Source organism: Streptomyces sp. cf386, assembly GCF_900103585.1.
Taxonomy (GTDB): Bacteria; Actinomycetota; Actinomycetes; order Streptomycetales; family Streptomycetaceae; genus Streptomyces.
This window is the reverse complement of record NZ_FNHV01000002.1, coordinates 256,460-301,345: the sequence shown is the minus strand read 5'-3', so window position 1 is coordinate 301,345 and position 44,886 is coordinate 256,460. Positions and strand designations below refer to the sequence as shown.

Sequence of the window (44,886 nt, the reverse complement as noted above, 5' to 3'; positions counted from 1 at the left end):
TTGTGGGACGCCGCCACCGGCAAACCCCGCACCAAGCTCACCGGGCACACCGCCCAGGTGCTCTCGGTCGCGTTCAGCCCCGACGGCCACACGCTCGCCACCGGAGGTGGTGATGACACCATGCGGCTGTGGGACGCCGCCACGGGCGAACTCCGCACCAAGGCGGACGTGCTCACCGGCGCGGTGTTCTCCGTGGCATTCAGTCCCGACGGCCGCACACTCGCCATCGCCGGCACCAACCGTCTCACGCGGCTGTGGGATGTCAGCACCGGTGCGATGAGCAGGTCGCTGATCGGTCATACCGACGATGTGAACTCAGTGGCGTTCAGCCCCGACGGCCACACACTCGCCACCGGAAGCGACGACAGAACCGCACGCCTGTGGAACGTCAGCCCCGGCGGTGACGCGTCCCTGGTCGGCCACACCGGCCTGGTCTACTCGGTGGCCTTCAGCCCTGACGGCAAGACCGTCGCCAGCTCCAGTGCCGACACAACCGCACGCCTGTGGGACGTCACCACCGGAGAGCAACGCCTCATCCTCCGCGGACACGATGACCACGTACTCGGGGTCGCGTTCAGCCCCGCCGGCCACACCGTCGCCACCGCCGGCGCAGACGGCACCATGCGACTGTGGGACGCCACCACCGGCAAACCCCGCGCCTCCCCCATGAACGCCACCACCCCGCTGCACTCGGTGGCGTTCAGTCCTGACGGCCACACACTTGCCACCGGCGGCCGCGACGGCACGGTGCGGTTGTGGGATGCCGCCAACGGCAAACCCCGTACCAAGCTCACCGGGCACACCGATGTGGTGTACACCGTCGCGTTCAGTCCCGACGGCGGCACCCTCGCCAGCGGAAGCGTCGACAAGACCGCACGCCTGTGGGACGTGGCCACCGGAAAGGCACACACCATTGCCGCCCCCGATCACGTTCTCAACGTGGCGTTCAGCCCCGACGGCGACACCCTCGCCACCGCCATCGGTGACTACACCGTGCGGTTGTGGGACGTCTCCACCCGAAAGACCCGGACCACCCTCACCGGGCGTACCGACGCTGCGGAGTCGGTGGCGTTCAGTCCCGACGGCCGCACACTCGCCACCGCCGACTCCGGCTGGACCACGGGCCTGTGGGACGTGGCCAGCGGTAAGAGCCGCATGACCCTGATCGGGCAGCACACCGAAGAGGTGACTTCAGTGGCGTTCAGTCCGGACGGCCGTGTCCTCGCCTCGGGCAGCGGCGACAAGACTGTGCGTCTGTGGCATGCCGCCCTCCCTGAACCCTCCGAAGCGATCCATCAGATCTGCCGAGCCGTCAACCGGGACCTGACCTCGCAGGAACGGACCGCTTACCTCCCAGGCCAGTCACCAGGCCCCGTCTGTTCCTCTCACCCCTAGGGCGTTTCAGTCCTACTTGCTGTGCAGCTCCCCCAGCGCGGCGGGGTCCTCCTCCAGCGCGGTGGCCGCCGCCTTCCAGGCGGTGTCCTCGGGGAAGAGTGCGCTGCGCAGGAAGGCGGAGGTGAGGTGCTGGATCAGGGCTACGCGTGCGGGGCTCTCGTCGGTCGTCTCGGCGACCTCGTATCCGGGGATGCCGCCGAGCGAGTGCTCCGCCCCGAACAGCGTGAGCAGGCTCTTGGCTCCCGGGCTGTGGGTGTAGGGGTCGGTGAACCAGTCGGGTCCGCGAGCGGTCAGGTGCGACTGGTCGTTGTCCCCGGCGACGATGAGAGCCGGTGTCGTCATGTGGTCGAACGACGGCCTCATGAAGGGGAAGTGCTCGGAGGCGAACGGGGTCAGGGCGTCGCCCAGGCCTGCCATGGCGAGCAGCACACCCGCGCCGACACGGGGGTCGGACATGTCCTCGCCGGCAACTCCGTCGGAGTCCAGGACGCGGGCGCCCAGCAGCGCGCTCGCCGTCTGGGCTCCCCAGGAGTGGCCCGCCACGGCGATACGGCTGCGGTCGACGCGCCCGTCGAGACCCGGCACGGCGGCTTCCAGGACGTCGAGGCCGTCCAACGCCCGCTTGAGGTCCTCGATACGAAAGCGCCAGATCCGCGGTGTACGGGGGTCATCGGCAGGGATGCCGAGGGTCCTGGAGTCGAGGTGGGTCGGCTGGACGACCACGAAGCCCTGCGCGGCCCAGAAGTCCGCCAGCGGGGCGTAGCCGTTCATCGACCAGCCGAAGCCGTGCGAGAAGACGATGACGGGCAGATCGCCGCCGGTCGCGGGGGCGCAGACGCGGACCTGGAGGTCCTCGCCGCGGCCCGGGGCGGACAGGACGACGGGTTTCGCAGACAGCACCGTGGCGGGCGCCGGGCGGGGAGATCCCGTGATCTTCTGCACGTTCGCCGTGTTCGAGTCGGACATGGAAGTGCCTCCGTCGGGTGTCTTCACAGTCATGGTGGTGATGGACAGACGGGTCCCCCGGTCTGCCATCATGGGCGAAACGGAACCTTGTTCCGCAAACGATACGGAACACGGTTCCGTTTTCGCAACGGCAGGGAAGGAGCGCCGCGGTGAACGACAGCGGCCAGAGCGCGGGAAGCGCAGCCGGATCCAAGCGCAAGGACGTCTTGCGCAACCAGCAGACCCTGCTGGACGCGGCCGCCGCGGTCTTCGTCACCTCGGGCGTGGAAGCGCCGGTTCGCGACATCGCCGCCAAGGCCGGCGTCGGGACAGGCACGATCTACCGCCATTTCCCCACCCGGGCGGACCTCGTCATCGCCGTCTACCGCCACCAGGTCGAAGCCTGCGCCGAAGCCGGGCCGACCCTGCTGACGACCAGCCCGACACCGCACGCCGCCCTGGAACAGTGGGTCGACCTCTTCGTCGACTTCCTGGTCACCAAGCACGGGCTCGCGGCCGCACTGCGATCCGACAGCAGCGGCTTCGAGACACTGCACGCCTATTTCCTCGACCGCCTCCTGCCGACGTGCACCCAACTCCTCGACGCGGCGGTGGCCTCCGGCGAGATCAGCCCCGGCCTGGACGCCTACCAGCTCATGCGCGGCATCGGAAACCTCTGCATCGGCGCCGAGAGCGACTCCCGCTACGACGCGCGGCGACTGGTCGGGCTTCTCGTCGCGGGGCTACGTCGGCCGAGCTGACCGTGGCCCGCCGGCCGAGCATCTCGCCACGACGTCGCTCAGCAACTCACCCTCCACAAACGGGACTTCCTCCGTCGGCACCGACCGCCAGTCCAGCGGCCAGGTGACGCCGGTCAGCGCCGGTACGCCTACGTACGCCGAGTAGCCGACGGCGCGCGTCAGGGTGCGTACGCCGGGGGGCCAGCGGTGGGCGGTGGCGGTTTGCGGGGGCAACAGGAAGTACAGGTATCGCTCGCCCGTGAGTTCGCGGATGATCGGGCCCGCGTCGAAGTGGGTGCGGAGCAGGAGTTCGGCGGCGGTGCGTTCTGCCTGGGCGCCTTTCATGCGTACGGCGTCGAAATGGATGCCGGCGTGGCGGAGGGCGTGGCCTGCGTCGGGGATCCAGGTGGGGAGCCAGGGGTTGGCGATTTTCTCGTACATGCCGCAAATGCAACCGGGTGCTTACATACTGTGACCAGGGGTTCGTGGTGGTGGTGCGGGGCTGTGTAGTTGGGGAGGTGCGTGTGCGTTCCGGTGATCGAGGGTCGGAGTCGTTCGGTGCGTTGCTGAGGTTCTTTCGCGAGCGGGCCGGGATGACACAGGAGGGGTTGGCGAAGCACGTCGGCTACTCCAAGTCGCAGGTGGCGATGGTGGAGCGGGGTGAGCGGTCGCCGAAAGGGAAGTTCGTCGAGATCGCGGACCAGGTGCTGGGTGCACAGGGTGCACTGCTGGTGCTGGCGGAGAAGGAGTTCAAGAAAGACGGGCTTCCACCGTGGACCGAGGACTACCTGGCGGAGGAACGGAAGGCTGCCGCGCTGCGCATGTACCAGTCGCATCTGATGCCCGGCTCCCTGCAGACCGAGGCATACGCGCGAGCGGTCTTCGCCTCGAACCGCTGGCCGACCTTCGACGACGAGGACGTCGAGAGCAAGGTGGCAGCCCGATTGGAGCGCCAGCAGCTCTTCCAGCGCAAGCCCGCTCCAAATGTCAGCTACGTGCTCGAAGAGAGCGTGCTGACACGTCCGTTGGGTGGCAAGGCCGCACTCAAGGGGCAGCTACACCACATCCTCGACATCGGCCAACTTCGCCACGTCGAAATCCAGGTCATGCCGCACGACCGCGCGGTGCACGCCGGTCTGAACGGCAACATGATCCTCCTGGAGACGACCGAGCGACGTCAGCTCGCCTACATCGAAGGCCACCGTGGCGGATACTTCGTCAGCGAACAGCCCGACCTGGGTGACCTGTTCGGCAAATATGGCACCCTGCGAGCACAGGCCCTCACGCCCGAGGAGTCCGCGACGCTGATCGAAGAGGTGGCAGGGAAGCTATGAGCACGAACCTCACCTGGTTCAAGAGCAGCTACAGCGGAAGTGAGGGCGAGTGCCTCGAAGTCGCCCTCACCCCCATCACCATCCACATCCGCGACTCAAAAAACCCCACCACCCCAGCCGTCCAGATAGCCCCCACCACCTGGACGACCTTCCTCAACTCCCTGCCTTAGAACATCCCGTTGTCATTGGCGGACGTCGCCGGAACATCCTGGATCACATCCCAGTGCTCCACGATCTTCCCGCCCCGCACCCGGAACAGATCCACGATCGCCTGCCCCCGCTCCCCCGGCGCGTTGACGTAGTGACTGTGAACCGCCACCAAATCACCCTCGGCGATCACCCGCTTAGGCGTGACCTTCAACTGCGGGAACGCCTCGAAGTACGCGCCCAGCCCTGACTTCACGCCGTCCACACCATCCGCGATGTTCGGGTTGTGCTGGTGGTACTCGGGACCCCAGAACCGATCGACGGCGGACAAGTCCTTCCGCACCAGCAGCTGATCGAAGGCCTCGACCACCAGCTTCTTGTTGTACGCAGTGAGCCACCCCGGCCCCGGCCGCTCCGTCCGCGGCCAACTCTCCGTCGAGAACATGTCGTTGCCGTTGGCCGAAGTCGCCGGCACCTCCTGCCCCACGTCCCAGTGCTCGGCGATCTTCCCGCCCTGGAACCGGAAGATGTCGACGACGGCCTGCCCCCTCGTACCCGGCGTAGCGACGACGTTGGAGTGCACCAGCACGAGGTCGCCCTCGGAGATGACCCGCTTGATGTCGTACGCGAAGTCCGGGAACTGCTGGTGGACCGCGACACCGAGGTTCTTCAACGTCTCGGCACCGTCCGGTGCGAGCGGGTTGTGCTGGATGTAGTCCGGGCGGACGTAACGGTCGACGACCTCGGTGTCGCCCTGCTCGAAGACACCCCTGAGGACGTGCACGGCGACGGCCTTCTGGTAGCCGAGGCGGGCCTGATCGCCGTAACCGGCGTAGTCGGCCGAGGCCGAGGCAGAAGCAGAAGCAGAAGCCGAAGCAGCCGGTATCGCCACGGCGGGCACCGCTGCGGCGCCCAGCAGGGCCGCGGAGGCCAGGACAGCGACAAGTGCCCTACGGGCAGGCGTGGTGGGGGTCACGATGCTCTCTCTCCAACTTTTCCAGAGAATATTGAAAGTTCAAGCTGACACTGCCCACAGGAAAGCACTAACTGCCAGTTAGCGTCAATATCTCTTGCCTAGAGCGCACTCCACACAGCTAGCGTTCAAGCCATGAAGTACACGCAGCTCGGACGCACGGGACTCAAGGTCAGCCGGCTCGTCCTCGGCACCATGAACTTCGGTCCGCAGACGGACGAAGCGGACAGTCACGCGATCATGGACGCGGCGCTGGACGCGGGTATCAACTTCTTCGACACCGCCAACGTGTACGGCTGGGGCGAGAACAAGGGCCGTACCGAAAGCATCATCGGCAACTGGTTCGCCAAGGGCGGCGAGCGGCGCGACAAGGTCGTCCTCGCCACCAAGGTGTACGGCAACATGGGCGGGGACGGCCCGGCGTGGCCCAACCACGACAAGCTGTCGGCCCTCAACATCAGGCGTGCCGTGGACGCGTCGCTCAAGCGGCTCCAGACGGACTACATCGACGTCTACCAGTTCCACCACATCGACCGCGCCACTCCCTTCGAGGAGATCTGGCAGGCCATCGACGTGCTGGTCCAGCAGGGGAAGATCCTGTACGTCGGCTCGTCCAACTTCCCCGGGTACAAGATCGCCCAGGCCAACGAGGTCGCCGCCCGGCGCGGCGGCACCATCGGCCTCGTCAGCGAGCAGTGCCTGTACAACCTGTTCGAGCGCCGCGCCGAGATGGAGGTCATCCCGGCCGCGCAGGAGTACGGGCTCGGCGTCATCCCGTGGTCGCCGCTGCACGGCGGACTGCTCGGCGGCGTCCTCAAGAAGGAGGTCGAGGGCGGGCGGCGCGGCTCCGGGCGGGCCGCGGACTCCCTCGGCGACCCCGCCGTACGCACGAAGATCCAGGCGTACGAGGACCTGCTCGACAAGCACGGCCTTGAGCCCGGCGAGGCCGCCCTGGCCTGGCTGCTCACCCGCCCCGGCGTGACCGGCCCGATCGTCGGCCCGCGCACGGCCGAGCAACTGGAGTCCGCACAGCGCGCCGTCGAGTTGGAGCTGAGCGAGGAGCTGCTGGCCGGGCTGGACGAGATCTTCCCGGGGCCTGGCCCTTCACCCGAGGCGTTCGCCTGGTAACTCCATGAGAGCAACGCCCTATAGGGGCGCGGGGAACTGCGCGACCAGCCACCGACGGCCCGCGGCCGACGGACAGCGCGTAGTTCCCCGGCTCATCCCGCGGAGCGAAGCGCAGCCGCCAGCGCCACCACCACGAACATCAACACAAGCGCACCGGCCATGATCCGGTTCCGGGTTTTCGGGTCCACGTGACCGAGCCTAACCGGCCCCTCCGAGCGGCCAACGGGCGACCGCCTCGTAGCGGGGCTGCTCCCCCGCCACCCCGGACGTCGGCAGATTGCTGCGCACGAGCACCAGCTCGCCCACCGTCCAGGTCCGGCTCGTGAACGCGTCGAGGGTCGCGACATACGGCCGTACGTCCACCGCCGACCGGCTCCTGGCCACCGTCAGGTGGGCCTTGTACCGCCGGTGGTCCCCCATCGGCACCCCGGCCTTCCGCGCCGCCGCCTCGCTCCGGTCCGCCAGCAGCCGCAGGGTCTCCAGGTCCCCCTCCGCGCCCGCCCACAGGGCCCGCCCGTGCCCGAACTGACCGCCGCCGCTGAGCGCCAGCGGGAAGGTGGGCGTACGGTGCGCGGCGCGCTCCAGCCGCGCCGACAGGTCCGGTACGAGGCCGTCGTCGACCTCGCCGTAGAAGGCGAGGGTGAAGTGCCACCCCGGGTGGCCGGTCCAGCGCAGCCGGTCCGCATCCGGCAGCCCTCGCAACTCCGCGACCTCGGCGGCGAGTTCGCGGGTCACGTCCTCGGGCGGCAGTACGGCGGCGAAGAGTCTCATGACACCCAGACTGGCACGATGAGGGGATGGAGATCATCATCAGGGACGGCGGGCCCGACGACATCCCCGCGATACTCGGCATGCTCGACAGCGGTGTGGAGTGGCTGGTCGCGCAGGGGCGGACGGGGCAGTGGGGGACGAAGCCGCTGTCCCAGAGCCCGAAGACGGTGGAGTCGGTGGCCCGCTACATGGACGAGGGCGATGTCTTCATGGCCGAGGTCGACGGCGTACCGGCCGCCACCCTCACCCTCACCGACTCGCCCGGCCCCTTCCTGGCCCACCTCCCGCCGGTCGGCGAGCCCGAGCGCTACATCCACTGGCTCGCCTCCGACCGTCGCTTCAAGGGCCACGGCGTGGGCAGCGCCCTGCTCACGCACGCCGCCGAGGTGACCCGGCAGGCGGGCGTCTCCCTCCTGCGCGTGGACTGCTACGCGGGCGCCGACGGCAAGCTCGTCCGCTACTACGAGAGCAACGGCTTCGTGCGCACCGAGACGTACAAGGGGACGGACGACTGGCCGGGGCAGGTGCTGGCCCGGAGGGTCTAGGACCTGCCCCGGCCTCCGGGCTGCCCAGCGGGGATCAGGCGGCTCGGGCCACGCGGGCCAGCTCCTCCTGTCGCTGCCTCGGCACGAACCCCACCCGCGGATGGCCGCGATTCCAGCCGACCGACAGGCGCAGGTCGCCGACGCGGGCCAGGAGCAGAGCGATCGTGACGGCCGCGGTGGCGGTGATGGCGCCGCCCACCGCCAGGGCCACCCGGACGCCGTACGCGTCGGTGATCCAGCCGGCGATCGGCGCGCCCAGCGGTGCGCCGCCCATGAACACCATCATGTAGAGGGCCATCACCCGGCCCCGCATGGCCGGGTCGGTGGCCATCTGGATGCTGCTGTTGGCGGTCACGTTCACCGTCATGCCGAAGATGCCGATCGGCGCCATGAGCAGGGCGAACATCCACAGGGAGGGCGCGAACGCGGCCACGATCTCCATGGCGCCGAAGGCCAACGCCCCCGCGATCAGCACCCGCATCCGGGCCGTACCGCGCCGGGCCGCGAGCAGGGCGCCGGCCAGGGAGCCGACCGCCATCAGGGTGTTGAAGAGGCTGTAGGACCCGGCGCCCGCGCGGAAGACGTCGTCGGCGAAGGCGGACAGATAGACGGGGAAGTTGAAGCCGAAGGTGCTGACGAACCCGGCGAGGACGATGGTCCAGATCAGCTCCGGGCGCCCGGCGACATACCGCAGCCCCTCCCGCATCTGCCCCTTCCCGCGCGGAGCCCGCTCGACGGGGTACAGCTCACGCGCCCGCATCATCAGCAGACCCGCGATGGGCGCGATGAAGGACAGCCCGTTGGCGAGGAACGCCCAGCCGGTGCCCACGCCGGTGATCATCAGACCGGCGACGGCGGGGCCCACCAGACGCGCGGACTGGAAGTTCGCGGAGTTGAGGCTGACGGCGTTCTGGAGCTGGTCGGGGCCGACCATCTCGGAGACGAAGGACTGCCGGGCGGGGTTGTCGACGACGGTCGCCAGACCTACGGCGAAGGCGGCCAGGTACACATGCCAGACCTGGACGTGTCCCGAGAGGGTGAGGACCGCGAGCGCGATGCCGGTGGCGGCCATCGAGGTCTGTGTGACGAGCAGCGTACGGCGCTTGGGCAGGCGGTCGACGAGGACGCCGCCGTAGAGGCCGAACAGCAGCATCGGCAGGAACTGCAGGGCCGTCGTGATGCCGACGGCGGTGGCGGAGCCGGTGAGGCTGAGGACCAGCCAGTCCTGGGCGATGCGCTGCATCCAGGTGCCGGTGTTGGATACGACCTGGCCGAGGAAGAACAGGCGGTAGTTCCTGACCTTCAGCGAGCTGAACATCGAGGACTTGCGGGGCTCGGTGGCCTTGAGGCTCTTGAGGGCGGGCGGGGAGTCGTTGGGGTCTGGTGCGGGGGCGGAAGCTGCTCCGGGTCCCGAACTCAAAAGTGCTCGCCTCCTTGCGACGGCTACGGCTACGGCTTACAGATGGGCGAGCTTCTCCAGCACGGGGGCGGCGGCGCGGAGTTTCGCCCACTCGTCCTCGTCGAGACCCTCGACCAGGGTGGCCAGGAAGGCGTTGCGCTTGCGGCGGCTCTCCTCGAGCATCGCCTCGGCCTGCTCGGTCTTCGTGACGACCTTCTGGCGCCGGTCCTCCGGGTGCGGCTCCAGACGGACCAGTCCCTTGGACTCCAGCAGGGCGACGATGCGGGTCATCGACGGCGGCTGGACGTGCTCCTTGCGGGCGAGCTCACCGGGGGTGGCCTTGCCGCAGAGGGAGAGGGTGCCCAGCACCGACATCTCGGTGGGGCTCAGCGACTCATCGACCCGCTGATGCTTGAGCCGACGCGACAGTCGCATCACGGCGGAGCGCAGAGAGTTCACGGCGGCAGCGTCGTCGCCATGGGTAAGGTCCGACATGTTCCTTAGCATAACTCATTACCCTGACTAAAGACCACCGGGCGCGATATCACTCATCCGGGTGATTCGGTGGCGGAACGTAACACGTCGAGCCGACACATGCCGCGACCCTCGTGTCCATGGGGACCACCGTGCTCAGCCTGCGGATAGACCACGAGCTGCTCGAACGACTCCGGGAGCATGCGGCGAAAAGAGGAATGAGCGTCCAGGACTATGTCGTCCGGACGCTCATTCGTGATGACTTCGACGAGCGGTTCCAGTCCGCGGTCGAGGAGACCGAGAAGTTCTACGGGCTTACGTGAGCCCCAGTGCCGGCATCAGGTAGTAGAAGGCGAAGACGGCCGCCACGACGTACATCGCGACCGGCACCTCCCGGCCCCGCCCGGCGGCCAGGCGCAGCACCGCGAAGGTGATGAAGCCCATGCCGATGCCGTTGGTGATCGAGTAGGTGAACGGCATCATCACCATCGTCACGAAGGCCGGGACGGCGACCGTGTAGTCGGCCCAGTCGATCTCCTTGACCGAGTTGGCCAGGATCAGGAAGCCGACCGCGAGCAGCGCCGGGGTGGCCGCCTGGGACGGGACCATGGTGGCGACCGGCGTCAGGAACAGCGCCACACCGAAGAGGCCGCCGGTGACGACGTTCGCGAGGCCCGTGCGGGCGCCCTCGCCGACGCCGGCCGTGGACTCCACGAAGGCGGTGGTGGCCGAGGAGGAGCTGGCACCGCCCGCGGCGACGGCGAGGCCGTCGACGAACAGGACCTTGTTGATGCCCGGCATCTGTCCCTGGGCGTCGGTCAGCTTCGCCTCGTCGCTGACGCCCATGATCGTGCCCATGGCGTCGAAGAAGCAGGAGAGGAGGACCGTGAAGACGAAGAGGGTGCCGGTCAGCGCGCCGACCTTCTCGAAGCCGCCGAACAGGCTGAACTGGCCGATCAGCCCGAAGTCGGGGCTGGCGACGGGGTTGCCGGGCCACTTCGGGGTGGTCAGACCCCAGGACGGTACGTTCGCGACCGCCTCGATGATCAGGGCGAGCACGGTCATCGCGACGATCGAGATGAGGATCGCGCCGGAGACCTTGCGCACGATCAGCGCGAGCGTGAGCAGCGCGCCGAGGATGAAGACGAGCACCGGCCAGCCGTTGAGGTGACCGTCCGCGCCGAGCTGGAGCGGGACGGTGGTCATGGCGGCGTCCGGGATGCGGGAGACGAAGCCGGAGTCGACGAGGCCGATCAGCATGATGAACAGGCCGATACCGATGGAGATGGCCTTGCGCAGGCTGTAGGGCACGGCGTTCATGACGCGCTCGCGCAAGCCCGTGGCGACGAGCAGCATGACCACGAAGCCGGCCAGGACCACCATGCCCATGGCGTCAGGCCAGGACATACGGGGCGCGAGCTGGAGCGCGACGACCGAGTTCACGCCCAGACCGGCGGCGAGCGCGATCGGCACGTTGCCGATGACGCCCATCAGCAGCGTGGCGAAGGCCGCCGTCACGGCCGTGGCCGTGACCAGCTGTCCGTTGTCCAGCTGGTGGCCGTACATGTCCTTCGCGCTGCCGAGGATGATCGGGTTCAGCACGATGATGTATGCCATCGCGAAGAAGGTGGCGAAACCGCCGCGGATTTCACGGGGCAGGGAGCTGCCGCGTTCGGAGATCTTGAAGAAACGGTCGAGTGCGCCGTAGGCGGGCCCGGCTCCCGGCTGTTCAGGGGTGGGGGCCTTGGCAGGAGCCGAGGTGGACATGTTTTTGGTTGTTCCTACGATGAGAAGTGGTCAGACACAAACCGTTTCAGTATGAACATATAAAGCCGGGATCGGCCATCTCCGCGCGTAGATCCGCGTGGATCCGATCGCCTCGTAAGCTGTCCCTCATGGCGAAGTGGACCCCCAAGCACGAGGCGCCGGAGCCCCTGGAGGGGCCCGTGGTCGCGACCATCACCGGCGGCACGATTCTCTGGTTCGTCCTCTTCGTCGTTCAGCTGCCCTTCTACGGCTGGTTCGACGACCGCGAGATCACCTGGTGGGTGTGGACCTGCCTGGCCGGCGGCGGGCTGGGGCTCATCGGCATCTGGTACGTCCGCAAGCGCGACGCAGCGATCAAGCGGGCGGCCGCCGTCGAGGTGACGGAAGAGGAACAGTCACCCGCACCGACCACCGACTAGCCGGCCGTACAACCCCGGTACGACCCGCGTCCTCCCCAAGTCGGAACTTCCGTGCACTCGGCGGGTGAAGCCGTAAATCCGCACGTACCGTCGAATGCATGACGCATACCGACGCGGGCGCCGGACTGGATACCCCTGTGCACTCCGCCCGCGCCCCGGTGGCGACGGGCGGGCTCACCGCCGCCGAAGTGGCCGAGCGGGTCGCGCGCGGTGAGGTCAACGACGTACCGGTGCGCAGCAGCCGGTCGATGGCCGAGATCGTCCGTGCCAACGTGTTCACCCGGTTCAACGCGATCATCGGCGTGCTCTGGCTGATCATGCTGTTCGTCGCGCCCATCCAGGACAGCCTGTTCGGCTTCGTGATCCTCGCCAACACCGGCATCGGGATCATCCAGGAGTGGCGGGCGAAGAAGACCCTCGACTCGCTCGCCGTGATCGGCGAGGCACGGCCGACGGTACGGCGGGACGGGGTCGCCGGCGAGGTCAGTACGTCCGAGATCGTGCTGGACGACCTGATAGAGATCGGGCCGGGCGACAAGGTCGTCGTGGACGGGGTGTGCGTCGAGGCCGACGGGCTGGAGATCGACGAGTCGCTGCTCACCGGGGAAGCGGATCCGGTGGTCAAGCGGCCGGGGGACCAGGTCCTGTCCGGCAGTTTCGTCGTCGCGGGCGGCGGCGCCTTCCAGGCCACCAAGGTCGGCCGCGAGGCCTACGCCGCCCAGCTCGCGGAGGAGGCCTCGCGCTTCACCCTCGTCCACTCCGAGCTGCGCTCCGGCATCTCCACCATCCTCAAGTACGTGACCTGGATGATGATCCCGGCCGCGACGGGCCTGATCATCACCCAACTCGTCGTCAAGGACAACGCGCTCGACGACTCGATCGCCCGCACCGTCGGCGGCATCGTGCCGATGGTCCCGGAAGGGCTCGTGCTCCTCACCTCGGTCGCCTTCGCGATCGGCGTCATCCGCCTCGGCCGCCAGCAGTGCCTGGTGCAGGAACTCCCCGCCATCGAGGGCCTGGCCCGCGTGGACACGGTCTGCCTCGACAAGACGGGCACCCTGACCGAGGGCGGCATGGACGTCACCGAACTGCGGCCCCTGAACGGCAGCGACGAGGAGTACCTACGGCGGGTGCTGGGCGCCCTCGGCGAGTCCGACCCCCGCCCGAACGCCTCCCTCCAGGCCATCATCGACGCCTACCCGGACGCCGAGGACTGGCGCTGCACCGAGTCCCTGCCCTTCTCCTCCGCCCGCAAGTACAGCGGCGCCACGTTCAGCGAGGGCAACGGCGAGGGCAGTACCTGGCTGCTGGGCGCCCCCGATGTGCTCCTGTCCTCCGGCGATCCCGCCCTGGCCGAAACCGATCGATTGAACGAGCAGGGCCTACGGGTCCTGCTGCTCGCCCGCGCCGGCCGCGACCTCGACGCTCCCGACGTCGCCGAGGGCGCCAAGCCCGCCGCCCTCGTCGTACTGGAACAACGGCTGCGGCCCGACGCCGCCGACACCCTGCGCTACTTCGCCGAGCAGAACGTCCGGGCCAAGGTGATCTCCGGGGACAACGCGGTGTCGGTGGGCGCGGTGGCGAGCAAGCTGGGCCTTTCGGGTTCGACGGTCGACGCGCGCCGGCTCCCTCCCGACAACGACGGGATGGCGACGGCCCTCGACGAGGCCACGGTGTTCGGGCGGGTCACCCCGCAGCAGAAACGGGACATGGTGGGCGCGCTCCAGTCCCACGGGCACACCGTCGCGATGACGGGGGACGGCGTGAACGACGTCCTGGCGCTGAAGGACGCCGACATCGGCGTGGCGATGGGGTCGGGTTCGGAGGCCACACGGGCGGTCGCCCAGATCGTGCTGCTGAACAACAGCTTCGCGACGCTGCCGTCGGTGGTGGCGGAGGGGCGGCGGGTGATCGGCAACATCACGCGCGTCGCGACCCTGTTCCTGGTCAAGACGGTCTACTCGGTGCTGCTGGCGCTGATGGTGGTGTGCTGGCAGGTGGAGTACCCCTTCCTGCCCCGCCACCTGACCCTGCTCTCCACCCTCACCATCGGCGTCCCGGCGTTCTTCCTGGCCCTCGCGCCCAACAAGGAGCGGGCGAAGCCTCACTTCGTCCGGCGGGTCATGCGCTATGCGATCCCGGGCGGGGTGGTGGCCGCGGTGGCGACCTTCGCGACGTATCTGATCGCCCGTCACTACTACACGGGCGAGGGCGCGTTGGACGCGGAGACGAGCGTCGCCACGCTCACGCTCTTCCTGATCTCGATGTGGGTGCTGGCGATCATCGCCCGCCCCTACACATGGTGGCGCCTCGGGCTGGTGGCGGCGATGGGCCTCGGGTTCCTGCTGGTGCTGGTGGTGCCGTGGTTGCAGGAGTTCTTCGCACTGCGGCTGGTGGGGGTGACGATGCCGTGGATCGCCGTCGGCATCTCGGCGGGGGCGGCGGTCGCCCTGGAGCTCACGTGGAGGTGGGTCGACCGCCGCTTCCCGGCCTAGAGGTCCGTGACCAGCAGTCCGTGACTACTGCACGTCGACGAAGTCACCCGTGGCGTTGACCGCCGGGGTGGTCGTCGTGCCCGCGAAGACGTAGCGGAAGTAGCCGTCCTGGGCGGCCTTGACGGTCGTCTTGAGGTTGCCCGTCGCGTTGGTCTTGATGGTCTTCACCGTGCTGTAGGTGTCGCTGTTCTTCTTGCGGAACTGCAGTTGCACGGGCTGCTCCACGTAGCCGTTGTACGTGCCGCGGTCCCAGTTGGCGCGGGAGAGCTTGCCGGTGATCGTGATGGTCTTGTTCTTCTTCACGGGCTCCGGGGAGGCGTCGACCGTGAGCTTCGAGAAGCGCTGCATCAGCGTGGTGCCGAGGCCGTCCTTGTTGGCGTAACCGACCTTGCTCTGGTCGAACTCCTCGCCCGCCGGGTCCTGCCCGTTGAAGGCGGTGGCCTCGGCCGCGGCCCGCCAGGTGCCGGCGTTCGAGTTGATGAGCTCATGGGCGCCCGGGTAGACGTCGATGGTGCCCTTGCAGTCGGCGGTGGTCGCGGAGGTCGCGGTGCACTTGGCCGGCTTGTTGCCGTAGAGCCTGCTGTCCGGGCTGGCGAAGGAACCGCGGTAGATGATCGGGTCGGTGATGAAGTCGGCGGCCTTGATGTCGACGTCCGCGCCGTGCGTCAGCGTGTACGTCACCGTCGTGGCGACGTGGTTGGTCGTGCCGACCTTGATCGCCTTGGCGATCTTGAAGTTGGAGAAGGTGACGTCCAGGTCGTACCGGGCACCTGCCCGCTCACTGCCGGACTCGGCCTGCGCGGCCTGACGGATCTTCGCCACAGCGGCGCGGTAGGAGGCGACGGAGGTCGCGGACTCGTCGGCCTGGGCGGCCGGTGCGGCGACGGCGGAGAGGGCCAGGGCGCCGGAGAGAGCGGAGACGGCGGCCACGGTGGCTCTGATACGCATGCGTTCCCCTGGTACGGAAAGGGGCCCCGCTGGTCGTCGTTCCCTGCACTGCGGGTCACGTCGGGGCCCGGGTGATCGAGGGGCCTGTTGGCCCATGTGATCAGATTGTCGGCAGAGGTTCCCGGTTGTGTCGCCGGCGAGGAAACTTAGTGAGCTTCGTCACGAACTTCCCGTAGGTGACGGGAAGTTCGCGACGAATGCCGCTCAACTACTGCACGTCGACGAAGTCACCCGTGGCGTTGACCGCCGGGGTGGTCGTGGTGCCCGCGAAGGAGTAGCGGAAGTAGCCGTCCGTGGACGCGGTGACCGTGGTCTTCAGGTCGCCGTACGTGTTCGTCTTGATGGTCTTCAGCGTGGTGTACGTGCTGGAGCCCTTCTTGCGGAACCGCAGCTTCACCGACTGGGTGGAGTAGCCGGCGTACTTGTGGGTGTCCCAGTTGGCGCGGGTCAGCTTGCCGGTGACCGTGATGGTCTTGCCCTTCTTCACGGGCTCCGGGGAGGCGTTGACCGTCAGCTTGGAGAAGCGCTGGAGCTTGGTGGTGCCCAGGCCGTCCTGCTCGGCGTAGCCGACCTTGCTCCAGTCGATGTCCTCGGCGAGCGGGTCCTGGTCGTTGAAGTCGTACGCGTAGCCGCCGGCCTTCCACGTGGTGGCGTCGACGTTCTCCAGCTCTATGTCCGGATAGACGTCGATGGTGCCCTTGCAGTTGGCGGTGGTGGACGAGGTCGCGGTGCAGACCGGCCAGTCGTCGCCGAGGAGCAGGTTGTCCCACTCGGCGTAGGAGGTGCCGCGGTAGATCTCCACGTCCATGTAGAAGTCGGGGGCGCTCAGGTCGATGTCCGCGGCGTGCGTGACCTTGTACGTCACCGGGACGGACACGTGGTTGGTGGTGCCCACGACGATCGGCTTGCCGTTGTTGACCTTCACGCTGGAGAAGGAGAGGTCCAGGGCGTACGGCGTGCCCGTGTCCTCGGCGGCGTAGGTGCTGCGGGCGGACTCGCCGGAGGCCTGACGCAGGGCGGCCCGGACGTCTTCCTTGCTGTACGCGGGGGCGTCGGCGGCCTGCGCGGCCGGCACGACGAGAGCGGAGAGGGCCAGGGCGCCGGAGACGGCGGCCACGGTGGCACGAATGCGCATGCGCTTCCCCATATGGAGAGGGGCCCCGCGGTCCTCGGTCACGCGAACCGAGGTCGCGCGGGGCTCAATTGATCAAGGAGTCTGTTGACTCGTTGATCAGATCTCCGACGGGCACGGATGGTTGTACGACTTGTGGAGATTTCGTGCACGCACTGCTAGACCTTCGGCCACATGCTCTTGCCGGCCGCCAGTGCTCCCTTGCCGTCGCCCGCGTACAGGTGCAGCTCGCCGTTGGACGCCATGGCCGCCAGGTCCGCCTTGCCGTCGCCGTCGAAGTCACCGCCGACGATGGCGCGCTTGGTGCCCCACGTCTTGTCGTGCCACATCGAACGCGCCTTGTCGAAGGTGCCGTCGGCCTTGCCCGTGTACAGGTGGAGCGCTCCGTCGGCGTTGATGGCGGCGATGTCGTCCCGGCCGTCACCGTTGAAGTCACCCGTGGCGATGTGCTTCTTCTTCCACGTCTTGTCCGGCCACATCGACTTCTTCTGGTTGACCAGCTTGCCGTTCGCGTCCCTCTTGTACGTGTAGAGGGAGCCGTCGGCCCACTGGAACAGCAGGGTGTCGCGTCCGGCGGTGCCGGTCCTGAGGGAGGCGACGGGCAGGGCGTTCTTCCAGGCCGCGTCGGTCCAGAGCTTGTCGTGGTCCCACATCGACACCGGGAACCCGAAGACGGTGCGCTGCCTCGCCAGCGAGAGGTTCCCGTCCTTGTCCACGGTGATGGCTTCGACACCGGGCGAGTCGGCCAGGAAGTCACCCGCGACGAGATCCTTGTGCGTCGGGCGGGTGAGGACGCTCAGGTGCTTGCCGAACTCGAGCGTGCCGTCCGAGCGGCCGAGGAAGACCTGGCTGTAACCGGTGACCATCTTTGCCGCGATGTCCGTGCGGCCGTCGCGGTCGAAGTCGGCCGCGGTGAGGGTGTCGGTGATGTGCTTCTGGCGGCTCGTCAGCCGAACCCGCTGCACCCAGTCCGCGATGTCGTCGACCCGCGTGGCAACAGCCCCGGTGCGCGTCTCGTCGGAGTTGAGGCAGCCACCGTCCCAGGCACGGGTGACCACGCCGACGACCCTGCCGTCGGCGTTGAGCACCGGGCCGCCCGTGTCTCCCTTGCACAGGGCGCCCCCGTTCGCGGCGGGCGAGATCGCGAGGCTCGTGGGGTTGACGAGGTCCACGCCGTAGGAGCCGACGTGAGCGCGCTCGGGGGTCCACTCCATCTTGGTGCGGCCGTATCCGACCGCCTTGAGCTGATCGCCCTGGGCCGGCGCGGCACCGCTCACGTCGACATCGGAGATGTCGGGGAACGGGCCGTCCAGCGGGTCGGCGGCCGTGCTCACATCATCAAGCCGGGCCATGACCAGATCGCGTCCCGCGTACGGCACGATCTCCCGCACCCGCTGCTTCAGTTCGGCCGCCGGCGTGGGCTTGTTGCCGTCGGCGGTTACCAGGGTCGGGAAGGGCGGCGCGCCCCGGGTGAGCGTGGTCGCCTGCTGCGGGTCGGCGGCGAAGCAGCTGGCGGAGGTGAGCACCCACTGCGTGTCGACCAGGGTGCCGGAGCAGGCGCGTTCGTTGTCGGTGCCGCCGGCGATGTGGAGCTTGACCACGTACTGATGGGTGCCGTCCGCGACCTGGTCACCGACGACGGACTGGGCCGGAGCCGCGGCCAGCAGACCGGTCGTCAGACCGGCGGTCGCGAGCCCGGTGGCCCACAGCGTGCGCGTCCTGCGGGGACGGGCGTCTTTCACGTTTGCCTCGAATCAGAGAGCCGGCCTCTCCGCGGTGCGCGGGGCCGCGCGGAAGAAGCGGAAGAACAGGAGCTGTTCGCGGAAGAACAGGTGGTGTTCGCGGAAGAACAGGTGGTGTTCGCGGAAGAACAGGTGATGCTCAGCGAGCCTGTCGCTCGGTGCGTCAGCCGGTGACCCGGAGTTCGACCAGGACCGACGGGGCGCCACCGGCTCCCTCGCCGACGGACTCGAAGCCGCCCTTGGGGACGCTGACCGAGGTGGTCTGGCCGTTGCTGGTCAGGTCGGCGCGGATCGGGTGGTCCGCACCCGCCTCCACGGCGAAGACCTGGGGAAGCTCCAGGGTGAGGCGGCCGGTCTTCCCGATCGCCTTGAAGCAGTAGGTACCGGCCCGGTTGACGGAGTCGTCCTTGCGCGTGAGCACGCGGATCTGCTGGGCGGCGGGGTCACAGTCGGCCAGGAGAATGCGCCCGTCGCCCTTCTTCAGCCTGATTCCCTTTTCGGCGAGTATCCGGTCGGCGCCGGGATAGCCATAATCCTCGACCGCGACGGGCGGGGTCGAATCAGCCGGTGATTGCGGCGGATCATCGGCCGAGGCAGCGGAAATTCCGGCCAGCGTGACGCACGCGACCGCCATTCCGAATACAACGAGATTTCGGGCACGGAAAGGCACCGAAGAGTCCCTTCGGGCGTGGATCCTCGCATCGAGAGACCCCCGCCAGGATGCGATGACAAATGTGGACATGCGTGGGCCGCGACCGCGTACGGCCGCCAGATATGCCCGGATCATCCGGTTGCGTACATGCGCAACCGGCCCCCCTTTACCCCCTGTAGATAAGAGCTCGCGATGCCCCCGGGCTGGTCAGGCCCCACCGCAAAAGCAAAGTCGAGTCACAGAGTAAGGATGAAGCCGTCCGCCGTCAACTCTCAGCCAACCTCAACTCGTTCGAGCGAACCCGCCTATGCTTACCCACCGACCATTCGGCGACTCACTATTCGGGGGTCGTCGCCGATTACCGAGACAGGTACTCAGTGAATCGAAGAACTGACCAGCTCGATACCACCGGGAAAGCAAGACGCCTGATACGCACCACGGCAGTGGCTGTGTTGCCCATGGCGTTCGCCGCCGGTCTGCTCGGCCCCGCTCCGGCCTCGGCCGCCGTCTCCGCCACGGACAGCGCCGCCTCGGCGAGCGCCACGCCCTCCGACCGCGGCCGTGTCCTGGACCTGTGGAAGCAGGGCGGCCCCGGTCTGCGGGCCGCCGCGGAAGCTGTTCTCACCGGTGGCGACAACGACGTACGGCACTTCCTCGACGACGTCGCGCCCGAGATCGCGTACCAGGACGACCGCGTCCAGACCGCGCAGCTCGTGAGCATCGGCGGGCAGGGCCTGCAAGAGGCCGCCCGCAAGGCGCTGGCCGGCAACGAGGACGATCTGAAAGCCTTCCTGAAGGACGGCTGGAAGGCGCCGTTGGAGCAGGACCAGCGCGTCCGCATCGCTCAGATCGTCGACGCGGGCGGGCCCGCCGTACAGAAGGCCGGGCGCGCCGCGCTGGCCGGCACCACCGACGACATGGTCGCCTTCCTCAACGAGGGCCAGTACACCCAGCGCGAGGACGACGAGCGGGTCCAGCTCGTGCAGATCGTGAGCACGGGCGGCACCAACGTCCGGGCCGCCGGCCGGGTCGCCCTGGACGGAACCGCCGCCGACATCCGCGAGTTCCTCCAGGTCGGACAGTACGTCGCACGCTCACGGGACCAGGAACGCGCCACCGTCGCCCAGCTCGCCGCCCAGGCGAAGGAGGCCGGACGCCAGGCGAAGGCGGAGACGGAGGCGGCCAAGGACGCCTCGGCACGGGCCATCGCGGCCTCGGCTCTGGCCAAGGAGGCCGCGCAGAAGGCCGCGGCCGAGACGGAGGCGGCCCGCAAGGACTCGGTACGCGCCGCGGGCGCCGCCTCCCGTGCGGCCACCGCCGCCAACCAGGCCGCCCGGGCGGCCCAGCAGGCCATCGACGCGGCACGTTCCGCCAACAACTCGGCTCGCACCGCTGCCAACGCGGCCACGCAGGCCGCGTCCGCAGCCGCCGGCGCCTCCCAGGCCGCCAGCCGGGCACGCGGAGCGGCAGCCGCCGCGGCCGGGGACGCGAGCAAGGCGACGGCGGCCCGCAAGGCCGCCGACGAGGCCAACCTCGCGGCCAAGGGTGCTGACCTCGCGGCGGACGCCGCGCACCAGGCCGGTCTCGCCGCGACCGCGGCCGGGGACGCGGCGAAGGCCGCGACGAGCGCCGGCAACAACGCCAACGCCGCCGCCGGCGCCGCGGAGAGCGCCAGCCGCTTCGCGGACCAGGCCGGCGCCAGCTCCGCCGAGGCACGTGCCGCCGCCGCGGCAGCGCGGGCCCAGGCCGCGGAGGCCACCCGGGCCGCGAACGCGGCGGAGAGCCTGGCCCGCAAGGCGGCGACCGCCGCCTACGAGGCCCGTGACGCGGCCAAGTCGGCCGCCACGCACGCGAGGAACGCGGCCAAGGCGGCCAATGAGGCCGCCGACCACGCCACGGATGCAGCGAAGGCAGCGGCCCAGGCGACCGCTCACGCGAAGGCCGCCAAGGAGTCGGCGGACACCGCGAGCGCGGCCGTGGCCAAGGCCCGGACGGTGTTCACGTTGGCCCGTGAGATCGAGGCCGAGGAGCTGACCGCCCGTACGAACGAAGCCGTCGCGCGGGCCAAGCAGTTCAAGGCGCAGGAGGAGCGGCAGCAGGCGGCGCGGGACAGCGTCGCGCAGGCCTCCGCCGCCCTGGAGGCGGACGCTCGGCAGCTGAACACCGCCGCCTCCGCACCGGACGTGGATGTGCAGCGGGTGGCCGACGAGGGCCGTGACGTGGCGCTGCGCACTCTGAAGTCCCGTGGCCCCTGGAGCCGTGCGGCCGCCGAGCAGGCGCTCTCCGGCGATGCCGGCGACGTGGTGACGTACGTCCGTTCCGGGCGTGCCGAGGCCGCGCGGGACGACGAGCGCTCCCGGGTGGAGACGCTCGCCCTGGAGTCGCCGTCGGCCACCGTCCGCGGCGGGGCCGAACAGGCCCTGGCCGGCGACTCGGCGGCGGTCGACGCGTTCCTGAAGGACGGTCAGTACGACTCCATGGCACAGGACATGCGCGTCTACATCTCGCAGGTCATCGCGGACGGCGGCCCCGGCGTCCAGGAAGCGGGGCGCACGGCGCTGAACTCCGGCTCCGTGGACCGGTTCCGTGCCTTCATCACCGACGGCCGGTACGCGGCCCGCACCGAGGACGAGCGGGTGCGCGCGACGCAGCTCATCGACAGCGGCGGCCCCGAGGTCAAGGCGGCGGCCCGGATCGCACTGGAGGGGCCCACGCCGCTGCTGCACGCCTTCATCCAGCGTGGCCAGTACCAGGCGCAGCGCAAGGACCAGCTCGCGGCGAGCCATGTCGCGCTGGTGCAGGAGATGATCTCCGGGGCCGCGTCCGTGGCCGCGACCGCACAGAAGAACGCGGCCGAGGCGGCCGAGGTCGCCGCGAAGGCCCGCAAGGCCGCTGAAGACGCCAAGAAGTACGCCAAGGAGGCGGAGGCGTCGAGGAAGGCCGCCGAAGGGTTCGCCGACGACGCCGCCAACTCCGCCAAGCAGGCGGAGAAGTCCGCGGCGAGCGCCGCCGCATCCGCCCGGACGGCGCGGGCCGCGGAAGCCAGCGCCCATGCGGCGGCGGCCCGGGCCGTCACCTCGGCCACCCAGGCACAGGCGTCCGCGAACTGGGCCCGGGGCTCCGCCGACGAGGCATGGAGCGCGGCCCGGGAGGCGCGGGCGTCGGAGATCGCCGCGGGCAAGGACTCGGCGGCGGCCGGCAAGGCCATGCTGGAGGCCTTCCAGACGGCGGTCGCGAAGCAGGTGCAGGAAGAGGCCGAGATCCGCAAGACGGAGGAGGCCTGGCGCAACGCCCCTGACCCGGAGGGCTCGCAGGAGGAGGCCGACGACGGCTGGGTCCCGGACTGGCTGGAGGACAAGGCGGACACCGTCCTCATCTACGGCGAGGCCATCTTCACCAACCCGGACGTCTGGGCCGGGCTCGCCGAGACGGGCACCGGTGTCCTGATGATGGGCGTGGGCGCGAGCGGTGACCTCGCCGGCGGTGCCCTGTGCATCACGGGTATCGGCTGCCTTGCCGGCGCTCCGGCGATCGCCGCGAGCACGACCCTGGTCGTCGGGGGCGGGTTCACCGCCGCCGACGGTGTCGGCCGCTTCAGCGACGGCCTGGGCCAGGCGCTGCGCGACGCTCAGAGCAGGAGCAGCGCCGTCCAGAAGGCGCAGACCGGTCCGGTACCGGCGCCGAGGGGCGGCCTGCCGGCGTTCCCCAAGGCCGGGCCCGCCAGGGGTAAGACGCCCGTGCAGGGTGGCGGCGGTACCCGCAAGCGCTGGAAGGATCCCAAGTCCGGTGAGATCTACGAGTGGGACTCCCAGCACGGCGCCGTCGAGAAGTACAACAAGCGCGGCAAGCACCTCGGGGAGTTCGACCCGAATACTGGAGCCCAGACCAAGCCCGCGGACCCGAAGCGGAAGGTGGAGCCGTGACCGTGTATTTCCTTGTCGTCCGCTATCTCAAGGACGATGACTATCCGGACTCGTCCACCGACGTCACCTCGGTCGGCGCGCAGGCGTTCGGAGAACTCCTGGGGATGCCGCCGGAGCAGCTGGCCGACGTGTATCCGCTGACGCAGGAGCACGCAGAGCGTGTCCGGCAGCTGACCGGTATCGAACTCGACCTGGGGAAGTACGACTACTTCCTGGAAACCGAGGCGGACTGACGAACCGAGCAGGGGCCGTCCGAAGGGACGGCCCCTGTCCGGTCGAACGGCTCAGTCGAACCAACGATCCCGAGCCAACTCCGCAGTCCTGGACGCATCCTCCAACAACGCCGCCACCTCGAACCGCCGAGGCCACTGCCCCGCCGCCCAGGCCAGCCCGGCCGCGACCCCCTCGAGGGTCGCCGCATGCAGCACCCCGTCATCCGTGAGCCGCCAGTCGATCTCCACCCCGTCCACAACGAGCTCCTCATGCTCGACATACGACGCAGGCGTCCGCGCCCCCAGCAGCACCCGCACCGACTCCGGCACGTCGTGCTCGGCGCCCTCGCTGGTCACCTCCCCGGTGACGGACTCACTCAGCCGCCGCACCTGGAACAGCTCGGCCAGCTCGGCGGCACGCGCGGGCCGCACCGGCAACAGGGCGGTGCCCTCCGTGAAGGGCAGCAGATCCGGCGAGTCGACGACCACCGCGTCCGCCGCGTCCACGACCTCGACCCGCCCGTCGATCACGGCCCGCAGCTCGTCCGGCAGGGTCACCTGCTCGGGGTCGAGGTCGGCGAGGGCGCCGTAGAGGGCGTGCAGTTGCGCGGCGGACACCTCCCGCTCCGGATCGGCCAGCCGATCCAGCAGCTCGGCCGCACCGCCCGGCTCGTCGAGCAGCGCGGCGACGGACGTCCGCACGCCCAGCGCCCGCAGCACCTGCTCGTCCTCGAAGCCGGTCGCGTCGGCCTCGTCGTACAGGCCGCGCAGCAGCGGGTCGCCTCCGGAGGCGAGCAGGCCGGCGGGGCGGCGGCCGTCCAGCACCGGGTTGCCCCGCAGCCACCACGCCGTGTACGGCCGTACGACTTCGTGCGTGCCGTCGGGCAGCAGGATCCGCACCTGCTGGGTGAGCGCGTCCCGCAGGGGCGGCTGGGCGAGCAGGGCGAGGGCTTGCGGCCACTTGTCCTCGTCGACCAGGTCGAGATCGCGTACGGCGATGAGCTCGGTGGCGACGGGCGGTACGGGCGTGTCCGGGAAGCGGTCGAGGATGTCCTCGCTCCAGACGTCCACGGCGTCCAGCAGGCCCGCGTCGTCGGGCTCGGCGAAGTCGCTCTCGCGGGGCTCCAGTTCGTCCGGGTCGAGGACGACGTCCGCCGCCCGGACCAGGGCGAAGTTGGCGAGGACCCCGCAGGCGGCGAGCGCGGCCTCGCCCCACTTGTCAGCCAACTCGGCGTCTACGGCGGCCAGTTCGCCTTCCCGCATGACCTGGTGGAAGGGGCTGCCGGGGAAGACCAGTTCTCCGGCCGGCGCCAACTCCCCCTCCTCGTCGGGGAGGGCGAGGGCGCCCAGCCACGGCTCGTCACCGGGCTCAAGGCCCGCGTCCCGCACGAGCGCGAGCACGGTGTCGGCCAGCTCCTCGGCGTCGGGGGCGTCCTCCTCCCAGCTCACGCCGCCCTCGTCGTCGAGGGAGGCGGCGACGGCGGCCCGCACCTGGGGTGTGGTGAGGACGGCTCGGGGCGTCGCGGGCAGCGCGCCCAGCTTCTCCAGCAACGGGTGCGCGGCGTCCGGGTGGGCGACCTTGAGGCCGAGGCGGGTCAGGATCTCGGGGTCGATCGGGGCGCCGTCGGAGGTGGGGAGGAGGATCTGGCGGGGCCCGATGGTGGTGCGCCCGTCGGCGAGCGGCACCGGCAGCCCGGACAGCCGGTCCGGGTCGACCCCGGCGAGGCTGTCGTAGAGCCGCTGCCACCAGGCGGGCTCCTTCTCCAGCCCGGCGAGCCGGTCGATCGCGTCGGTGAGCGGGACGCGGGCGACCCCCAGCGTCCGCAGCTCCACGCGCCGTTCGAGCCCGGCGGGGAGCAGGGTGGGCAGCACCTCGGCGAGCACGTGCACCGTGTCGGCACCGGCGCCCTCGACGACCTCGGCGTCACGGGGCCGGAGGGACTCGGGGAGGTCGTCGGAGTCGTGCTCGCGCGGCTCGACGGCGGGCGGGAGGAAGGACGTACGGGGCAGGCGCTCCAGGATCGCCTGCCGCAGGGCACCGTCCAGCTCGCCCTTGCCCAGCGGTCCCGGCACGAGGTCGATGATGCCGTCACTCACCGGACGCCACCCGCCGAGCAGTTCGGCGTACGCGTCCGCCGCGCGCTGCACGAGGAAGTCGGTCAGCGGGCCGGGGGCGGCGTGGCGGCGGGTCGGGTCGAGCGGGAAGGAGGCGATGAGGAGGGCGGGGACGCCGAGGGGTTCGTCACTCGGGGTCGGCGCGTGGACGACGGGGGCGGTGCGGGGCCGGGCGGGGGTGCTGTCGGCGGCGTTGACGGGCACGGCCCAGGTGAGCGACCAGTGCGGGCGCAGCCGCTCCTCGACCGGGCGGTCGACGAGGAGGTCGGGCGTGAGCGGGCCGTGGGCGGCGGACGTAAGCCAGTGGGTGACGCCGTTCTGGGAGTCCTCCACGACGGTGAAGGCGCCGTCGACGCGGCGGCGCAGCGTGCGCGGCTCGGCGTCGTCGACCTCGATCACGACCTCCTCCAGCCCCGGCAGGGCGAGGAGCAGCGCGTCGTCGACGGCGTGCAGCAGACGCTCGGCGAGATCGGCGGCGGCGGTGTCGCGCAGGGGAAGGATGACGGCCGTGTCGTACGGGTCCGGAGCGGTGCCCTCGGCGGCGAACGGCAGCCGGAGGAGGGGAACGTGCCCGTCACGGCGCCGGATCTCGTCCCCCAGCCCCGGGCTGTGCCGCGCGGTGCTGCCGGCCAGCTCCCGGGCCTCGGCGAGGGCCCACCGGACACCGCCGTGCCGCCCGACGACGGCGGGCTCGTCGGTGACGGCGAGGACGGCGGCGAACCCGACACCGAAGCGGCCGATGGAGGCCGAGTCCCGCTTCGCCGAGGCCCGCAGGGTGGACAGCGACTCGACGCCGGCGGCGTCCAGCGGCGCGCCGGTGTTGGCGGCGACGAGCACCCCGTCGCGCAGGGTGAGCCGCAGCCGCCCGGCGACGTTCGCCCTGGCGGCGGCGTCGGCGGCGTTCTGAGCGAGCTCGACGACGAGACGGTCCCGGTACCCCCCGAGGACGAGATCCTCCTCGGCGTTGGCGTCCTCCCGGAAACGGGCGGGGCTGGTGGCCCAGGCGTCCAGCACGCCGCGACGCAGACGAGCCGTACCGAAGGGGTCGGCACCTTCTGCTGCGGGCCGCACGAACTTGCTCACGTTGACTCTCCTCATCGGCGTGATGATGAAGGTACCGCCGATGGGACGCGGGTGTGCCGCCCGCCTGCCCCGCTCCAGACGCTCGCTCCCTGGACCCACCCCGTTGGCAGACGCACGGTCCGACTCCGTGGACGCCGGTCCCGGGAACGGAGGCGGCACGGCTGTCTCCCAACTCGCTTGCCGCACCGTCAGTTGACTGCCTAGCATCACGTTCACTATCGCGAATCGAATGTTGTTCCGGTGCATCGGGGGCCTGGCGTGACGTTGGTGATGGCGGTGGCGGCCGTCTGGGGCGTACTGCAACTGTTCGCGATCTCCTGGCCGACACGTTCGGTGCGCCTGTCGACCGTGCTGCTGGCGCTGGCCGTGGGTGCGTACGGGTGCGGTACGGCGACCGTGTTGGTGCAGCTCGCGTACACCCGTCTCTACGCGGAGCAGTCGGGCCAGTCGCTGGTGACGGTCGTGAACACCACCGGCTACACGGTCGCACCGTGGGTGGAGGAATTACTCAAGGTTTCCCCGTTGCTGCTGGCGGGGCTGAGCCTGCGGGTTCGCCGGCAGTGGGGGCTGACCGACTTCGTGGTGGTGGGTGCGGCTCTGGGGGCGGGCTTCGGGCTGCTGGAGGCGGTGCTCCGGTTCGGCCTGGACGCGGACCGGGCGATCGTCCGCGGTGAGGGCTGGATCATCCCCGACAGCCTGTCCCCGCCCTATGTACCGGGCCTCGGGCAGGTGTTGACGTCCTGGCTCCCGGCGCCGTTCAGTCAACTGGCCCTGGCCGGGCCCCCGGTCACGGAAACGTTCACGCACCTGGTGTGGACGGCCACGGCCGGCTTCGGGGTCGGGCTGCTGTGGCGCGCGCACGGTGGGTGGCGCCTGCTGTCGCTCCCCCCGATCCTGGCCGCCGCCGCCCATCACACACTCAACAACTACGCGGCACAGGAACGCTCCGACGGGGCCACGGACTGGCTGGAGTCCCTGAATGGGACGGCATGGGCGGCGCCACTCGTTTGCCTGGTCCTCGCCATGGCCGTCGACCTGCGCCGGCTCCACCGCGCCAAGCGCCAGGTGCCCGGCGTCCTGCTCGCGTCCGAACGCGCCGACGGCGACAGTCTGGGAGCGCTGCTGCGCTACGCGGCCTGGCGTCTGCCGTGGAGCCTGCTGATCGTCCTGCGCTACGTCAAGCTGCGGCGCTCGTTGCTGTACGCCGCCGCGTCGGCGCCGCGCGACGACCACGGCGAACTGCGAGGAGTGATCGCAGGGATCACCGCCCTGATGGACGAGACCGACAACCGACGCGCCTGGCGGGCAGTGAACATCCGCGCCTGGCTGAAGGCGACCCGAGCGGCCCGCCGTTCTCGCGAGCGGTGGCTCCTGCTGATCCCGTGCGTGCTCATGCTCCCCGCGCTGCTGTTCCTGGTCGTCGGTTCGTTCACCTCCACCGCCGGCCTCCAGGAGTTCTTCAGTACCGGTTCGGGGCCGAAGATTCTCATGGGCTTCGGCATCGCCGCCCTGGCCTGGATCTCCTACCAGCTCACCGTCCTGCTGCGCAGCTGGCGGCAGGTGTCCGCCCAGCCGCTGGGCGAACTCCTGGCGGCCCACCGCTTCCGTCTCGGCACCGCCCTGGGGGCGGCGACCACCGGCGTGCTCCTGCTGTGGCGCGGGTTCGGCGACGCGGGCCCCGACGGCAGAGCCGTCCGCACGCTCCACCTCCTCGACGCCCTGAACACCTTCCTGGTCTACCTCGGCTTCGCCCTCCTCCTGCTCTCCCTCCTCGCCCTGTTCCCTCCCGGAGGCCTCGCGCTGGCAGGAGCGGGAGCGGTCGGCGCCCTTACCGCCGAGGCGGCGCTCAGCGCCGGTGCCCTTGGTGCTGCCGGTGTCGTGCTGATGGCGGTCGGCGCCGGGGGAACCGGTACGAGTGAGCCGGGCGGCGGCAAGAGCAACGGCGTCCCGCAGTGGCTTCGTGACAAGTGGAACGAGGGGCGAGAGTTCAACAAGGAGAACTGGCCACGTTACCCGGCCAACGAGGTCTACCTCGAAAACGGGAAGTACCTCGACTCGTACCGCCCCGGAAAGGAGATCGTCTCGCGCAAACAAACACAAATATCAAAGATCAAGCCAGAGTCATTCAAGGACTATCTGCGCGAGATCAATCAGAAGTACAAGGCGGGAACAAAGATACCCGATACACCAAAGGCGCGCGCAGAATACCCGGAGCTGATCGGGAAACCACTGAAGGGCAAGTACTACCTGGAAGTCCCCGTCCAGTCAGCGCCTGTGCCAGAATGGGCGCTCAGGGAAGCAGCGAACCACGGCGTGATAATCCGAGACGTACAGGGTTTCGTCTACCGGCTACCGAAGGGCACAGGCTGAATCAGCCATGAACTGGACCTACTGCGAGCAGTGGAACAACCTCACCGAGACGCCCCTGGACCCTCTGACGCCTGAGCAGGCTCAAGCCCGGCACGTCTCCAGCGAGTTGTACACCGCAGTCGCCTCCCCTGCCGGGCAGTCCACACCGACCCTGCGGGTGGCAATGCGACTGGAGACGGGCTACGCCTCGGTCGTCTTCATGGACGAATATGGTCGCGACACACTGGACTACACATTCACGCTCATCAACGGCTCCTTCTTCCTGGAAACAGCAACCTCATACAGTTACGGCAGTTCCCAGGAACGAGGCGGGTACGCAGAAGCGGACCGCACCGAGACGTACGAGTTCACCACCGATGGCGTTATCGAGCGCACAATCGAGGAGGAAGGCGGCGAATTGAAGGAAAGCCGCCACGGAGTCGACGTTTCCTCCAACTGGGAGCCGATTCCTGCTTTCGGCACGTACGCCTCACTGATCAGACGCGAACGCTAGGAATTCACGACTCCGTCACTGACGGAGATCAGCCCTCGAGGGCGAGGCGGGGGCTGGTGTCGCGGCACTAACGGCGCCTGACTGCCGCAGTCTCGTGCCCGTCCGCCAGGTGACGTGCACGAAGGCGGGTGAAGGCCGTGGGGCTTGGCCGGTGCGGGAGGAACGCCTTGATCGCCTCGGCGCATTCGCGCGGGCTCGCGGTGCTGGTGTCGCACTCGAAGTCGTAGTCGCCGTGCTGGTGGACCAGGTCGTACTGGTGCGCCGCGAGGCCCGGAGGACGGTCGCCCCGGGCCCTTTCGCGGCGGGTCAGCTCCTCCAGAGAACAGCGCACACCCACGAACAGCACGTCCTCGGGGCGCAGCACCGTCAGACAGTCGTTCAGCCGCCACGGCTCGCTGAGCACATGGTCGACGACGACGCCGTTGCCCGCCTCGGCCATGGCCGCGATCGAGCGGTGAAAGCCCATCCTTGTCCGCCGCAGTGCGGTGTCGAGGTCCGCCGGCGCGAGGATTCGCTTCGTACGCATCGCGTTGAAGCCGTCGACCGCCAAGTGGAAGTAGACATCGTCGTCCAGGATGTCCAGCAGCTCCCGGGCGATGCTCGACTTGCCCGAGCTGGAGGTGCCGTTGAGGAAGATGATCCGGCCGACTGTCATGCGGGCATGATCACATGGCCACGGCCCTGGAGGTCGGCCGTCAGCGTCAGCCTTCGGCGGTGTACGCGACGAAGGCGGACCATGCCTGCGGGGCGAGGGCGAGGCGAGGGCTGGTGTCGCGGTACTTGGAGTCGCGGACGTGGATGGTGGCGGGGGTGGTGGCGATCTCGACGCAGGACTCGCCGTCGGTGCCGCTGCTATAGCTGCTCTTGAACCAGTCCAGGGCCACTTCGACGCAGGAGTTGCCGTCGGTGCCGCCGCTGTAGCTGCTCTTGAACCACGCCAGTTCGGAGGCGTCCCCGGCGGAGGCCTTGCGGATCATGTTTCTCCCAGCAGTTGCTCGATGAAGGCCAACGACTCCCTCGGCGGGAGAGCCTGCGCCCGGATGGTGCCATACCGCAGCTCAAGGATGCGCAGTTGCTTCGGATCGCTCGTCCGCCGCCCGTTGAACGCACCGTCGGAACGCCCCACCGCCGTACCATCCGGGAACTTCAGCAACTCGATCTTGCCGTCCAGCCCTGGGTGAGCGTCGGAGTTCGTCGGCATGACCTGGAGTGTGACGTTACGCAACCGCCCCACCTCCAGCAGACGTTCGAGTTGCCGTCGCCACACCATTGTGCCTCCGACATGTCGACGCAGCGGCGCCTCTTCCTGGACGAAGTGGACCGAAGGGGCCGGGTCGCGTTCGAAGACCGACCGCCGGGCCAAGCGAGCAGCCACCATGCGTTCCACGTCGTCCGGTGAGTACGGCGGCTGAGCCGCCTCGATCAAGGCGTGGGCATGCTCCGACGTCTGCAAGAGACCGTGGACGCTGTTGCACTCGTAGACGCCGATCTCAACGGCCGTGGCCTCCATCTTCCCCAACGCCCGCACCTTCTTCGGGTACCGGACCTTCTGCACGTCCTCCCACATCGACGAGATGAGCCCACCCGCGTCCAACACCTAGTCCGCCTTGTCCAGGTACTCAAGCCGAGGAATCCGCTTGCCACCCTCGATCTTGTATACGAGGTCCTCGCCGTACCCCACCGCCTTCCCGAACTCGGCGGCCCGCATCCCCACCGCCTCCCGCCGCAGCTTCAACTGCCGCCCGACGGTCGCGATCACCGCCACGCCCCACTCGTCGTCCGGATCGACCTCCCAACCCGGCTCATCCGCCTCGGTCTTGAGCCGTACGCCGTCGCCGTCAACCGCTGTCATGCCCTACCCCTCCGTCGTACCGCCGCAGTGCAGCAGCGCCCCTACCCGTACGCCCGTCCCGACAGCCTGGACACGACTGGACAAGCTCCGGACAGTCACCGTACGCACCCGCTGAGTCACTGTTCACAGTAAGCACGCCCGGCCACGCTGAGTGACGTGAATCAAGAATCCGCCGCCCCGACAGCCCCACTCGCCCAACCCGCCCAACTCGACAACCCCATCCGCAACTTCAGCGTGCAGCTGTCCCCCACACCTCGCGGCGCCCGCCTCGCCCGACTCCTCGCCACCGAACAACTCCGCAGCTGGGGCCTGCCCTTGGACCCGGCGGCCCACGTGGTCGCGGAGCTGGCGGCCAACGCGGTCAGGCACGGCAGGATCCCCGGCCGGGACTTCCTCCTGCTGCTCTACGTCGTCGGCGACACCCTCCGCATCGAGGTCACGGACACGTGCGGTGACCGCCTGCCGCACCCCCAACACCCCGCCCCCGAGGCCGCGTCGGGCCGCGGGCTGCTGCTCGTGGAGGCGTTCGCGGACCGCTGGGGGTTCTCCGAGGGCCCGGCCCCACGCAAGACGGTGTGGGCCGAAGTCGTCCTCGCGCCCTCGTCGCAAACTCACCCACCCGGGTGAGCATCACCAACTCGGGCGGGTTCAGGACAGGTTGGCCGCCCTACGCTCGCCGCAACTCGACCGCAGACATGCAACGGCCCTCGTCGCCCGCTTCACCGAGGGCACGATGCGTATCGCCGCAGCCCGCATTCCCGCTGCCGCCGCCGCCGCGACTGTCGTTATCCCCGATCCCGTCCCGGCAACCGCCTGAGCGGCAGCCCAGACACAGCACACCGATGAAGGGCCCGAAAACCGCACTATGGTCAGTTCGTCCCACGAGGCGATGCACCGCATCTTCCAGGACCATCCAGGGCTCTTCTCCGGGGTCTCAAAGGTGCTGGGCATCGACTTCGCCCCGCCCACGTCAGTCACCGTCCTGCCCAACGACCTCACCGAGACCAGCCCGGTCGAGCGCCGTGTGGACACGCTCGTGCGGCTGGACACAGAGGGCGACGAGCCATTGCTCCTCGCCATCGAAGCCCAAAGCAACAAGGCTCCGGACAAGCCCGCGAGCTGGGCGTACTACGTCTCGTACCTGCTCACGAAGTACCGGCTGCAACCGATGCTGCTGGTCGTCTGCCAGGACCGCGCCACCGCGGAATGGGCCGCCCGCCCGGTCGACTTCGGCCCTCCCCAGTGGCCCCTGCTCACCCTGCGCCCGCTGGTCGCGGGACCGCACAACATGCCGGTGATCACCGACCCGGCCGAGGTCCGCAAGGACCTCGCGCTCGCCACCCTGTCCGCGATCACCCACGCCAGGAATCCGGACGTCGGGGCCATACTGAAGGCAATGACGACCGTGCTGCGGGACACGCCGCAGGCCATCGCCGACCCGATCATCGAACTCATCGCACAAGGCTTGGGCAAGCGCCCGGCAGCGGAACTCTGGAGGAACCTGGTGGCCGTGGACCTCTCCTTCTACAAGTCGTACATCGCAGAAGAGATCCGGGACGAGGGCCGCGCGGAGGGCCGAGCCGAGGACATCCTGCGGCTCCTGGACCGTCGCGGCATCGACGTCTCGAATGACGACCGCGAGCGCATCACGTCCTGTGACGACCTGGACGTACTGGGCCGCTGGTTCGATCGGGCCATCACGGCCGCGTCCACAACCGAGGTCTTCGCTGACTAGCAGCCCAGGCTGCCCCGGAACCGTGGAGGAAACCCTCCGCCACTGAGCCGAAGCGACCTTCGAAGCCTCAGAGTCAGTAGCCACGGTCGGCGGAACTCACGCCCCTACGAGTGCCCCAACTCCGCCGACTCCTCATCCGCCCCCACCGAAACCGACCCCGAATCCGCCGCCGGCCGCAAGGGGAACGGATCCACCCGCGTCTCGTCGATCACCGGCGGAGCCGGACGCGGTGGCTTCGGCATGACCGCGGCCTCCGAGTGCCCCCCGCAGCCGTACGTCAACGACACCACCCGACCGTCGGCCGGGGCGAACTCGTTCGCGCAGACTCCGAAGGCCTGGCCCAGGGAGCCGCCGATCGGGGCCAGGAAGCCGCAGGTGACGCAGGAGGCGGGGGCCGCCTGTGCCATGGGGGTCTTCGCGCCGAACGCCTCCTCCCAGCGGTCCGCGGCGACGTGCAGGCCGTAACGGGACAGGACGCGGGCGCGGCGCATGCCCAGTTCCTCCGCCACCGCGGCGATCGAGCCGCGCGAGGGGGCGAAGGGAAGGTTCGCGGGGACACCGGCGGTGACCTCGGCGTCCTCCGCCTCCACCAGCTCCGCCATCTCGTGCGAGACGGCCGCGCTCGGCACGGGCTCGTCCTCGCCGGAGTAGCCGGGCTCCAGCCGCAGGTCCTCGGCGTCGGTGGGGAGCAGGTCGCCGGGGCCCATGTCGCCGGGGCGCAGGCGCTCGCTCCACGGCACCCACTCGGGGGCGAGGAGGGCGTCGGGGCCGGGGAGCAGGACCACCTCGTCGAGCGTGACGACCTTCGCGCGGGACGCCCGCGCCACCGTCACCGCCCAGCGCCAGCCGCGGTACCCGAGCTCCTTGCACTCGAAGAAGTGCGTGACGACGCGGTCGCCCTCGGAGGACAGGCCCGTGTGCTCGCCCACGACGCCGGGCGCGGCGGCCTCCTCGGCGGCACTGCGGGCGAGGTCGACCGCCTCGGCGCACAGACGGTCGGGGGTGCGGCTTCGCGTTGTCGCTGCGCTCACAGGTATCGCTTCTCTCCTACGCCGTCTCTCGGGTGCGGTGCCTTAGGGCGTTGGAACGGACGGAGCGGACCTGTGGGCCGCGTCGACGTCCGCATCCGAATCGCGCTCGGGCGCACCTACGTCATCCATTGTGCGGGATGGCTGAGATACGCACGCTACCTGTTCGCGAGCGCTGGGCCTACACCGACGGCCCTTTCACCGTGCGCGGCGGCCCACGGAAACCAAACAGAAACCCTGCCGCCGACCCGAGAGTTGCCTCCGTCCGACCTCCCGCCGACCTCTCGCCCGCCTTTCCGCAACCTGAGACCTTGCCCATAGCTTCCCCCCATACGCGCCGTAACCGCACTACCCACCCCCATCTCGGGGCACTATTGCGTCGTGGCAACCGCGAGGCAGCCCCAAGGAGCCACCGGCGTCGGTGGGGCCAAGGGCGGCCGGAGTCGAGGTGGCGGAGCGGGCCGGGTCGGCGGCTCACTCCGTGCGGTCGGCCGCGCCCTGCACTTCCCGTTCACCGGCACCGCCCGCGGTATCCGCAAGGCCACCCATGCGCACGGGGCGGGCGAGTCCGGCCTCGGCAAGCTGATCGAGCTGCACGGGGTGAACGGCGCCGGGGACATGATGATCACCGTCGCCCTCGCCTCCACCGTCTTCTTCTCCGTCCCGACCGACGAGGCCCGCGGCCGGGTCGCGCTCTACCTCGGCATCACCATGGCGCCCTTCACGCTCCTCGCGCCCGTGATCGGCCCCCTCCTCGACCGCCTCCCGCACGGCCGCCGCGCCGCGATGGCCGGTGCGATGCTCGCCCGGGCGCTGCTCGCCCTGGTCCTGTCCAGCGCCGTCATCAGCGGCGACCTCCAGCTGTATCCGGCCGCCCTCGGGGTACTGGTCGCCTCGAAGGCGTACGGGGTGGTGAGAAGCGCCGTCGTGCCCCGGCTGCTGCCACCCCGCTTCTCCCTCGTGAAGGCCAATTCACGGGTAACCCTCGGCGGGCTCCTCGCCACCGGCATCGCCGCGCCGGTCGGCGCGGGGCTCCAGGCGATCGGGCCGCGCTGGCCGCTCTACGGCGCCTTCGTGATCTTCATCGCCGGTACGTTCCTGTCGTTCTCCCTGCCCCACAAGGTCGACTCGGCCAAGGGTGAGGACACCGCGCTGCTGGCGGCCGACGAGCAGCATCTGCACGGGCCGCACCGCAAGCCCGTCAAGCGGCCCGGGCTGCGCACGGTCGGGATCGCCGTCACCCACGCCCTGGGCGCGAACGCCGCCCTGCGCTGTCTCTCCGGCTTTCTGATCTTCTTCCTCGCGTTCCTGCTGCGCGAGCACCCGATGTCCGGCCAGAGCGCCGCCGTGTCGCTGGGGATAGTGGCCGTCTCGGCCGGCGTCGGGAACGCCTGCGGTACGGCGGTCGGGGCGTGGCTGCGCTCCCGGGCGCCGGAGATCATCATCGTGACCGTCGTGGGGTTCGTGCTGGCCGTGGCGATCACGGCCGCGCTCTTCTTCGGGGCGGTCCTGGTGGCGTTCCTGGCGGCGGTCGCCGGGTTCGCGCAGGCACTGGCCAAGCTGTCGCTGGACGCGCTGATCCAGCGGGACGTGCCGGAACTGGTCCGTACGTCGGCGTTCGCGCGCTCGGAGACGCTGTTGCAGGTGTCCTGGGTGCTCGGCGGGGCGATCGGCATCGTGCTGCCGCTGAATGGCTCGCTGGGGCTGGCGGTCGGTGCGGTGATCGTCGCCATCGGCTGGCTGACCACCGCCAAGGGCCTGATCGCCTCGGCCCGGCACGGCGGGCACGCGCGGCCACGGGTGGCCTGAAACGCCGCGCCGGTCGGGGGGCCGTACGCGCCCATACGCCTCCGTGAGGTACGGCACGCCGCCCCCACGTAGAGAGAGCGTCACACGCGCCCGATAGCCTTCGCCCATGACCATGCAATCCGTTGTGCGACGCCGCCGCGCGCTCGCCGCCGCCGGCGCCGTTTCCGCCGGACTGCTCGTCCTGTCGGCCTGCGACAAGCCGACCCCGCTGGCCACCATCACCGTCGGCACCTCCTCCGTCCACGCGCAGGCGACCTGTGGTGGCGAGGGCGACGCCCTGAAGACCGCCGACCTGGCGAAGTGCCTGCAGGACAAGGGCATCGAGTCCATCAAGGTCGACCCCGACGAGACCGTGCGCTTCGGTGTCGACCCGGAGATCGCGGACGAGGGCTGGACCATCCTCATGAACGGCCAGCCGCTCACCGACTCCAGCACCAAGACCTACCGCACCGTCCCGGGCAGCGTGTTCTTCAACGCCCAGTACGGCGCCAGCGGCGACTCGACGCTGGTGTCGATCAAGGAGGGCGAGCAGGACGTGACGGGCCTGTGGTCCTTCAAGCTCAAGAAGGACAGCTGATCGCTGCCGCTCGGCTTCGTGTGCTCGTGGCCACCGCGGTCCCTGCGGAGAGGGACGCGGTGGCCCGAGCGCTCCCGGTGCCCGGCGCCGACCTGATCGCCGTCGGCGTGGGCCCCGCCCGGGCCGCCGCCGCCACCGCCACGGCGCTCACCACCGCCGCCCTGGAAGGCGCCCCTTACGGCCTGGTCGTCTCCACCGGCATCGCCGGCGGTTTCGCGCCCCACGCCCCCGTCGGCTCCCTCGTCGTCGCCGACGAGATCACGGCCGCCGACCTGGGCGCGGAGACCCCCGACGGCTTCCTACCGGTCACGGAGCTGGGCTTCGGCACCGTCACCCACCGTCCGCCGGAAGCACTCGTACGAGAGATCGCGACCGCCACCGGCGCACGCCCCGGCGCCGTCCTCACCGTCTCCACGGTGACCGGCACCGCCGTCCGCGCCGCACAGCTCCGTGAGCGCCACCCCAGCGCCCTGGCCGAGGCGATGGAGGGCTTCGGCGTCGCCGAGGCCGCGGTCGTGCACGGGGTGCCCGTGCTGGAGATACGCGCCGTCTCCAACCCGGTCGGCCCCCGCGACCGCGCCGCGTGGCGCATCGGCGAAGCGCTGGCCGCGCTGACGGAGGCTTTCGGGAAGCTCGCGCCCGTACTGGAGAGTTGGAACCCACATGACCAGTGAGCAGCCCTTGCGGATCGCGTACTCCCCCTGCCCGAACGACACCTTCGTCTTCGACGCCCTCGCCCACGGCCGCGTCCCCGGCGCCCCCGCGCTCGACGTCACGTTCGCCGACATCGACATCACCAACGGCATGGCCGAGCGTGGCGAGTTCGACGTGCTGAAGGTGTCGTACGCCGTGCTGCCGTACGTCCTCGACGAGTACGCCCTGCTGCCCTGCGGGGGTGCGCTGGGCCGGGGTTGCGGGCCGCTGGTGCTGACGCGGGAGGCGGGAGCGGACCTCACCGGCCGTAGGGTCGCGGTGCCGAGCGAGAGGTCGACGGCGTATCTGCTGTTCCGCCTCTGGGCCGCCGACACCCTCCCCGCCGGGGTCGGCGAGATCGTGGTCATGCCCTTCCACGAGATCATGCCCGCCGTGCGGGACGGGAAGATCGACGCGGGACTCGTCATCCACGAGGCGCGTTTCACGTACCAGAACTACGGGCTGCACAAGCTCGCCGACATGGGCGAGCACTGGGAAAACACCACCGGCCTGCCCATCCCGCTGGGCGCGATCATCGCGAAGAGGTCGCTGGGCGCGACGACGCTGACACGGCTGGCCGACTCGATCCGCACCTCCGTACGCGCCGCCTGGGACGACCCCGAGGCATCCCGCCCGTACGTCATGGAACACGCCCAGGAGATGGACCCGACCGTCGCCGACCAGCACATCGGGCTGTACGTCAACGAGTTCACGGCCGGTCTCGGTGAGGACGGCTATGCGGCGGTGCGGGGGCTCCTCACACGTGCGGCGGCCGAGGGGCTGGTGCCGCCCCTCGGCCCGGATGCGCTGGAATTCCCGTAATCAGGTCTGACGGGTCTATACGTCGAGCTGGTCGGCGACCGCCCGCAGCAGGCCGGCGATCTGCTTTCCGGCTGCCTTGTCGGGGTAACGGCCCTTCTCCAGCATCGGCGTGATGTTCTCCAGGAGGGTCGTCAGGTCCTGGACGATCGATGCCAGTTCGTCCGGCTTCTTGCGGGTTGCGGCCGCGACCGAGGGGGTCGGGTCCAGTACGGTGACCGAAAGTGCCTGGTCGCCACGCTGGCCCGCGACCACACCGAACTCCACCCGCTGGCCCGGCTTGAGAGTCTCGACTCCGGCGGGGAGGACCGAGGAATGAACGAAGACGTCACCGCCGTCGTCGCGGGAGAGAAAGCCGAAGCCCTTCTCGCTGTTGAACCACTTGACCTTGCCGGTAGGCACGTCTGTCCTCGTCCTCGTACTCGTCGGAAAACTGCTTCTGAAAACGGCTCTTGATAGCACTACAGCGGGTCGACCATGACCCGCCGGTACCAAGGCTAATGCTCCCCGGGCAGGTGACAAGACGTCGCCCGGTTGTTCCCTCGCGCAGGGAACTACCCTGGTCCGGTGCGTGACAAAACCCAAACGAATTCCGCCGCTCCCGGTGACCGACTGATCCGTGCCGGTGCGGTCCTGTTCTTCATCGGTGCCGTGGCCACTCTGGTCACAGTGGCCCCGTTTCTGCTCGGTACGACGCCCTTTCCGACGTACATGTTCGGACTGAGCATGCTCATGGGCGTCGGATTCCTCGTCGCCGGCGCGGGTGTCTTCCAGTCGATCGCGGCCGGAAGGCGTCAGGCGCGCGGCACTTCGAGGTAGCCGGCGAGCCAGTCCGGGAACTCGGTCAGGTCCGAGAGGACCACGTCGGCGCCGAGCGCGCCCAGTTGGTCGGCGTTGAACGGCCCGGTCGCCACGGTGACCGACAGGGCGTCGGCCGCGCGGGCGGCGCGGATGTCGCCCTCGTGGTCGCCGACGTAGACGCGCGCGTCGTGCTCGCGCAGGGCCGCCGCCTTCTGCTCGGCCCACAGGTTTCCGATGACCGCGTCGGGCTGGATGCCGAGGTGCTCCAGGTGCAGCTTGGCGTTCGGCTCGTACTTGGCGGTGACGACGATCGCGCGTCCGCCGGCGTTCCGTACGGCGGCGATCGCCTCGCGGGCGCCGGGCATCGCGGGGGTCGCGGCGATGGCGATCGTCGGGTACATCTCGCGGTACTGGTCGGCGATGGCCGCGACGTGCTCCGCCGGGAACCAGTTGATCAACTCCTCTTCCAGCGGCGGCCCGAGGCGGGTGATCGCCAGGTCGGCGTCGATGTACGTTCCCGTGCGCTCGGACAGTGCCGTGTAGCAGGCGTGGATGCCGGGGCGGGAGTCGATGAGGGTCATGTCGAGGTCGAAGCCGACGGTGTGCTGCGGCGGGGTTGAAGAGGCCATATGTGCCATTGTGCCCAGGCCTGCGGCGGGGCAGACGGTGGGTGGGTGTGATGTGCACCCAGTGGCTCGGTTGTGTGCGTTGTACGGCGGGTGCGGGTGAGTGGGGGCTGGTCGTGCAGTTCCCCGCGCCCCTTAGGTCTGCTTCTGTGAACGCCAGACGATGAAGAGCGCCGATGCCACCGCCGCCCCCTTCAGCACCCACGGCCACGTCTCGCTGAGCGCCTCGTTCATGTGGCCCTCGGCGATCGGGGCTCCCCAGCGGCCGTTGGTGCGGCCCCAGAGCCAGGTGATGCCGGCCGTGAGGGAGAGGGCGGGGAGGATCACGACCGCCCACTTCGTCTCGGCGTCGGTCAGGCGGCGGGAGCCCCAGGCGATGAGCCAGCCGAGGAGCAGGGCGATGAGGTTGCCGAGGATCGCGCCGGTGACCAGGAGGGCGGCGGCGAGCAGGAGGAGGGGGTTGCTCCAGCGGCCGGTGGGGAGGGTCGGGCGGGCCAGGAGGCGCCGGCGACGGGGGGACTCGGTTTCCGGTTCCGGTTCCTCTGCCTTCTCGACCGCGGTCTGGTCGGGCTCCTTCTTCCGCAGCAGCGACTCGTCCTTCGCGGGCGGGCGTCTGAGCATCTCCGGGATCTCCACGCCGCCGACGAATCCCGGGACGTCTTCGCCGGGGCCGAAGGAGCTGCTGTCGACCCGCCACCAGTCGGGCTGGGTCGCACTGCCTCCGAGGTCGGCGGTGCTGGCGAGGTGGGGCGGCGGGGGCGCGTCGTCGCGTGCCGTCGGGGTTTCGGCGGGGCGGGGGCGCGGGACCATCCGGCGCAGTCCCTTGCGCCGCTCCTCGTCGGCCTCGCCGGCCCGGCTCGCCGGCTGTACGGGGACGGAGGTGACCGGCGCCTGGGGGGCGGGGGCGGCCGTGCCTCCGGCGGCCGTGACGACCTCGTCCGGGGTGCCGAGGCGGGAGATGATGCGGCGGACGGCGGCAGGGCTGTCGACCGGGGCCTTGGCGCGGCGCCGGTCGATCTCGCCGCGCAACTCGTTCACCAGGCGCATGCGGGTGGACGACGGCAGCTGTCGCTGCTGGGCCACGTCGCCGACGCGGCTCAGATACTCGTAGACGACCTGGTCGCTCTCGATCCCCACGAAGTCCCCTCCGGGGTGGGTGCGTTGCGTTGGATACCCCGTGGGACGACGTTAGCGCAGGACAGGGTGGGTGGGGTGGGTCAGAGCGGGCGGCACTCCCCCGAGTTCTGCACTTCGGAGCAGAGACCGTGGCCGTGGTCGCGGAGGATGTCGCGGCCGCTCTGCTGGGTGAGGAAGTTGAGGAAGGCCGCGGCGACGGAGCCGGCCGGGGCCTCGCCGTAGGTGTAGGCGAACTCGGTCTGCCAGTAGGGGTAGTTGGTGTCCTCGACGCCTTCCGCGGTCGGTTTCCTGCCGTCGATGGTCGGCTTGACGAGTCGGTCGGCGACCTTGTGGCCGTCGACGGCGGTGACCTCGCTGTAGCCGATGGCGCCGGGGGTCGAGGCGGTCGCATTCAGCATGCTGTCCGTGCTGGAGACCTCGCAGCGGCCGTACTTCTTCGCGTTCAGGGACGCGCAGTCGGTCTCGGTGAACTGGGGCGGTTGCTTGTTGTTCAGGAGTTTGGTGACGAGGGTGCTGCGGGTGCCCGAGCCGGCACTGCGGTTGACGAGCTGCACGGGTACGTCGTCGCCGCCGACCTCGGACCAGTTCTGGACGCGGCCGGCGAAGATCTGGCGTATCTGGCCCAGGGTCAGGTTCTCGACGCCCGCGCCCTTGTTGACGACGAGAGTGAACACGGAGAGCGCGACGGGCTTGGGTATCAGCCGGGGGTGGCCGTCGGAGGCGAGGCCGTCGGAGAAGGCGATGTGGTCGCCGAGGCCCTCGCCGACCTTGATCCCGGCCTTCTCGCCGGCGTTGTCCAGGGCGGTCGCACCGTCTCTGCTGCCCTCGAAGGTGTCGTCCGCGAGGGGGATGGACACGTCCGCCCCCTCGCACCTCTTGAGGTAGTCCGCGGCGGCGGCGCGCACCGCGGGCTCGAAGGCGGTGGAGCCGTGCAGGTGGAGGGTGCCCGCCACGCAGTCCAGCGGGGGCCGCCGGTCGTCGCGCAGGAACAGCGTGAAGGACGCCTGGATGACGACCGCCGCCGTCAGGAAACAGATGCCCCACCAGGCGGGGCGGGAGGCGAACACATGGCTCTCGGTCCTGGCCACCTTGAACCGGAAGTACTTCGCCAGCGGGTCGAACCAGCGCCGGTCGGTGCCGACGGCGCCGATGATGTCCGGCTTGGGGAAGCGCTCGGTGCTCGGGTCGTCGTGCCAGGCCTCCAGTATCACCAGCACCTTGTACTCGGCCCGCCGGGGCAGCTTGGCCTTGGGCAGCTCGATGACGCCCTCGCGCCGGGTCTCGTCGTTGCTGAAGCCGAAGCCCTGGGCGCCGCGCCGGAAGAAGCGGCGCAGCTCGGGCTGGCTCAGCTCGGTGACCACGAGGCCGGCGACCTGGCGGCGGCGGAAGGTGACCCAGATGCCGCTGTGGTCGTGCTCGTCGGTCAGGTAGTCACCGGGTTCGATCGGGGCGGACCCGGCGTTCTCGATCCGCAGCAGGACGAAGGACGGGTCCTTCAGCTGATGGCCGTCGCGCTGCAACTGCGTGAGGATCTCGGCGTGCTCGGACTGGGTGTCGTCCGAGGCGAGCGTGTCCATCTGCACCCGATAGCCGAGCCGCTTGCGGCCGACGACGGCGAACTCCCACAGGAACGCGGCGAGGGGAATCGCCAGACTGACGATGGCGATCCACTGCTCAAGCCGCTCACTCATCGCTGCCCCCCAATTCCCTTGAGCCGTGAAGTAGTTGACCGGGAGCCCAGGGTGACCAGTGGGTATGCGGTGTTGCCAGAGGTGCCGGAATCCTCCGGATGATGTTCATCCGGGGGTCATCTGCGAAACGTTCCGTTCGCCCGTGGGGCGGCGTTCCGGCCGACCGGCACACCCCCTCTCCCGTTGCCCCACCCGCTAACGTGAGCAGGATGAGCGACCCGGCCACACCGCCCCGTTCCCTCGCGGAGGATCTCCGCGTGCGGGACGACGCCTCGCTGTCCGTGCTCCTGCGCAGCCGGCCCGACCTCATCACGCCCGTCCCGACCGACCTCACCCAGCTGGCGACCCGCGCCGGCACCCGGGCCTCCGTGGTGCGCGCCCTGGAGCGGCTGGACCGTTTCGCGCTGCAGACGGCGGAGGCGCTGGCCGTGGCGGCGGACCCGGCGACGTACGACGAACTGCTCGGTCTGATGGCCGGCGACGCGGGCGACCCGGCCGTGGCGGGCGCCCTGCCGCACGCCCTCGGCACCCTGCGCGACCAGGCCCTGGTGTGGGGCGGCGACGACCGGCTGCGCCTGGTGCGCACGGCACGCGAGCTGCTGGTGCCCGCGCCGCAGCACCCGTCGCCGACGGGACTCGGCCCGACGGTGCGGGAGGCCACCGCCGGGATGTCTCCGGGCCGTATCCAGGAGATCGTCACGGCGGCCGGGCTGGCCTCGACCCACGACGCCGTGTCCGCGGTGGCCTCGCTCAGCGCGCTGTTCACCGACCGGCGGCGCATGGCGGCCCTGCTCGCCGACACCCCGGAGGAGTCCCGGGAGGTCCTCTCCCGCCTGGTCTGGGGCCCGCCGTACGGCCAGGTCACCGCCGACCCGGCGCCCCACCTGCGCCGGCTCCTCGACCTCGGTCTGCTGCTGCCGACGACGCCCGGCACCGTCGTACTCCCCCGCGAGGTGGCCCTGCACCTGCGCGCGGGCCGGGCGCACCGCACCACCGAGCCGCTGCCGCCGCCCGTCGAGGCGGCCTCGACGCACCGTCCACAGGTTGTGGACGCGACGGCGGCCGGGCAGGCCTACACGGCGCTGGCGACCGTGGAGGAGCTGCTGAAGGACTGGGACGAGGGCGGGCCGGCCGTGCTGCGGGCCGGCGGGCTCAGCGTGCGCGACCTCAAGCGGACCGCCGTCGCCCTCGACGTGCCCGAGCCCGTCGCCGCCTTCTGGGTCGAGCTGGCCGCCGCCGCCGGGCTGCTGGCCTCCGACGGCGAGGCCGACGAGCGGTACGCGGCGACGCCCGCCTACGACGAGTGGCTGGAGCAGCCCGTCGCGCAGCGCTGGGCCCTGCTGGCGGAGACCTGGCTGACGGCGACGCGTACGGCGGGGCTGGTCGGGGGCCGGGACGCGAAGGACCGTACGTTGTCCACGCTGGGCCCCGGGCTCGACCGCTCGGCGGCGCCGGAGGTACGGCACCGGGTGCTGACCCTGCTCGCCGGGCTGCCGCAGGGGCAGTCCCCGTCCGCCGAGTCGGTCCTGGCCCGGCTGCGCTGGGAGCGGCCGTTGCGCGGCCCTCAGCAGGACGACGACCTGCGCGGCAGGCTGGCCCGCTGGGCGCTGAGCGAGGCGGAGCTGCTGGGGGTGACGGGGCGGGGAGCGCTGTCGGAGGTGGGGCGGGCGCTGCTCGGGGCGCGGCTGCCGGAACCCGTGGCCCAGGAGCCGGTCGGTCCCGGTGACAAGCTCCCGGTACACCACCACGTGGCCTCGCCCCCGGAGCCCCTCTCCCCCGCCGAGCAGGCCGTGGCCACCGCCGCCGCCGTGCGGCTGCTCGCGCCGCTGCTCCCCGATCCGCTCGACCACGTCCTGCTCCAGGCCGACCTGACGGCCGTGGCGCCGGGGCCGCTGCAGCGGCCGCTCGCCGCCATGCTGGACGTGCTCGCGGACGTGGAGTCGAAGGGCGGGGCGACGGTGTACCGCTTCACGCCCGGCTCGGTTCGCCGCGCTCTCGACGCCGGGCGCAGCGCCTCCGATCTGCACGCCTTCCTCGCCGAGCACTCGCGTACGCCGGTGCCGCAGCCGCTGGCGTATCTGATCGACGACGTGGCCCGTAAGCACGGGCATCTGCGGGTGGGTGCCGCCTCGGCGTACGTCCGCTGTGACGACGACGCGGTGCTGAACGAGATCCTCGCCGACAAGCGGGCCGCCGGCCTGCGGCTGCGGCGCCTCGCGCCGACGGTGCTCGCCGCCCAGGCCGATCCGGCCGGGCTGCTGGAGGGCCTGCGCGCGATGGGCTTCGCGCCGGCCGCCGAGTCGGCCGAGGGCGACGTCCTGATCACCCGCGCCGACGCCCACCGCACCCCGCCGCGCACGGCCCCGGAGCCGGTCCCGGACGGTCCGCCGACGCCGGACGCCACGCTGCTGGCCGCCGCGATCCGCGCCATCCGGGCGGGCGACCTCGCCTCCACCACGCCGCGCAAGCCGAGCGCGAGCGCCCCCGCGGTGACCGGCGGCGAGCTGCCCCGGACCACCTCCGCCGAGACCCTCGCCACCATGCAGGCCGCCGTGCTCACCGGCGAGGCGCTGTGGATCGGGTACGTCAACGCCGAGGGCTCCGCGAGTCAGCGGGTGATCGCGCCGGTGCGGGTCGAGGGCGGGTTCGTGACGGCGTACGACCACACCGCGGACGAGGTGCGGACGTATCCGCTGCACCGGATCACGGGTGTCGCCGAGCTGGCGGACGACCAGATCTGAGGCGCCGGGGTCCGACGGCCACCCGTTCGGGTGTACGCGGTGTTCCATGCACGCCACGCCCGGGTTTTCCAACTCTTGGGGGACCTTCCCGGAGTGTCCGCATCGCGTCGCGTGGCGCAGGGCAGCCACCTCGTGTCCTGATCACGCTCAAGTGAGCGCAACAGAGAGGTAGTTG

40 protein-coding genes and 1 pseudogene are annotated in these 44,886 nt (G+C 70.2%); 21 read left to right on the top strand and 20 right to left on the bottom strand.

What is annotated here, in order from left to right:
* A partial coding sequence (locus BLU79_RS48835) for a WD40 repeat domain-containing protein (RefSeq protein WP_256333163.1) occupies window positions 1-1,395 on the top strand: 1,395 nt, incomplete at its 5' end.
* Window positions 1,396-1,407: 12 nt separating this feature from the next.
* Here BLU79_RS48835 and BLU79_RS05590 read toward each other — a convergent pair.
* Window positions 1,408-2,361 (bottom strand): alpha/beta hydrolase family protein, encoded by a 954-nt coding sequence (locus BLU79_RS05590; protein WP_093904473.1) that lies wholly within the window; start codon window positions 2,359-2,361, stop codon window positions 1,408-1,410.
* A gap of 149 nt (window positions 2,362-2,510) precedes the next feature.
* Here BLU79_RS05590 and BLU79_RS05585 point away from each other — a divergent pair, with 149 nt between their 5' ends.
* Window positions 2,511-3,101 carry a TetR/AcrR family transcriptional regulator gene (locus BLU79_RS05585; protein WP_093904472.1) on the top strand — a complete coding sequence of 197 codons (591 nt, stop codon included), beginning with the start codon at window positions 2,511-2,513 and terminating at the stop codon, window positions 3,099-3,101.
* On the opposite strand, the gene BLU79_RS05580 is transcribed toward BLU79_RS05585, so the two are convergent.
* Window positions 3,084-3,521, bottom strand: coding sequence for a hypothetical protein (locus tag BLU79_RS05580; protein ID WP_093904471.1), 438 nt, complete (start codon window positions 3,519-3,521; stop codon window positions 3,084-3,086). The two genes, BLU79_RS05585 and BLU79_RS05580, sit on opposite strands and share 18 nt — an antisense overlap.
* Window positions 3,522-3,604: 83 nt before the next feature.
* Here BLU79_RS05580 and BLU79_RS05575 point away from each other — a divergent pair, with 83 nt between their 5' ends.
* Window positions 3,605-4,414 carry a helix-turn-helix domain-containing protein gene (locus tag BLU79_RS05575; RefSeq protein WP_093904470.1) on the top strand — a complete coding sequence of 270 codons (810 nt, stop codon included), beginning with the start codon at window positions 3,605-3,607 and terminating at the stop codon, window positions 4,412-4,414.
* A complete protein-coding gene (locus BLU79_RS05570) occupies window positions 4,411-4,584 on the top strand; it encodes a DUF397 domain-containing protein (RefSeq protein ID WP_093904469.1) in 174 nt (57 codons plus the stop codon). The genes BLU79_RS05575 and BLU79_RS05570 overlap by 4 nt, the downstream gene beginning before the upstream one ends.
* Here BLU79_RS05570 and BLU79_RS05565 read toward each other — a convergent pair.
* The gene (locus BLU79_RS05565; RefSeq protein ID WP_093904468.1) at window positions 4,581-5,537 is read right to left on the bottom strand and encodes a nuclear transport factor 2 family protein; all 957 of its coding nucleotides are present in this window, start codon (window positions 5,535-5,537) and stop codon (window positions 4,581-4,583) included. The genes BLU79_RS05570 and BLU79_RS05565 overlap by 4 nt on opposite strands.
* Window positions 5,538-5,669: 132 nt before the next feature.
* On the opposite strand from BLU79_RS05565, the gene BLU79_RS05560 reads away from it, so the two are divergent.
* A complete protein-coding gene (locus BLU79_RS05560; protein ID WP_093904467.1) occupies window positions 5,670-6,662 on the top strand; it encodes an aldo/keto reductase in 993 nt (330 codons plus the stop codon).
* A gap of 198 nt (window positions 6,663-6,860) precedes the next feature.
* On the opposite strand, the gene thpR is transcribed toward BLU79_RS05560, so the two are convergent.
* Window positions 6,861-7,433: an RNA 2',3'-cyclic phosphodiesterase gene (gene thpR, locus BLU79_RS05550; protein WP_093904466.1), complete on the bottom strand. Its 573-nt coding sequence runs from the start codon at window positions 7,431-7,433 to the stop codon at window positions 6,861-6,863.
* 26 nt (window positions 7,434-7,459) lie between these two features.
* Between thpR and BLU79_RS05545 the strand changes: the two genes are divergently transcribed.
* A complete protein-coding gene (locus BLU79_RS05545) occupies window positions 7,460-7,978 on the top strand; it encodes a GNAT family N-acetyltransferase (protein WP_093904465.1) in 519 nt (172 codons plus the stop codon).
* A gap of 34 nt (window positions 7,979-8,012) precedes the next feature.
* On the opposite strand, the gene BLU79_RS05540 is transcribed toward BLU79_RS05545, so the two are convergent.
* Both BLU79_RS05540 and BLU79_RS05535 read right to left on the bottom strand, forming a co-directional pair.
* Window positions 8,013-9,398 carry an MFS transporter gene (locus tag BLU79_RS05540; protein ID WP_093904464.1) on the bottom strand — a complete coding sequence of 462 codons (1,386 nt, stop codon included), beginning with the start codon at window positions 9,396-9,398 and terminating at the stop codon, window positions 8,013-8,015.
* A gap of 36 nt (window positions 9,399-9,434) precedes the next feature.
* Complete coding sequence (locus tag BLU79_RS05535; RefSeq protein ID WP_093904463.1) at window positions 9,435-9,872, bottom strand: MarR family winged helix-turn-helix transcriptional regulator; 438 nt, start codon at window positions 9,870-9,872, stop codon at window positions 9,435-9,437.
* Window positions 9,873-9,991: 119 nt separating this feature from the next.
* Between BLU79_RS05535 and BLU79_RS05530 the strand changes: the two genes are divergently transcribed.
* A complete protein-coding gene (locus BLU79_RS05530; protein WP_093904462.1) occupies window positions 9,992-10,174 on the top strand; it encodes a ribbon-helix-helix protein, CopG family in 183 nt (60 codons plus the stop codon).
* Here the strand turns inward: BLU79_RS05530 and BLU79_RS05525 are convergent.
* Complete coding sequence (locus BLU79_RS05525; protein ID WP_093904461.1) at window positions 10,167-11,618, bottom strand: NCS2 family permease; 1,452 nt, start codon at window positions 11,616-11,618, stop codon at window positions 10,167-10,169. The genes BLU79_RS05530 and BLU79_RS05525 overlap by 8 nt on opposite strands.
* 128 nt (window positions 11,619-11,746) lie before the next feature.
* On the opposite strand from BLU79_RS05525, the gene BLU79_RS05520 reads away from it, so the two are divergent.
* Together BLU79_RS05520 and BLU79_RS05515 are read left to right on the top strand one after the other, a co-directional pair.
* On the top strand, window positions 11,747-12,037 hold the full coding sequence (locus tag BLU79_RS05520; RefSeq protein WP_093904460.1) for a DUF2530 domain-containing protein: 291 nt from the start codon (window positions 11,747-11,749) through the stop codon (window positions 12,035-12,037).
* 98 nt (window positions 12,038-12,135) lie between these two features.
* Complete coding sequence (locus BLU79_RS05515; RefSeq protein WP_093904459.1) at window positions 12,136-14,532, top strand: cation-translocating P-type ATPase; 2,397 nt, start codon at window positions 12,136-12,138, stop codon at window positions 14,530-14,532.
* A 24-nt stretch (window positions 14,533-14,556) separates the two neighbouring features.
* On the opposite strand, the gene BLU79_RS05510 is transcribed toward BLU79_RS05515, so the two are convergent.
* From BLU79_RS05510 to BLU79_RS48830, 4 genes are all read right to left on the bottom strand, one after another.
* Window positions 14,557-15,480 (bottom strand): hypothetical protein, encoded by a 924-nt coding sequence (locus BLU79_RS05510; RefSeq protein WP_093904458.1) that lies wholly within the window; start codon window positions 15,478-15,480, stop codon window positions 14,557-14,559.
* A 208-nt stretch (window positions 15,481-15,688) separates the two neighbouring features.
* Window positions 15,689-16,615 carry a hypothetical protein gene (locus tag BLU79_RS05505; protein WP_093904895.1) on the bottom strand — a complete coding sequence of 309 codons (927 nt, stop codon included), beginning with the start codon at window positions 16,613-16,615 and terminating at the stop codon, window positions 15,689-15,691.
* A 155-nt stretch (window positions 16,616-16,770) separates the two neighbouring features.
* Window positions 16,771-18,354, bottom strand: coding sequence for an FG-GAP-like repeat-containing protein (locus tag BLU79_RS05500; RefSeq protein WP_093904457.1), 1,584 nt, complete (start codon window positions 18,352-18,354; stop codon window positions 16,771-16,773).
* Window positions 18,355-18,517: 163 nt separating this feature from the next.
* Window positions 18,518-18,988, bottom strand: a complete 471-nt coding sequence (locus BLU79_RS48830) for a hypothetical protein (protein WP_256333162.1) — start codon at window positions 18,986-18,988, stop codon at window positions 18,518-18,520.
* Between the two features lie 461 nt (window positions 18,989-19,449).
* On the opposite strand from BLU79_RS48830, the gene BLU79_RS05485 reads away from it, so the two are divergent.
* A complete protein-coding gene (locus BLU79_RS05485; protein ID WP_256333161.1) occupies window positions 19,450-22,929 on the top strand; it encodes a colicin E3/pyocin S6 family cytotoxin in 3,480 nt (1,159 codons plus the stop codon).
* A complete protein-coding gene (locus tag BLU79_RS05480; protein WP_093904454.1) occupies window positions 22,926-23,162 on the top strand; it encodes a DUF7683 domain-containing protein in 237 nt (78 codons plus the stop codon). Before BLU79_RS05485 ends, BLU79_RS05480 begins: the two co-directional genes overlap by 4 nt.
* A 51-nt stretch (window positions 23,163-23,213) precedes the next feature.
* Here BLU79_RS05480 and BLU79_RS05475 read toward each other — a convergent pair whose 3' ends face one another.
* The gene (locus BLU79_RS05475) at window positions 23,214-26,354 is read right to left on the bottom strand and encodes a sacsin N-terminal ATP-binding-like domain-containing protein (protein WP_093904893.1); all 3,141 of its coding nucleotides are present in this window, start codon (window positions 26,352-26,354) and stop codon (window positions 23,214-23,216) included.
* Window positions 26,355-26,597: 243 nt separating this feature from the next.
* Here BLU79_RS05475 and BLU79_RS05470 point away from each other — a divergent pair, with 243 nt between their 5' ends.
* Together BLU79_RS05470 and BLU79_RS05465 are read left to right on the top strand one after the other, a co-directional pair.
* Complete coding sequence (locus tag BLU79_RS05470) at window positions 26,598-28,709, top strand: PrsW family intramembrane metalloprotease (protein ID WP_093904453.1); 2,112 nt, start codon at window positions 26,598-26,600, stop codon at window positions 28,707-28,709.
* Window positions 28,710-28,716: 7 nt separating this feature from the next.
* A complete protein-coding gene (locus BLU79_RS05465; protein WP_093904452.1) occupies window positions 28,717-29,202 on the top strand; it encodes a hypothetical protein in 486 nt (161 codons plus the stop codon).
* A gap of 67 nt (window positions 29,203-29,269) precedes the next feature.
* Here BLU79_RS05465 and BLU79_RS05460 read toward each other — a convergent pair whose 3' ends face one another.
* The 3 genes and pseudogenes from BLU79_RS05460 to BLU79_RS05450 form a co-directional block, all read right to left on the bottom strand.
* A complete protein-coding gene (locus BLU79_RS05460; protein WP_093904451.1) occupies window positions 29,270-29,857 on the bottom strand; it encodes a chloramphenicol phosphotransferase CPT family protein in 588 nt (195 codons plus the stop codon).
* 46 nt (window positions 29,858-29,903) lie between these two features.
* Window positions 29,904-30,179, bottom strand: coding sequence for a DUF397 domain-containing protein (locus BLU79_RS05455; RefSeq protein ID WP_093904450.1), 276 nt, complete (start codon window positions 30,177-30,179; stop codon window positions 29,904-29,906).
* Window positions 30,176-31,054, bottom strand: a pseudogene (locus BLU79_RS05450) (helix-turn-helix domain-containing protein). The gene BLU79_RS05455 and the pseudogene BLU79_RS05450 overlap by 4 nt, the downstream one beginning before the upstream one ends.
* A 156-nt stretch (window positions 31,055-31,210) precedes the next feature.
* Here BLU79_RS05450 and BLU79_RS05445 point away from each other — a divergent pair.
* Together BLU79_RS05445 and BLU79_RS05440 are read left to right on the top strand one after the other, a co-directional pair.
* The gene (locus BLU79_RS05445; RefSeq protein ID WP_093904449.1) at window positions 31,211-31,681 is read left to right on the top strand and encodes an ATP-binding protein; all 471 of its coding nucleotides are present in this window, start codon (window positions 31,211-31,213) and stop codon (window positions 31,679-31,681) included.
* 238 nt (window positions 31,682-31,919) lie between these two features.
* Window positions 31,920-32,789 carry an RpnC/YadD family protein gene (locus BLU79_RS05440; protein ID WP_177000879.1) on the top strand — a complete coding sequence of 290 codons (870 nt, stop codon included), beginning with the start codon at window positions 31,920-31,922 and terminating at the stop codon, window positions 32,787-32,789.
* Window positions 32,790-32,893: 104 nt separating this feature from the next.
* On the opposite strand, the gene BLU79_RS05435 is transcribed toward BLU79_RS05440, so the two are convergent.
* Complete coding sequence (locus BLU79_RS05435; RefSeq protein ID WP_093904448.1) at window positions 32,894-33,820, bottom strand: DUF3027 domain-containing protein; 927 nt, start codon at window positions 33,818-33,820, stop codon at window positions 32,894-32,896.
* Window positions 33,821-34,198: 378 nt separating this feature from the next.
* Between BLU79_RS05435 and BLU79_RS05430 the strand changes: the two genes are divergently transcribed.
* The 4 genes from BLU79_RS05430 to BLU79_RS05415 all read left to right on the top strand — a co-directional run bounded on the left by BLU79_RS05430 (window position 34,199) and on the right by BLU79_RS05415 (window position 37,718).
* Window positions 34,199-35,626, top strand: coding sequence for an MFS transporter (locus BLU79_RS05430; protein WP_093904447.1), 1,428 nt, complete (start codon window positions 34,199-34,201; stop codon window positions 35,624-35,626).
* A gap of 106 nt (window positions 35,627-35,732) precedes the next feature.
* Window positions 35,733-36,203 carry a DUF2771 domain-containing protein gene (locus BLU79_RS05425; protein WP_093904446.1) on the top strand — a complete coding sequence of 157 codons (471 nt, stop codon included), beginning with the start codon at window positions 35,733-35,735 and terminating at the stop codon, window positions 36,201-36,203.
* Entirely contained in the window at window positions 36,173-36,877 is a 705-nt protein-coding gene (locus BLU79_RS05420) for a futalosine hydrolase (RefSeq protein WP_256333160.1), read from the top strand. Before BLU79_RS05425 ends, BLU79_RS05420 begins: the two co-directional genes overlap by 31 nt.
* On the top strand, window positions 36,867-37,718 hold the full coding sequence (locus BLU79_RS05415; protein WP_093904445.1) for a 1,4-dihydroxy-6-naphtoate synthase: 852 nt from the start codon (window positions 36,867-36,869) through the stop codon (window positions 37,716-37,718). The genes BLU79_RS05420 and BLU79_RS05415 overlap by 11 nt, the downstream gene beginning before the upstream one ends.
* 15 nt (window positions 37,719-37,733) lie before the next feature.
* Here BLU79_RS05415 and BLU79_RS49755 read toward each other — a convergent pair whose 3' ends face one another.
* Window positions 37,734-38,117 (bottom strand): cold-shock protein, encoded by a 384-nt coding sequence (locus BLU79_RS49755; RefSeq protein ID WP_093904444.1) that lies wholly within the window; start codon window positions 38,115-38,117, stop codon window positions 37,734-37,736.
* 165 nt (window positions 38,118-38,282) lie between these two features.
* On the opposite strand from BLU79_RS49755, the gene BLU79_RS05405 reads away from it, so the two are divergent.
* Complete coding sequence (locus BLU79_RS05405; RefSeq protein ID WP_093904443.1) at window positions 38,283-38,534, top strand: hypothetical protein; 252 nt, start codon at window positions 38,283-38,285, stop codon at window positions 38,532-38,534.
* Here BLU79_RS05405 and BLU79_RS05400 read toward each other — a convergent pair.
* From BLU79_RS05400 to BLU79_RS05390, 3 genes are all read right to left on the bottom strand, one after another.
* Window positions 38,510-39,154 carry an HAD family hydrolase gene (locus tag BLU79_RS05400; protein WP_093904442.1) on the bottom strand — a complete coding sequence of 215 codons (645 nt, stop codon included), beginning with the start codon at window positions 39,152-39,154 and terminating at the stop codon, window positions 38,510-38,512. The two genes, BLU79_RS05405 and BLU79_RS05400, sit on opposite strands and share 25 nt — an antisense overlap.
* A gap of 123 nt (window positions 39,155-39,277) precedes the next feature.
* Entirely contained in the window at window positions 39,278-40,279 is a 1,002-nt protein-coding gene (locus BLU79_RS05395) for a hypothetical protein (RefSeq protein ID WP_093904441.1), read from the bottom strand.
* A gap of 80 nt (window positions 40,280-40,359) precedes the next feature.
* A complete protein-coding gene (locus tag BLU79_RS05390) occupies window positions 40,360-41,970 on the bottom strand; it encodes a substrate-binding domain-containing protein (RefSeq protein WP_093904440.1) in 1,611 nt (536 codons plus the stop codon).
* A 209-nt stretch (window positions 41,971-42,179) separates the two neighbouring features.
* Here BLU79_RS05390 and BLU79_RS05385 point away from each other — a divergent pair, with 209 nt between their 5' ends.
* Window positions 42,180-44,711, top strand: coding sequence for a helicase-associated domain-containing protein (locus BLU79_RS05385; protein ID WP_093904439.1), 2,532 nt, complete (start codon window positions 42,180-42,182; stop codon window positions 44,709-44,711).
* Window positions 44,712-44,886 lie beyond the last annotated feature (175 nt).

What these genes read in the sequence shown, in the direction of transcription:
- BLU79_RS05590 (WP_093904473.1), bottom strand. Translation starts at nt 2,361, where the DNA reads ATGTCCGACTCGAACACGGCGAACGTGCAGAAGATCACGGGATCTCCC.
- BLU79_RS05580 (WP_093904471.1), bottom strand. Translation starts at nt 3,521, where the DNA reads ATGTACGAGAAAATCGCCAACCCCTGGCTCCCCACCTGGATCCCCGAC.
- BLU79_RS05570 (WP_093904469.1), top strand. Translation starts at nt 4,411, where the DNA reads ATGAGCACGAACCTCACCTGGTTCAAGAGCAGCTACAGCGGAAGTGAG.
- BLU79_RS05560 (WP_093904467.1), top strand. Translation starts at nt 5,670, where the DNA reads ATGAAGTACACGCAGCTCGGACGCACGGGACTCAAGGTCAGCCGGCTC.
- thpR (WP_093904466.1), bottom strand. Translation starts at nt 7,433, where the DNA reads ATGAGACTCTTCGCCGCCGTACTGCCGCCCGAGGACGTGACCCGCGAA.
- BLU79_RS05545 (WP_093904465.1), top strand. Translation starts at nt 7,460, where the DNA reads ATGGAGATCATCATCAGGGACGGCGGGCCCGACGACATCCCCGCGATA.
- BLU79_RS05535 (WP_093904463.1), bottom strand. Translation starts at nt 9,872, where the DNA reads ATGTCGGACCTTACCCATGGCGACGACGCTGCCGCCGTGAACTCTCTG.
- BLU79_RS05530 (WP_093904462.1), top strand. Translation starts at nt 9,992, where the DNA reads ATGGGGACCACCGTGCTCAGCCTGCGGATAGACCACGAGCTGCTCGAA.
- BLU79_RS05525 (WP_093904461.1), bottom strand. Translation starts at nt 11,618, where the DNA reads ATGTCCACCTCGGCTCCTGCCAAGGCCCCCACCCCTGAACAGCCGGGA.
- BLU79_RS05520 (WP_093904460.1), top strand. Translation starts at nt 11,747, where the DNA reads ATGGCGAAGTGGACCCCCAAGCACGAGGCGCCGGAGCCCCTGGAGGGG.
- BLU79_RS05515 (WP_093904459.1), top strand. Translation starts at nt 12,136, where the DNA reads ATGACGCATACCGACGCGGGCGCCGGACTGGATACCCCTGTGCACTCC.
- BLU79_RS05510 (WP_093904458.1), bottom strand. Translation starts at nt 15,480, where the DNA reads ATGCGTATCAGAGCCACCGTGGCCGCCGTCTCCGCTCTCTCCGGCGCC.
- BLU79_RS05505 (WP_093904895.1), bottom strand. Translation starts at nt 16,615, where the DNA reads ATGCGCATTCGTGCCACCGTGGCCGCCGTCTCCGGCGCCCTGGCCCTC.
- BLU79_RS48830 (WP_256333162.1), bottom strand. Translation starts at nt 18,988, where the DNA reads ATGGCGGTCGCGTGCGTCACGCTGGCCGGAATTTCCGCTGCCTCGGCC.
- BLU79_RS05475 (WP_093904893.1), bottom strand. Translation starts at nt 26,354, where the DNA reads ATGAGGAGAGTCAACGTGAGCAAGTTCGTGCGGCCCGCAGCAGAAGGT.
- BLU79_RS05465 (WP_093904452.1), top strand. Translation starts at nt 28,717, where the DNA reads ATGAACTGGACCTACTGCGAGCAGTGGAACAACCTCACCGAGACGCCC.
- BLU79_RS05460 (WP_093904451.1), bottom strand. Translation starts at nt 29,857, where the DNA reads ATGACAGTCGGCCGGATCATCTTCCTCAACGGCACCTCCAGCTCGGGC.
- BLU79_RS05455 (WP_093904450.1), bottom strand. Translation starts at nt 30,179, where the DNA reads ATGATCCGCAAGGCCTCCGCCGGGGACGCCTCCGAACTGGCGTGGTTC.
- BLU79_RS05440 (WP_177000879.1), top strand. Translation starts at nt 31,920, where the DNA reads ATGGTCAGTTCGTCCCACGAGGCGATGCACCGCATCTTCCAGGACCAT.
- BLU79_RS05425 (WP_093904446.1), top strand. Translation starts at nt 35,733, where the DNA reads ATGACCATGCAATCCGTTGTGCGACGCCGCCGCGCGCTCGCCGCCGCC.
- BLU79_RS05415 (WP_093904445.1), top strand. Translation starts at nt 36,867, where the DNA reads ATGACCAGTGAGCAGCCCTTGCGGATCGCGTACTCCCCCTGCCCGAAC.
- BLU79_RS05400 (WP_093904442.1), bottom strand. Translation starts at nt 39,154, where the DNA reads ATGGCACATATGGCCTCTTCAACCCCGCCGCAGCACACCGTCGGCTTC.
- BLU79_RS05390 (WP_093904440.1), bottom strand. Translation starts at nt 41,970, where the DNA reads ATGAGTGAGCGGCTTGAGCAGTGGATCGCCATCGTCAGTCTGGCGATT.
- BLU79_RS05385 (WP_093904439.1), top strand. Translation starts at nt 42,180, where the DNA reads ATGAGCGACCCGGCCACACCGCCCCGTTCCCTCGCGGAGGATCTCCGC.